The following is a 52,752-nucleotide window of genomic DNA, read 5'->3' as shown; positions in this document are numbered from 1 at the left end:
AGGAACCAGGGGTGCTCGGCGGAGCAGTGGTTGGGGACGATGTCGAGCAGGACCCGGAGGCCGAGGCGGCGGGCGTCCGCCATCAGACGGTCGAATTCGGCGAGGTCGCCGTAGACGGGGTCGACGCCGCAGTAGTCGGCGACGTCGTAGCCGTGGTCGTGCTGCGGCGAGGGGTAGAAGGGGCTGAGCCAGATGCCGTCGACACCGAGCTTCCTGAGGTAGGGCAGGCCGGCCCGGACGCCGGCCAGGTCGCCGATGCCGTCCCCGGTGCTGTCGAGGAAGCTGCGGACGTAGACCTGGTAGATCACCGCGTCGCGCCACCATGCACCGTGGGCGGTGGTACTGCGGGAGGGGAGGCCTGAGTCGGCCGGAAGGGTGCTGAGCATCTCGCGTCGACCTGTTTCTGCTGAATGCGAGAGCGCCCTGATCGAGCGCTGTTATGCATGCATGTTAAGTAGCAGCGACCGGAAGGTGTCAACGGTGTGTCCTGAACTGACGGTCAAGATGGGCGCTTTGCGCAGATAAGTGATGCGATGTGCCACGCAATGCGCGAAGAGCACCTACTTAACATGTAAGTAGGCGCTCTGAGGGGGGTACGGACGATGGGGAGCGTTCGCCGGACGGGCCGGCCGCGGTCAGCCCTTGCGGGCCGGAGCCTCGAGCTCGCGCGCCAGCCGCGCGACGGCCTGCTCGGGCGTCTGGCGCAGCGCCAGCAGGTCCTGTGCCACGGCCTGCACCGCGATGCTCACCTGGTCGTAGCGCGGACTCTTGGGCCGCGGCACCGCCGACAACACGCTCTCGCGGAGCGTCGGCAGGTACGGGTACGCACGCACCAGCTCGGGGTCCTCGTACAGTGCGGCACGCACCGGCGGCAGCGAGCCCTCCGTGAGGACCTTGCGCTGCACCGGTTCGCTGGTGAGATAGGAGATCAGGTCGGCTGCCGACGCGGGATGCCGCGAACGGCTGCTGACCGCGAGGTTGGAGCCGCCCAGCACGCTGGTGCCCGGCCCGTCGGGCCCGGGCAGCGGTACGACGCCGAACCGGCCCGCGACCTTCGAGTCCGGCGTGCTCGCGTCCGCGTACACGTACGGCCAGTTCCGCAGGAAGAGCAGCCGGCCGTCCTGGAACGCCCGCCGCGACTCCTCCTCCTTGTAGCCGAGCGCGTCGCGGGGGATCCAGCCCTGCTGCACGCCGTCGGCAAGGAACCGCAGCCCGGCCCGCGCGGCGGGCGAGTCGACGGCCACCTGCGCGCCGTCGTCGCGCAGGACGGCCCCGCCGGCCGAGTGCACGGCCTCGGTGACGTTGACGGTGAGCCCCTCATAGGGGAGGAACTGCCCCGCGTAGCCGTCGAGCCCGTGCCGCGGGGCTATCTCGGCCGCCTGCCGGGCCAGCTCCGCCCAGGTGCCCGGCGGCTTCTCGCCTTCCTGCTCCAGGATGTCCTTCCGGTAGTAGAGCAGTCCGGCGTTCGTGACGTACGGGACGGCGTACAGCCGGCCCTCGAAGGTGGCCGTGTCGACGACCGGGCGCAGGAAGGACTCCAGCGGGAAGCGGTCGCGCGCCAGCGGGGAGATCCAGCCGGCCGCGGCGAACTCGGAGGTCCAGGCGACGTCGATGTTGAGGACGTCGAAGCGGCTGCTGCCCGAGCGCAGTTCGCTGGTCATCTGGGCGCGGGTCTCGTCCGCGGAGTCGGGCAGCTCGACGAGCGTGACGCGCTCGCCGGGGTGCTGCTCGTTCCACGCGCCGAGCAGCGGGGACAGGTAGTCGGTCAGGTCGCCGGCCGTCGCGAGCGTCAGGGGCCCGCGGGCCGCCGGGTCCGCGCCGGCACCGCCGCGGGCGCCGAAGCCGGCGTATCCCGCGACCACCACAGCCGCGACCAGGAGAGCCCTGCCCGCGGCACGCATCCACCGCACAGGTTCCTCCCAGTACACGATCCGGCTGCGCCGCCGACCAGTACGGCCTATATATACCTGTTAGGCATGGGCGATACTAGACGTCCATGCAGGGCGGGGCGGGCGGCGGTGCCACCGAACCGCTGCAGGAGTCAACGGTTGGCTACGGTGCGGGAAGGAGGGGGGAGCGCGTGCGTCTGCCGCTCCTGGCACTCCTGACCCGCGGCCCCGCCCACGGCTACGAGCTGAAGCAGGACCTTGAGAAGCTCCTGGGCGGAGCGTACCCTCAGCCGAACGTGGGCCAGATCTACGTCACCCTCGGCCGGCTGGAGAAGAGCGGTCTGATCGAGGGCGAGGACGTCGAGCAGTCGGGCCGGCCCAACAAGCGCACCTACCGGCTGACGGACGCCGGGCGCGAGGCAGTGCTCGCCTGGTTCGAGGACACCGCCGAGGAGCCCCGGGTTCGGGACGAGTTCTTCATGAAGCTCGCCCTCGCGCCGCAGTCGGGGATGGCCGATCCGATCGCGCTGATCAACCGGCAGCGGCGGCAGTACCTCAACACCATGCGGGACCTGTCGAAGCTGGCCGCGGCCGAGGACCGCGACAACAAGATCTCCCAACTGCTGATCGAGGGCGCCATGCTCCACCTCCAGGCCGACCTCGACTGGCTGGAACGCTGCCAGGAGGAGCTGGAATGAGCGACGCCGCCGCCGGCGCTCCTGCCGCGCCCATCGTGCGCGCCGAGGGCCTGACCAAGACGCACCACGGCGAAGGCGCCCCCGTACACGCCGTGCGCGGGGTGGACCTGACCGTCCGGCCGGGTGAGTTCGTCGCAGTGACCGGGCCCTCCGGGGCCGGGAAGTCCACGCTGCTGCACCTCATCGGCGGCCTCCAGCACCCGGACGGCGGGAAGCTGTGGATCGGCGGGCAGCGCGTCGACACCTTCCGCGAGGCCCGCTGGGCGGTCCTGCGACGCCGCAGCATCGGCGTCGTCTTCCAGTTCTTCAACCTGGTGTCCAACCTGACCGTCGCCGACAACGTCGAACTGCCCGCCCTCTTGGCGGGTGCCTCGCCGAAGGCCGCACGCGACTCCCGGGCCGAACTGCTCGCCGAACTCGGCCTGGAGGGCCGCGAGCGGGCGATGCCCGGCGAGCTGTCCGGCGGCGAACAGCAGCGGGTCGCCCTCGCCCGAGCGCTCGTGAACCACCCCGCGCTGCTCCTGGCCGACGAGCCGGCCGGCAGCCTCGACAGCAAGGGCACCCGCGAGGTGCTGCGCCTGCTCTCCCGCTTCCACCAGCGCGGCCAGACGATCCTGCTGGTGACGCACGACGCGCGCATGGCCAGCGCCGCCGACCGTGTCATCAGCTTCTTCGACGGGCGCATAGCCGACGACGCCCGGCTCGCCGACGAGCGCCGCGCGGAGCCCGGCGGCGTATCCCGCGTCCTCGACCTGAGGAAGTGACCGTGCGGGCCACGCTGCGCTGGGCGCACGCCGACTTCCGCGCACACCGCGGCCAAGCCCTCTTCGTCGTCCTCGCCAGTGCCGGGATCATCGCCTCGCTGCTGCTGGCCGGTGCCCTCTTCGGGTACGCCGCGAACCCCTGGCAACGGATCTTCAACCAGTCCCAGGGCGCGCACGTCTGGCTGCACACCCGCCCCGCGGCCGATGCACCGGCCGGCGCGGACGCCGCCGACGCGGAGGCGTTGTCAGGACTGGACGGGGTCACCGCGCTGTCGGGGCCGTTCCGCACCGCGGCCGCGACCGCCGAGTCGCGCGGCACGCGAGCCCCGCTGACGCTGCGCGCGGCCGGGACGGAACCGCCGCAGACCGGCCGGCCGCTCGTCACCGCGGGCACCTGGCTGACCGGGCCCGAGGACGGAGGCCCGGCCGGCGCCCTCGTCCTGGAGCGCTCCCTCGCGCGGGCGTTGTGGGCCGAGCCGGGTGACGCCGTACGCATCACCGGGCCGGACGGCACCCCGCACACCCTGCGGGTGGCCGGGATCGCCGAGACAGCCGAGCCCCGCTACCGGACCGGCGGCGCGCCCGGCCTCGGCTGGGTGTCCTCCGCCACGCTCGACGCGGTCGCGGCCGGGCAGGTCGGGCAGAGCGTCGGCCTGCGCCTGGCGGACCCCGCCGACACCGACTTCACCGTGCAGCGCGCCGTGACGGTCCTCGGCGCCGACCGGGTGGCCCAGGTCGCCAAGTGGCAGCAGGCGCGGGCCGAGGCCGGCGGGGACGACCGGCTCCTCGGGCAGGTGCTCGCCGTCTTCGGGCTGGGTGCGCTCCTCGCGGCGGCACTCGCCGCGTCCGGGGCCATCGCCGCCCGGGTCCGGGGCCAGCTGCGGGACATCGCCGTCCTCAAGGCCATCGGGTTCACCCCCGGCCAGGTGACCCGCGGACTCCTCGCGCAACACCTCGCCTTCGCCGTCCTCGGAGTGGCCCTCGGCACGGCGGCGACCGCCCTGCTGGGAGCCCGGATACCGGGCCGCATCGGGGAGGCCGCGAAGATGTGGCCGGACCTGCCGGGCCACACCGTGCTGATGATCGGCATCCCGTGCGGTGCGGTGCTGCTGATCGCGGCCGCCACCGGGCTGTCGGCGTGGCGGGCCGGGCGCGTACCGCCGGTGCCGGTGGCACGGGCGGCGCTGCCGTCCGCGGCACCGATGACGGCGCTGGGCCGGCGGGCGCTCGGCATGCGGATGCCGCCCGCGCTGGTGCTGGGCTGGCGCGCGGCGTTCCCGCGGCGCGGCAGGACGCTCGCCGCGGTGGCCCGGCTCGCCCTGCCGCTGGCCCTGGTCACCGTAGCCCTGGTCGCGTGGTCGACTCTGGAACAGTTCCGCAGCCGGCCCGCGCAGGTCGGCCCGGCGGCGGCGCCGACCGTGCGGTCCCAGCAGTCCACCGGGCCTTCCGACGCCGAGGCCGAGCGGCTGCTGGCGGGCGTCCCCGGCGTCGCCTCGGTCCATCCGGGCGCCGAGATGGCGGCGCTCGTGCCGGGGCAGACGGGCACGATCACGCTCCGCGGACTGGGTACGGCCCGGGAGCCGTACCCGTCCGTGGTGGTGGAGGGCCGCGCGGCCGACGGACCCGACGAGGCCGTGGCCGGGCAGGGGCTGCTGGACCTCCTCGGAGTGCGGGTCGGGGACTGGGTGCGGATGACCGTCGAGGGACGGCCGCAGATCCTCCACGTCGTCGGCCGGACCATCGAGCCGGAGTCCGGCGGCCGGGTGATCACGACGACGATGGACGCGCTGCGCGAGCGGGACCCGCAGCTGCGACCCGACCACCACACCCTCGTGCTGCGCGACGGCGCCGACCCGCGGGAAGTCCGGGACGCCGTCGGCCGGGTCGCGGCAGGAGCACTGGAGGTCCGGGCGGGCTCCAGCCCCGTCGAGGGGCTGGAGCCGGCTCGTGCGGTGATCGCCGCCCTGGTCGCCGTGCTGGTCCTGATCGGGCTGACGGAAGTGCTGACGCTGGTCAGCACGGGCGTCCGGGACCGCGGCCGGGACCTGCTGGCGCTGAAGGCGATCGGGCTGACCCCCCGGCAGATCAGTGCGACGATCATGACGGCTGCCGGGCTGACCGCGCTGGCGGCCGCCCTGCTGGGGACGGCGGCGGGTGCCGTCGGCGGCACCCTGCTCGTGGACCTGCAGGCCGCATCGAGCGGCATCGGAGCCGGCATCGCCCGCCTGCCGCAGATGCCGGTGCTGGCCGCGCTCGTCGCCACGGCGGTGCTCGGCGCGGCGGCCGCTGCCGCCCTGCCGGCGACCCGTACGGCGCGCCGGCGCCTGGCGGACTCGCTCAGCGAAACCCTCTGAACCACGCACGCTTCCGTGACAGCCGTGGCAGCTCTGCACATCCGCGGCTGCCTCCTGAAGCGAAGCGGCGGCGAAGTCGCATCGTCTGCTCCGCGCCCTGTCACCCGCCGGGCAGGTCTCGCGCCGGTTGCGGCGGCTGCTGGAGAGCTCGTGCCGTGCGTGCCCGTCTCCGCCCGGGCTCGGCCGGCGGGGGCTGCATCCGGGCTCCGGATGTCCGTGCCCAGGGCAACCACTCCGCCGCGCTGGAGCGGTGGTGGGCGGCCTCGGGTACTCCGCGGGTGCGGCGGAGGGGTGGGGGCCGGCGCGCAGGGGGGGAGTGGCGCGCCGGCCCCCGGGCAGGGCCGCCGGGCACGGGGGGAACACGGCGGCCGTCTTTGGGGTTGCCGAGCCGCGCCGGTACGGGGTCCGGCCGCACAACGTCGGCGGTTGAATTGTAAAGCATGTTGCTGCCGGTACCCGTGGCGCCGATGCCGCGCCCTTGACCCGGCCCTGGGTGCGCCGGGCTCGGCCAGAGCCGGAGGACATGGCGCGCCCACCCGGCAAACGGCGGCCGGGGCACGCCTCACGCCCCCCACCCCGCGAGCGGGTTGCCCGGCCGCCACGGGGGCAGGCGCAGGGCCGGAAACGACGTGAACCAGGAGGCGCCCCATGGCCACCAGCCCGAAGTCACACCCCCGGCACGGCGAGGGTCCCAGCCGCCACGAAGGCACGGAGCAGCACGGCTGGGCGCAGGACGTCGACTCGACGCACACCCAGGACAACCCCAGCGCCCGGCGCTCGTTCGACACCCCGGAGAAGACCCCCGGCCGCGAGAGCCAGTCCCCGCCCGAGCCGGACGAGGGAGTCCCGGTCGAGAGCATGTCGACCAGAGGTGAAGAACACGCCCGGCGCGGCCAACAGGGCCACCACGACACGGGCCCTCGGGGCCGCTCCCAACGCCCCAGCGGCACGAAGGACGAATCGGCCTACACCGGCATCGGTACCGGGAAGAACCGGAAGAAGAGCCCCGGCGCGTCCTGAACTCCGCCCCCGACCGACCACCGCCGCCTTCGTGGCCGGGTGACGCGGCGGCGCGGGCCGGCCTCAGGCGCCGATGAACTCGCCCAGTTCCCGCACCAGTGCGGCCTTGGGCTTGGCGCCGACGATGGTCTTGCTGACCCGGCCGCCGACGAAGACGTTCATCGTCGGGATGGACAGGACGCCGTACGCGGCGGCGGTCTCCGGGTTCTCGTCGATGTTGAGCTTCACGATCTCGATCTTCTCGCCGTGCTCGGCGGCGATGGCTTCGAGGGAAGGGGCCACCTGGCGGCAGGGGCCGCACCAGGGAGCCCAGAAGTCGACGAGCACGGGCTTGCCGCTCTGCAGGACGTCCTCGATGAAGGACGCGTCGGTGACGTTCTTGAGGGCCATGATGTGGCCTCCTCTCGTGGAGTTGGTCGTTTACCGCGCGTCGGCGGGAGCGGCGAGGTACCGCTCGGCGCCGAAGCGCTCGGCCTGGGCCCGCATGTCCTCCGCGAGGACGTTGCGTATGCCCCCCGCCGCGCTCACGCCGCCGGTTCCGGGGCGATCTCCCCGATCAGGCCCTCGACGAGCTTCTTGATTTCGTCGCGGATCGGGCGGACGGACTCCACCCCCTGACCGGCCGGGTCCTCGAGCTTCCAGTCCAGGTAGCGCTTGCCCGGGAAGACGGGGCAGGTGTCGCCGCAGCCCATGGTGATGCACACGTCGGAGGCCTTCACCGCGTCGACGGTGAGGATCTTCGGGGTCTCCGCGGACATGTCGATGCCGACCTCACGCATCGCCTCGACGGCGGCGGGGTTGACCGAGTCGGCGGGGGCCGAGCCGGCCGAACGAACCTCGACGCGGTCGCCGGCGAGGTGGGACAGCCAGGCAGCTGCCATCTGGGAGCGCCCGGCGTTGTGCACGCACACGAACAGGACAGAAGGCTTGCCGGACTGCTCGGACATCAGACGTCTCTCTCGTCTCAAGGAAAAAGGAGCTCCGGAAGATCAGCTCCCAGTGGTGTCAGCCACCGCTGATGTGACAGTATCAGTCCATGATGACGTCAGTCGACACTGAACTGATCCGAGTCCTGGCGGACCCCCTCAGGCTCCGGATCGTGACCCTGCTGGCCCGCGAGACGCTGTGCACCACACACCTCGTGGAAGAGACCGGCGCCAAGCAGACCAACCTCTCCAACCACCTGAAGGTGCTGCGCGAGGCCGGGGTCGTGGAGACGGAGCCCTGCGGACGGTACATCTACTACCGCCTGCGCCCCGAAGTCATCGAAGGCATCGCCGGTCAGTTCGCCGACCTCGCCCGGACCGCGCGCGCCACCACCGAAGCGAACCTCAAGCGGGCCTGCCCGTAACCCGCTCTCAGCCTCACCTGCCCGAGGAGAACCTGCCTTGACCGTCACCGAGCCCGCCGGCGCCGCCCCCGCAGCGGCGTCCCCGACAGCCGCCGCCGACGCGCCCCAGCCCGCGCCCGGTGCGACCCCGCCCCGCACCCCGCTGACCGCCCGGGCCGCCGCCGAACTCGTGGGCACCGCCGCGCTGGTGGCGGTCGTGGTCGGCTCCGGCATCCAGGCCACCGAGCTGACCGACGACGTCGCGCTGCAGCTGCTGGCCAACTCCACTGCCACCGTGTTCGGCCTCGGCGTGCTGATCGCCCTGCTCGGCCCGGTCTCCGGCGCGCACTTCAACCCGGCGGTCACGCTGGCCGAGTGGTGGACCGCCCGCCGCGGCGGGGCGGGCGTCAACGCCCGCGAGCTGGCCGTGTACGTGCCTTCGCAGATCGTCGGCGCGATCGCGGGCGCGATCCTGGCGGACGCGATGTTCGGCGAGCCCCTGGTGAAGTGGTCCCAGCACGAACGCTCCGCCGGCAACCTCCTCCTCGGCGAGGTCGTCGCCACCGCGGGCCTGATCCTGCTGATCTTCGGCCTCGCGCGTACGGACCGCCTCCGCTTCGCCCCGGTCGCCGTGGCCTCGTACATCGGCGCGGCCTACTGGTTCACCTCCTCCACCTCCTTCGCGAACCCGGCCGTCACCATCGGCCGCGCGTTCACGGACACCTTCGCGGGCATCGCCCCCGGCTCGGTACCCGGCTTCATCGGCATGCAGCTGATCGGCATCGTGGTCGGCCTGGCCCTCGTGGCCGTCATCTTCATGCGCGGCAAGACCGAGCAGGACAACCCCGCGGCATGACGCAGCGCCACCACGTGGTGGTGATCGGCGTCGGCCGCACGGCACGCGCAGCGGCCCGCGAGATCGCGTAACTCCTCACCCCGGACGGCGAGCTCAGCTGATCCGAGGGCTCCGGCGCTCCAGCAGGACGACATCCCGCCACACGCCGTGGTGTCGGCCGATCCGCTCACGAGTCCCGATGATCCGGAATCCGGCCCGCTCGTGGAGGGCGAGGCTTGCGGCGTTCTGGGGGAAGATCCCGGACTGAATCGTCCAGATGCCCGCCGCTTCGGTCGACTCCACCAGGGCGGCGAGGAGCCGGCCCGCGACGCCGCGGCCGCGTGCGTCGGGGTGGACGTAGACGGAGTGCTCTACCACGCCCGCGTACGCGCACCGGTCCGAGACCGCGCTCGCCGCCACCCAGCCCAGCACCCGCCCGTCGTCGCCGAGGGCGACGAAGCGGTGGCCGGGCAGTTTGGCCCTGTCGAACACGCCCCAGTCGGGGGCCTGGCTCTCGAAGGTCGCGTTCCCCTCCTCGATTCCGGCCTGGTAGATGGCGAGCACCTGCTCGGCGTGCGCGGCCGTCATTGCGGCGATACGGATCTCAGCAGCCACCGGCGGTCGCCTCCTCGCCGAGGATCGCGCGGACGGCGCGGGGGAAGACGCTCTGGCAGGTGCGGTTGACCGAGTAGAGGGTGGAGGTGCCCTGGCGCTCGGCCAGGACGAACCGCACCTCGGCCAGGGTCTTGAGGTGGTGGGAGACCGTCGACTGGCCGACCTCGGCCCGCTCCACGATCTCGCCCACGCTCATGGCCCGGCCTTCGCCGGCCAGAAGGTGCAGCAGGCGCACGCGGGTGGGGTCGGCCAGGGCCTTGAACCAGCCCGCGTACAGGCGGGCGTCATCATCGCTGAGCACGAGCAGTACCCCCTTCATCGTTCATCGACGATAATCGATGAACGATGAAGACCGCCACCTTCGGCCTGGCCGAAAGAAGCTCTACGCCTCGCGGGCGGCACCGTTCAGGAGTGCACCCATGGCGGCGAGGACGGTGGGCTCGACCCGGTAGTACACCCACGTCCCGCGCCGCTCGGAGGACAGCAGCCCGGCCTCTTTGAGCTTCTTGAGGTGGTGGGAGACGGTGGGCTGGGAGACGCCGACGTCGGAGATGTCGCAGACGCACGCCTCTCCGCCCTCGTGGGAGGCGACGGCGGAGAACAGGCGCAGGCGTACGGGGTCCCCGAGGGCCTTGAACATCTTCGCGGCCGTCTCGGCCTCGTCGGCGGACATGGGGCGCTCGGTCAGCGGCGGGCAGCACGCGACCACGTCGGGCTCCAGGAGCGGCAGAACCTTCGCATTCGACACACGTCTATGTTGACACATGTCGAACCAAGCTGCGCCAGGTCGGTTCGGGCTTGGATGGGCGGCGTGGCGGTCCAGGCCCTCGGCACGCTCGGCCCGCCGGCCCTGAATTCGATGAATGTCTATGTTGACGTCTGTCGATGCAGCTGTCACGCTGATCGTGCAAGCCATCGACAAACGTCGAAACAGCCGGGAGTCGTCACCGTCACCGTCGGCGCCGGTTGCTGCTGACGACCCGGCCCCCGCCCCCCCGCCCACCCGCACCAAGCCCCGGAGACCTGCCATGAGCGAGAACACCACCGACCTGCCCATCGTCGTCATCGGGGCCGGCCCCGCCGGACTCGCAGCCGCCGCCCACCTCCTCGACCGCGGACTCACCCCGCTCGTCCTCGAAGCAGGTCCCCACGCCGGAGCAGCGGTGCGCGAGTGGTCGCACGTGCGGTTGTTCTCCCGCTGGGGCGAGGTGGTCGACCCCGCCGCCGAGAAGCTCCTCGCCCCGACCGGCTGGGTCAAGCCCGCCGAGGACACCTACCCCTCCGGCGGCGACTGGGCCGAGCAGTACCTCCAGCCGCTGGCCGACGTCCTGGGCGGCCAGGTCCGCTATGACGCCCGCGTCACCGGCGTCTCCCGTACCGGGCGCGACCGCATCGTCGACGCCGACCGCGAGGCCCAGCCCTTCGTCGTCCACTACGCCGGCGCAGACGGCCACGAGCAGCGGGTCCTGGCCCGCGCGGTCATCGATGCCTCCGGCACCTGGTCCACCCCGAGCCCGGCAGGCGGCAGCGGACTGGCGGCCCTGGGGGAGCGACAGGCCGCCGACGGCGTCACGTACCGCGTGCCCGACCTGAAGGACCCGGCCGTCCGGGCCCGTTACGCGGGCAAGCGCACCGCGGTCATCGGCTCCGGCGCCTCCGCCTTCACCGCCCTCGCCTACCTGGCCGACCTCGCCCAGGCCGACGACGGCACCGGCACCCACGCCACCTGGATCCTGCGCCGCGGCATCTCCGGCTCCACGTACGGCGGCGGCGAAGCCGACCAGTTGCCCGCCCGCGGCGCCCTGGGCCTCGCCGCGAAGGCAGCGGTCGACGGCGGCTACGCGGACGCGGTGACCGGCTTCCGCACCGACGCGGTCGAGCGTGACGGTGACGGCCGCCTGGTCCTCGTCGGCGAGGACGGCCGACGCCTGGACCCGGTCGACGAGGTGATCGTGCTGACCGGCTTCCGCCCCGACCTGTCCTTCCTGGACGAACTCCGCCTCGGCCTCGACGAGCGCCTCCAGGCCCCCGTCGCGCTCGCGCCCCTGATCGACCCCAACCAGCACTCGTGCGGCACGGTCTACCCGCACGGCGTGAACGAGCTCTCCCACCCGGAGAAGGACGTCTACCTGGTCGGCATGAAGTCCTACGGCCGCGCCCCGACCTTCCTCGCCATGACCGGCTACGAGCAGGTCCGCTCGGTCGCCGCCCACCTCGCCGGCGACCACGAGGCCGCCGAGCGCGTCGAACTCACCCTCCCCGAAACCGGGGTGTGCGGCGGCGCCGGCCTCTTCGACGAGCCCGAGGCCGCCGGGCAGAACGACGGTGGCGGCTGCTGCGCGACCCCGGCCGCCCTCACCATCGGCACCGCGCCGGCCGCCTCCGGCGGCTGCTGAGGTGACCGGTCTTCACAGCGGCGTGGCCGCGACCGGGACGGGGGTCCGGTCGCGGCCACGCGCCGTCCTGCCCGCCCTCTGCCTCACCCAGATCACCAGCTGGGGCATCGTCTACTACGCCTTCCTCGTCCTCAACCCGGCCATCACCGCCGACACCGGCTGGAGCACGGGGGCAACAACGGCCGCGTTCTCCGCCGCGCTCGTCATGTCGGCCGTCGCCGGCATCCACGTCGGGCGGGTTCTGGACCAGCGCGGGCCCCGCATGGTGATGACCGCCGGCTCCGTCCTCGGAGTGCTGAGCCTGCTGCTGATCGCGGCGGCTCCGAACCTGCCGGTCTTCTTCGCCGGGTGGCTGCTCGCGGGGGCGGCGATGGCCGCCGTCCTCTACCAGCCCGCGTTCGCCGCCCTCACCCGCTGGTGGGCCCCGGACCACGTCCGCGCCCTGACGGTCGTCACCCTGGCCGGCGGACTCGCCTCCACGGTCTTCGCGCCCCTGACCGCGGTTCTCGCCGGCCACCTGTCCTGGCGCGCGACCTACGTCGTGCTCGCTGGCGTCCTCGCGGCCCTGACCGTTCCGGCCCACGCCGTCGTCCTGAAGGCCCCCTGGCCGCCGGCCCCGCCGAGCCCGCCGCACGTGACCGGCGGCCACGAACAGGTCGTGCGCAGCCGGGCGTTCCGGGCGCTGGCCGTCACCTTCACCCTGTCCGCGTTCGCCATGTACGCCGTCGTCATCGGACTCGTCCCCCTCCTGATCGAACGCGGCCACACCACCACCCAGGCGGCGTGGGCCCTCGGTCTCGGCGGAGCCGGCCAGACCCTCGGCCGCACCCTGTACGCGACCCTCGCCCGCCACCTCGGCGTCACGGCCCGCACCGTCACCCTGATCGCCCTCGGCGCCCTCACCACCGCAGCCCTCGCGACGGTGGCCGGACCGTACGCCGTGCTCGTCGGCGTGTCCGTCCTGGCCGGGGTGGTGAGGGGCAACCTCACCCTCCTCCAGGCCACCGCCGTCACCGACCGCTGGGGCGCCACCCACTACGGCCGGCTCTCCGGACTCCTCGGCGCACCCGCCCACGCCGCCGCGGCACTCGCACCCTTCGCCGGCGCCCTCCTGGCCGGCCCCCTCGGCGGATATGCGCCGCTCTTCGTGCTGCTCGCCGCCCTGTCGGCCGTGGCTGCGGTCGTGGCTCTCGGCACTCGTCCCCCGGCCCAGGCGGCCGCGTGACGTCTGGTGCGTTCGTCCAGCCCGGAGGGGACACGGGTTCCCCATCCGGGCCATCCGCTGTGCCCGGCCACACCGGTCACAGGAGGGTGCCGATGGCGTAGAGGCCGCCGAGCACGGTCGCGAGCGTGCCGAGGAGCCACCCCGGGCAGGGTGCCCAGGACCAGCAGCCGTACCAGCGGCCCGCGCAGCGCGCCGTCGCGCCGGTAGCGCAGCAGGGCGCCGGGTCCGGCGACCACGTTGTAGAGAGGTTCGTGGGGGTGACGGCCGGATTGGGTACCGCGAACACGCTCAGCTGGACCGGCAGCAGGAACACCGCCCCGGACACGCCCACCGGCGAGGTCACCACCGCGATCAGCACCCCGACCGCAAAGCCGGCCGCCCCCAACCCCCACTCCACCCCTGGCCCCCGCATCGTCGCGGCCGTCCGTCCGGCCCTGCCCCGGAGCCTATGCAGGCCCGGAGGAGGGGGACCCGGCGGTTCATGAAATCTCTGCGTCGAATGCGGAGTCGAGCCCCGCTGAAGGTTGCCCCTCGGGCTCGCCCAGGCCCGGCAGCGCACCCCGCGTGCCATCGGCCACCGCGTCCACGAGGCCGTCGACCCCACCCGCAGCTACCCGGAGTGACGACGCAACCCGCTCCGGGCCGGCCCGCACCGGAGAAGGCTGACCGGGTCCCTGGCCCTCGATCCCGTCCCGTGCCCGCCGGCGCCCACGACGACGTCCTGCGGGACGGCAGGCCGGCGAGCTGCCGGCCGCGGCCGGCCCGCGGCGTCGGTGGACGGGCGCGCGGTTCGCCTCGGCGTGGGCTGAGGGCGTGCGCGGCCGGGCGGCGGGTAGGGGCGTGGTGGAGGGCCGATGCCGTGAGGTACGCCGACTGGTTCCTGGTATCCCGGGAACGCGGCAACACCGCCACGCGCCTGGACGAGCGCCGCCCTGACCGGGCGGCCTGGTGCGAGGGCAATGACGCACGGCCGCTGGTCCACGGCGCGGTGTACTTCGCGGAGCTCCTCGCCGGCATCAGCGCGATGCGCGCCGGTGACCTCCTCCTCTTCACCGACTGGCGCGGTGATCCCGACGAGCGGCTCGCCGGCCCCGGCACCGAGATCGGTGCCGTCCTGGCGCGGGCGGCCGCGCGGGGTGTCATCGTGAAGGGGCTGCTCTGGCGCTCCCACCTGGACAGCCTCCAGTTCAGCGAAGAGGAGAACCGCCACCTCGGCGAGGAGATCGAGCAGGCGGGCGGTGAGTGCCTGCTCGACATGCGGGTGCGACCCGGCGGTTCGCACCACCAGAAGATGGTGGTGCTGCGCCACCCCGGCCGTCCCGAGCTGGACGTCGCCTACGTCGGCGGGATCGACCTCTGCCACAACCGCAACGACGACGCCACCCACCGCGGCGACCGCCAGTCGCTGCCCATGGCCGACGCCTACGGTCCGCACCCGCCCTGGCACGACGTCCAACTGGCCCTCCGCGGACCGGTCGTCGGCGACGTCGAGGCCGTCTTCCGGGAACGCTGGGAGGACCCCTCACCCCTCAGCCGCAGCCCGCTCACCCGCCTGCGGGAACGGCTGCACCGGGAGGACGTCCGCGCGGACCGGCTCCCGCCGCAGACCCCCGACCCGGCACGTCGTGGCACGCACACCGTGCAGCTGCTGCGGACCTATCCGAACCGGCTGCTGCGCGGCTACCCCTTCGCCCCTGACGGCGAGCGCAGCATCGCCCGGGGCTACCTCAAGGCGCTGCGGCGGGCCCGCGCGCTGATCTACCTCGAAGACCAGTACCTGTGGTCCCCGCGGGTGGTGGCCTGCTTCGCCCGGGCACTGGCCACCCAGCCGCAGCTGCGGCTGATCGGCGTGATCCCGGCCGTCCCCGAGCAGGACGGCCGCCTCACCCTGCCCATGAACCTGATCGGGCGCATCACCGCCCTCGACACGCTGCGCCGCGTCGGCGGCGACCGGGTCGCGGTGTACGGCCTGGAGAACGATGCAGGGACCCCCGTCTACGTCCACGCCAAGGTCTGCGTGATCGACGACACGTGGGCCTCCATCGGCTCGGACAACGTCAACCTCCGCTCGTGGACGCACGATTCGGAACTCAGCTGTGCCGTCCTCGACCGGCGTACGGACCCCCGTCCGCCCCAGGACCCGGCCGGACTCGGTGACGGGGCGCGCGTCTTCGCCAGGGAGCTGCGCCTGGAGCTCATGCAGGAGCACCTGGACCTCGCGGCCGCCGCCCCGGGCACGGCCGGACAGCGGGCGCAGGACGCGCTGTGCGACCCCCTGGCCGCCTTCCGCGCCTTCGAGGAGTCCGCCGCCGCGCTGGACGCCTGGCACACGGGCGGCCGCCGTGGCCCGCGGCCGCCGGGCCGGCTGCGCAGGTACGTCCCCCCGGACCTGCCCTGGACGCAGCGGTTGCCGGCCACTCCGCTGCACCACGCCCTGGTCGACCCGGACGGCCGCCCGCTCAGGCTGCGCCGCCGCAACACCTTCTGAAAAAGCAGGGTCCTGCGGGTGCTGCTCCACCCCAAGGACCAAAGCGTCCAGGCCCCTTGAGTCGCGTGATCGGCCTTCGCAGCATCGGCCGGCGCAGGGCTGGGCCCCGGCGGAGGGGGAGTCGGCCGGGGCCCAGCGGTACGGCGGAACGTGCGCCGCGTGATCTAGTTGCGGAAGGTGTCCTTGACGTCCTCCTTGGCGTGGCGGGCGTTGCCCTTGACCTGCTCCGCGCGGCCTTCGGCCGTCATCCGCTCGTTGCCCAACGCGCGCCCCAGAGCCTCCTTCGCCTTGCCCTTCACCTGCTCGGCGATCGCCTTGCCCTTCTCCGTACCCGACATCGGGAACCTCCTGGTGACGTACCGGATTGGTCGTGACCGCTCATCTGCTCCCGATGACCGCCGACAAACCACCCTTCTGGCTCGCGACTTGCCGCCGGTTCCACTCGGGAGCCGGCCGGACCGCCCCGGATCCGGCCACGACGGACGGCCGAGGGGCCTGCGGATCCACGAGCGGCTACTGTCCCACTCGTTCGACCTGGGGATCTTCGTACAGGTCGTGAGGTCCTACGCCGAAGGGCGCCTGCCGGTCTCGGAGATCAAGGGACCGGCCTCGCCGCGGGCGTGCTGCCCCTGGCCTTCAGGCGGTCACGGTGTCGGCGTGCCGGTGGGCGACGCGCCAGGTGCCGTCTTCCCTGCGGTAGATCTGGGTGGCCCGCAGCGTATAGCTACGGGGCTCGCCGTCGACGGAGGCGGAGGTGTGTTCCAGGCCGATCGTGTACGCCATGTCGCCGCGGACGTCGTACGCCTGCAGCTCGTACCTGTACGACGTGCAGTCGGAGAACGAGTCCGCGAGGCCGGTGAAGAGGGCGTCGAGTTCGTCGCGGCCGATGGCGTTGCGCCAGGCGCCGAGCACGCTCACCGGCTCGGTGTGGGACCACAGCGCGCGCCGGGGGCCGGCGTCGCCGTTGTGCAGCGCGACCTCCGCCTCGTACAACGCGGTCCTGACCCACGCCAGAAAATCGTCATGATCGGACATACCTTCATCATGGCCCGGCGCGGCCGTGGGGGCAGCGCCGCCTGGCGTGGGCGGGGCTGCGTGAGGCGGATGGGCCTGTGGCCCCGGTGAAGGATCCCTCCGGCAGGGACCGGTACCACCGGACCGCCCGCCGCTCTGGCCCGCCGTGCGGCGCCCTTGAATCTGGCCTAGCTTGTCCACCGATAGACCGTTTCTTCGGAAAAGGGAGTGTTCTTCATGGCTGAGAAGGCCAAGGGCAAGATGGAGCAGGCGAAGGGCAAGGCGAAGGAGGTCGCCGGCAAGGCGACCGGCAACGAGCGCATGAAGGCCGAGGGCAAGACCGACCAGGTCAAGGGCAAGGCCCGCGAGGTGGCGGGCAAGGCCGAGGAGCAGGCCCGCGGGATCAAGGACTCCCTGCGTGACCGCCGCCGGCCCTGACCCCGCTCCACCCGCTCTGCGTACGGCAGGCCTCGGCGCGCGACGCGCCGAGGCCTGTCACCGCCCCGGTCCCTCACGGGCCCTGCGGCAGCGGCTGGGTCAGTGACCCAGGGCGTTCTTGAGTTGCTGCTTGGTCATGGTGGAGCGGCCGTCGATGCCGCGCTTCTTGGCCTCTTGGTAGAGCTCGTCCTTGGTTCGTTCCGATGAGCTGCTGCTGCCGCTGCTGCCACCGGACGACTTCTGGCCGCCGCGCTGGGAGGCGGACTTGCCCTGGGTGGAGCTGCGGCTGGCGGTCTTGCTCTCGCCGGAGCGGGCGCGCTCCTTGTTCACGGTCCGGGAGGCCATCTCCTTGGCGCGGGACTCGGACATGCCGCGCTTCTCACCGGATTCCTTGATGTGTTCGTACTGCCGTTCACGCTTGGCGCTGGATCCTCGGGGCATGACGCGAACCTTTCTCGGTTGACGGGGGACGTGGGCCCGGCGGACTCGGTGCGCACGTCTCCGGGGGCCGGTACCCGGACCGGACCGGGGGTGAATGCGCGACCGGGGGTTCAGCCGTCGGCGGAGCCGGGTTCGGCCATGCGGCGGTGTCCTTCGGCCTTGAGGCTGTCGGGCAGGACCTTGTTGGCCAATCCCTGTGCCCGGGTCTTCAGCGACCCGGCGACGACCTTGTCCTTGCCGGAGAAGAGGGCGTCGAGCCCTTGCCGTGCGACCTGGGCGGGGTCGTCCTTGTTGCCGGAGCCGACTTTGGTGTCCTCCATCCCGGCACGTCGGAAGAAGTCGGTGTCCGTCGGGCCGGGCATGAGGGAGGTGACGGTGAGGGGGCTGTCCTTGAGCTCGTTCTGCAACGCCTGGGCGAAGGACTGCAGGAAGGACTTCGAGGCGTTGTACACGGCCTGGAAGGACCCGGGCATCGTCGAGGCGATGGACGACGTGATCAGAACACGCCCCTCGTCCTGCGCCGCCATGCTGCCCAGGAGCCGTTTGGCCAGGTGCACCGTGGACCGCACGTTCAGGTCGACGATTTCGAACTCGTCTTCCAGATCCGTGTCCAGGAATGCGCCACCCTGCCCCACTCCGGCGTTGAGCACGCCGACGGAGACAGGCCGGGCAGTCGCGGCGATCACCTCGCAGAATCGTTCCGCCTCTTCGTAGCGGCGCAGGTCCGCTCGTACCGTGTGCACGAGCCGGCCTGTGCGGCGGCGGATCTCGGCGGCCGCAGGTTCCAGCCGTTCCCCGTCCGCAGAGTTCATGATCAGGTCGTATCCGCGGTCCGCGAGCTGGAGGGCCAGTTCGAAACCGATTCCGCTGGAGGCACCAGTCACCACTGCAAGTCCGCCGTTCTCACTCATGTCCCGCTCCTACCCATAGGGAGGGATTCATTCCGCCGCGGCGACGGCAGCGACGCACCGGGCCTGGCGTCAGGAGGACGGCGGGTACGGGGCCGCCTTCAGACGGCGCGCGAGGTGCGCGGTGTTGGCGGCAAGCGCCTTGGTGGCGGCAGCGGTCTTCTCGGGGGTCTTGTCGAGGTCCTGGTAGTCGGTGCCCTGCATGGCTTCGCCGACCCAGTAGGTGACGGCGTTCGGCGCGAGGGAGAAGCCGACGTCGTTGAGGCCCTGGAACAGGTCGGCGCTGACGTTGTGGGCGCCGTCCTCGTTGCCGACCACGCAGACCGCGGCCACCTTGCCGTAGGTGAGCATGCGGCCCTCGGCGTCACTCTCCCCGAGCTCGGCGTCCAACCGCTCCAGCACCCGCTGGGCGATGCTGGAAGGGTGCCCGAGCCAGATCGGCGTGGACAGGATCAGAATGTCGCACCCCAGGATCGTCGCGCGGATCTCCGGCCATGCATCTCCCTCACCCATGTCCGTCTTCACCCCGGCCTTCACGTCGTGGTCGGCGATCCGGATCGTCTTGCCGGTGACCCCATGCTCGGCGAGCGCGGCCATGGTCTGCTCGGCGAGCAGCTGAGAGCTTGAGGAGGCGGGCGACGGCGAGAGGGTGCACACGAGCGCGACAGCGCGCAGCGGGGTGGTGTCGGTGATGGTCATGAGGTCCGGCTACCCCCAACGCCCACCGCCACACAGCCCTGTTCCCGAGCGGCCGGCGGAGCGGGAGTGCGGGGCTCGACCGCGGCGCCAGGCCGCGGATTTCCGGACCGCGTGCACCTACGCCGGGCCTCTGAGGGTCCCGCCTGCGCTTCGTTGCGACGCCGGGGCGTGTCTTCCCCGATCTCCCGGGCATGCGCGCGACATGGACCAGTCGAAGACGCCCGTGCTCGATGCCCTCGCCGCCTACCACGCGGCCGGCCAGACCCCCTTCACACCGCCAGGCCACAAGCAGGGCCGCGGCGCCGACCCCCGGGTACGGGCGGTCCTCGGGGAGGACGTGTTCCGTTCCGACGTCCTCGCGACCAGCGGCCTGGACGACCGGACGTCCTCGCACCGCGTCGTCGAGGAGGCCCAGGAGCTCATGGCCCACGCCGTCGGTGCCGACCACGCATTCTTCTCGACCTGTGGCAGCTCCTTGTCGGTGAAGTCCGCGATGCTGTCGGTCGCCGGCCCGCACGAGAAGCTGCTGGTGGGCCGCGACGCCCACAAGTCCGTGGTCTCCGGTCTCATTCTGTGCGGCATCCGGCCCGTCTGGGTCGAGCCCCAGTGGGACGCCGACCGCCACCTCGCCCATCCGCCGTCCGCCGACGCCTTCGCGGCCGCCTTCGAAGACCATCCCGACGCCCGCGGTGCGCTCGTGACGACGCCCACTCCGTACGGCACCTGCTCGGATCTGGCGGCCATCGCCCAGGTCTGCCACCGCCGGGGCAAACCCCTCATCGTCGACGAGGCCTGGGGAGCCCACCTGCCCTTCCACCCCGACCTGCCCACCTGGGCCATGGACGCCGGCGCCGACGTGTGCGTCACCTCCGTCCACAAAATGGGCTCCGGCCTGGAACAGAGCTCCGTCTTCCACCTGCAGGGCGACCTCGTCGCACCCGAGGTCCTCAAGAGCCGCGAGGACCTCCTCGGCACCACCAGCCCCTCCGTCCTCGTCTACGCCGCCCTCGACGGCTGGCGCCGCCAGATGACCCAACACGGCAGGAACCTCTACGACCACGCCCTCGCCCTCGCCGCCGACGTCCGCCACCAGATCGCCGGCATCGACGGCATGCGCGTACACGGCCGCGCCGACTTCTGCGGTCCCGGCAAGGCCAACGACCTCGACCCTCTCCAGATCACCATCGACATCAGCCACTGGCAGGTGACCGGCTACACGGCCGCCGACTGGCTGCGCACCCACCACCGCGTCAACCTCCACCTCGCGGACCACCGCCGCATCAGCGCACAGCTCACCCACGCCGACGACCAGCAGACGGCGAAGATCCTGCTGACGGCCCTCCGCGACCTGGCCGCACACGCCCCCGAGCTCCGCACCGGCCCGCGTGTGGACGTCCCCTCACCGGCTGCCCTGCGCCTGGAACAGGCAGCCCTCCCGCGTGACGCGTTCTTCGGCCCGACGGAGCAGGTGCCTTGTGAGCGTGCCGAGGGCCGCATCGCCGCCGAAATGCTCACCCCCTACCCGCCGGGAATTCCCGCCGTCCTCCCCGGTGAGCGCCTTACCGGGGACGTCCTGGCCTACCTGCGCACGGGCGTGCAGGCGGGGATGGTCCTGCCCGACGCCGTCGACACGCAGGCCAAGAGCATCAGGGTGCTCCGGCAGCACTGACCGCCCCGGTTGCGCCTGCTCGCTTACGGGCAGGGGCCGGGCGGAGGCGATCGCCATGGCCCGTACGGCCCTCATCGTGATCGACATGCTCAACAGCTACGAGCACGAGGACGCCGAAGCGCTCGTGCCCTCGGTACGGGACGCCCTGCCGGGCGTGGGCGCGCTGCTCAAACGGGCCCGGGCGGGCGATTCCCCGGTGATCTACGTCAACGACAACTTCGGACGGTGGCGCTCCCACCACGGAGAGATCCTCCGATCCGCCCTCGCGGGCCGCTACCGGGACCTCGTCGAGCCGGTCGCGCCCGACGAGAACGCCCTCTTCGTGGTCAAGGCACGGCACTCGATCTTCTACGAGACGCCCCTGGCCTACCTGCTGGGGCAGCTCGAGGTCCGGCGGGTGGTGCTCTGCGGGCAGGTCACCGAACAGTGCGTGCTGTACTCCGCCCTGGACGCCCACATCCGGCACTACGAGGTCGTCGTCGCCCTCGACGCGGTCGCCCACATCGATCCCGGTCTGGCACACGCGGCGCTGCGCATGATGGAGCGGAACATGTCGGCGCAACTGTGCACGAGCGACGCGATCACCTTCGGCGACGCCTCGCCGGCCTGACGGCCGCCGGCAAGCCAAGGGGCTGGGGAGCCCCCCTGCACGCTGTGTACGGCGCGTACGGCGCGTACGGCCGACGGCCGCAGCACCTGGTGCACGATCGGGTGCTCCAGGACGACGGCACTCTGCCCGGGCCGAAGGCTCGGTGTCCTGCCGGGCCCCGCGCACGGCGTCTCAGGGCGTGGGGCAGGGGAGCAGGGTGAAGAGGCGGCGGGTGCCGGTGAGGTCGAGCAGGCGCAGCGCCTGGCAGGGGACGCAGAGCAGCTCGAGGGTTCCGCCCTGGGCGTGAGTGCGGTTGCGCAGGGTGAGGAGGAGGTGGAGGCCGGAGGAGTCGATGAAGGCGACGCCGGTCAGGTCCAGGCCCAGGGTGAGGTCGTCGAGGTCCAGGGCGGCGATGGTTGTGCCGAGCTGGGGGCTGGTGTCCATGTCGAGGGCGCCTGCCACGGTCACGACGGTCCGCTCGGGAACATCGACCACGAGACGGGCCGTCTGACAATCGCCGTGACCGACCCGGGCCCCACCCTGCCGCGCCCGTCCCACCGCCGTCCGGACCGGGGAGGCGGCCACGGGATCTTCCTCGTCGATCAGCTCGTCGAGCACTGGGGCACCCGGCCCGAAGGGGCGGGGAAGACGGTGTGGGCCGACCTGTCGGTCAGCTGAGGTGGAACAGGTCGCGTGAGCCGGTGAGGTCCAGCAGCCGCAGCGCCTGCCGGCCCAGGCCGCGCAGTTCGAGGCCTGCGTGTTCCTGTTCGGCTCGGCGGCGCAGGGTGAGGAGCATGTTCAGGCCGCTGGAGTCGATGAACGGCACCGCCGCGAGGTCCACGCTCAGCGTTCTGCCGGTCAGGACCAGGGCGTCGGTGGCCTGGGTGACGTGGGCGCTGGTGGAGAGGTCGAGTTCACCCGCCACGACGACCACCGTGCGCTCGGGGGTCTCGGTGACGTGCACGTCGAAGGTGTCCTGCATGGTCAAACGTCCTGCCGATCGGGTCGGTGCCCATCACGGCCGACATCCCCCGTCCAGGGGGCCGGCCGTCACGCGCGCAGCTGCGAAGAGGGCTGCGCGCAGCCGAGCGAGACCACCCGTACCGTCCACCGGCCACCGCCCCTGCGGTGACCACTCGGCAGCGCGGGGTCTCCCACCAGACCAGGCTGGTTCACCCACGAGCCTGGCACAACACGCCGGCTGGCAACACCCCGCCTCAAGGGGCCGTGCATGCCTCACCCCCCGGGGCGCAGAGGTGTGCAGGGCGCGCCGTGACGGGAGGTCAGTTGGCGGTGATGCGGGTGAGCACGGTGTGGAGTCGGCGGATGGCGTCCTCGGCGTCCCGGTACTGCTCGGGGGTGGGTGCGACGGCGCCGAAGGTGGGCCCGTTTTCGACGGGCAGGGCGCGCCAGTGGAGGATCGGGGTGAGAGCGGTGGCGGCGGCGCCGAGGAACCAGGCGAGGCGGCCGTGGACGTGCGCGAGGGCCAGCGCCACGGCGGCGAGGGCTTCCCGCAGGTGCGCGAGCCGGTCGATCACCGCGAGCGTCTCCTGTACGTCCGCCGGTCCGACGGCGGCACTCAGCTCGGCGGCGGCCTTCGCCGCGACGGAGCGATCGGTGTCCGTCACCCGCCACACCCCGCCGCGGAGCTGCTGCTCGGCCTGGCCGGCGAGATCTTCGATGATCGTCCGCATGTCCACGCCCGCGACCATAGCCCCGGCAGCCGCCTCGCGTAGAGCGCGCTGTCGGCCAGAAGGACGCCTCATCGACCCTGAAGCCTGGCACGTGCGGGCGGGACACCCCGCACCACCGCAACCTCGGCAGCCCCCGAGGCGCTGAGTTCGCGAGGTCCGAAGCCCCAGCCCACCGTGGCGTCGTCGGCCGTACGAGCGGCCCGTGCCCTTGCCGGGCTTCCCCCTCGGCTTCGCAGCGGGGTGCGGGGCCTGCGGCGAGGTGACGGCCCTTTTAGTGTTACGAGTGGGGGTGGTGGCCGGGGCCGAGAGGCGGTCCGGCCAGGGGAGTGGGGGTGAGGGAGGTGGGTTCCTCGCCGGTTTCGAGCAGGGTGTCGGCGGCGCCGACGATGAGGGGGTCGGGGCGGCCGACCGCCGTCTGGTCCTTGCGGTCGTAGTCGATGCGCCACAGCAGGCTTCGCATCGCTTCGAGCCGGCCGCGGCGCTTGTCGTTGCTCTTGACCACCGTCCAGGGCGCGTGGCTGGTGTCGGTGGCCCGGAACATCGCGACCTTGGCCTGGGTGTAGTCGTCCCACAGGTCCAGCGATGCCAGGTCGGTGGGGGAGAGCTTCCACTGCCGGACGGGATCGACCTGCCGGATGGCGAAACGGGTGCGCTGCTCCGCGCGGGAGACCGAGAACCAGAACTTCACCAGCAGGATGCCGTCTTCGACCAGCATCGATTCGAACTGGGGGCATTGCCGCAGGAACAGCTCGTACTGCTGCTGGGTGCAGAAGCCCATGACCTTCTCGACGCCGGCCCGGTTGTACCAGGACCGGTCGAAGAAGACGATCTCTCCGGGCGCCGGCAAGTGGGCGACATAGCGCTGGAAGTACCATTGCCCCGACTCCCTTTCGGTCGGCCTGTCGAGAGCCACGATCCGGGCGCCGCGGGGGTTGAGCCGCTCGGTGAACCGCTGGATGGTGCCGCCCTTGCCCGCCGCGTCCCTGCCTTCGCAGATCACCACCAGCCGGGCGCCGGTCTCCTTGACCCAGTGCTGCAGCTTGAGCAGCTCGATCTGCAGGATCCGCTTGCTCCGCTCGTACTCGCCCCGCTTGATCCGGCGGTCGTAGGGATAGCTCTCCCGCCAGGTACGGATCGGGGCTCCGTCGGCCTCCAGCAGCACAGGCTGCTCGGGCCGGCGGGCATCCACGCTCAGCCCGGCCAGCAGTTCCTCGGCCTCCGGCCGAGGCAGTTCCTCCTCACCCATGCCACGCCTTTACCCGCGCCGGCCGTCACAAACGGCGCGTCCCTTGCGCCACGGCAGGCGGACATGGCAGGCGACCTGAGGCGTCCGCTCAGGCGGTGTCGAAACGGTGGCGGGCGGTTTCGATGTCAGCCAGGTAGCGGTGGGTCCAGTCGCACATGCCGTCGACCGTCGCGCGCAGGGCCCGGCCCGGCTCGGTCAGGGTGTACTCGACGCGCGGCGGCACCACCCTCCCGAGAAGATGCCCCTGCTCATGGACGGCGTGGCCCGCGCGGCCGGAAGGCTCGGGCTCGCGCCGGTGCCGCCGGCCACCCTGATCGGCGTCGCGACGCTGGACGTCCCTGAGCACCTGGTCGAAATCGAGGCGACCGCAGTCCTCGACTGACCGGCAGCGTCGGGCAGGGGAGGCGGCCGGATCCCGCCGAACGGTCCGCAATCCGCCGGCGCTCCCGGGCTGCGTCCCACTGCCGCGGTCTCTGCCGTTCCCGGCTTTGCGGCTCCGCAGGTTCCGCGCATCCACCCGGTCGTCGTCCTCCGGGAGTCCACGTGAGCCACCGGAGCCGGAGCGCGACCAGGAGCTGGGCAAGCTACGTGCCGCTGGCGGAGCCGCCTTCGTCGCCGAGGGCGGCCAGGACCCGGTCAGGGGTGAGGGGCAGCTCGCGCAGGCGCCGGCCGGTCGCCCGGCTCACGGCGTTGCCGATGGCCGCCGCGGCGCCGACGATGCCGATCTCACCGATGCCCTTGCTTCCCATCGGGTTGAGGTGCTTGTCGTGCTCGTCGATCCAGTGGGCCTCGATGGCGCCGGGGACGTCGGCGTTGACCGGTACGTGGTAGGCGGCCAGGTCGCGTTCCGCGAAGTCGCCGAAGGCCGGGTCCAGGCCGCTGTGTTCGGTCAGCGCCATGCCCAGCCCCATCACCATGCCCCCGATGAACTGCGAGCGGGCCGTGCGCGGGTTGAGGACGCGGCCGGCGGCGAAGACTCCCAGCATCCGGCGCACCCGTACCTCGCCCGTGACCGTGTCGGCCTGCACCTCGGCGAAGTGGGCCCCGAACGCGTGGCGCGCGTACGGGGACCTCTGCTTCGCCGACTGGGTGGTGTCCGCAGACGCGGAGAGCCCCGCGTCGGGCAGTGGCCCGTGGTGGCGGGCCAGCCGGTCGGTCAGGGCGGTGCACGCGTCGTGCACCGCCCAGCCCCAGGACGCCGTCCCGGTGGAGCCGCCGGCCACGGGGCCGGCCGGCAGCGCGCTGTTGCCGAGCGACAGCGAGACGGCGTCGAGCGGGACCCCCAGCGCGTCGGCGGCGATCTGGGAGAGGACCGTACGGGCGCCGGTGCCGATGTCGGTGGCGTTCACCTCGACGAGGTAGCTCCCGTCGGGTCGGGCGTGGGCCCGCGCGCCGGCCGGAGCGATGTACACGGGGTAGGTGGCCGCCGCCATGCCGCTGCCGATGAGGAGCGGCCCCTCCCGCCGGGGCGGCCGGCTGCGGGCCCAGCCGAAGCGGTCGGCGCCCTCGCGCAGACACTCCACGAGGTGCCGGCTGCTGAAGGGGCGGCCGCTGTCGGGCTCGGTGGCCGCATCGTTGCGTACGCGCAGCTCGACGGGGTCCATGCCGAGGGCATCGGCCAGCTCGTCCATGGCCGACTCCAGCGCGTACATGCCGGGCGTTTCGCCGGGGGCGCGCATCCAGGAGGGGGTGGGCACGTCGAGCGCGGCGACGCGGTGCGTGGTGCGGCTGTCCCGGACCGCGTACATCACCCGCGCGGGTACGGCGGCCTGCTCGACGAACTCGCGCACCCGCGAGGTGTGCGTCGTGACCTCGTGGCCGAGGGAGGTGAGCGTGCCGTCGGCGCGGGCGCCGAGCCGGACGCGGTGCAGGGTGGGAGCGCGGTGGCCGACGGTGGCGGCCATGTGCTGGCGGGGCAGGGCCACGGTGACGGGGCGTCCGCAGTGCCGGCTGGCCATGACGGCGAGGACGACGTGGGGACGCGGCGTGCCCTTCGAGCCGAAGCCGCCGCCCACGTGCTCGGCCAGCACCGTGATCCGGTCCTCGGGCAGCCGGAACAGCCCGGCCAGGACGGTGCGCACCACCGTGGTGCCCTGGCAGGAGTCGTGGACGGTGAGGTGGCCGCGCCCGGCGTCCCAGTGCGCAGTGGCGGCGTGCGGCTCCATCGGGTGGTTGTGCAGCGGCGGCACCGCGTAGCGGACGTCGACCCGTACGGGCGCGGCGGCGAACGCCGCGTCCGGGTCCCCCTGTTCGCGGTGCGCGGGGTAGCCGCCGTTGGCCTCCTCCGGGGTGTACAGGCCGGGGTGACCCTCGCGCAGTACGACGTCGTGCGGCTCCGCCTCGTAGGTGACGCGCACCGCGTCGGCGGCGGCGCGGGCACCCTCCAGGGTGTCGGCGACGGCCAGCGCCACGTACCAGCCGCGGCACGGTACCCGCAGGTCCTGGAGCAGCTGGAGGCCGGGGTCGTCGGAGGGGCCCAGCCGCGGTGCGTCGTACGGGGTGAGGACGCCCAGGACGCCGGGCAGGGCCAAGGCGGGGGCGGTGTCGAGGGCGGTGATCCGGCCGCGGGCGATCGTCGCGGGCACCGGCCACCCGTAGGCCCGCCTCGGCAGGTGCCGTTCGGCGGCGTACAGCGCGGTGCCGGTCACCTTCTCCCGGCCTTCGAGCCGTGGGACGGGGGCGCCGAGCAGGGCCTCGGAGGCGGTGTCGAGGGTGGCGGAGGCGGAACTCATCGTGGGTCCTGGGGTCCTGTCCTGTGGTCTGTGGAACCGGGATGCGTACCGGCCAGCGCGGCGATGGTGTCGCAGGCGAGGTTGCGGGCGAGGGGGATCTTGTACGCGTTGTCGCGCAGCGGCTTCGCCCGGGCGAGCTCGGCGTCGACCGCCGCGCGCACGGCGTCCGGACGCGGCTCGGCGCCGGTCAGCCGCGCCTCGGCCGTGGTGGCCCGCCAGGGCCGGTGGGCGAGGCCGCCGAAGGCCAGGGAGATCTGGCGCACGAGGCCCCCGTCGCGGTCGAGGTCCAGTACGACGGCGACCGAGGCGAGGGCGAAGGAGAACGACGCGCGGTCACGGGCCTTGCGGTAGGCGGAGACGGCGCCGGGCGCCGGGGCCGGCAGCAGCATCGCCGTGACGATCTCTCCCGCGCGGATGACGGTGTCCTGCTCGGGGCGGTCGCCGGGCAGCCGGTGGAACTCGGCGGCCGCGACCGTACGGGTGGTGTCCGGTCCCCCGTACAGCTCGACGCCGGCGTCCAGCGCGGCGAGGGCCACGGCCATGTCGGAGGGGTGGGTGGCGATGCAGTGCTCGGAGTGGCCGAGGACCGCGTGGTCGCGGTGGACGCCGTCCCGGGCCCCGCACCCGCTGCCCGGTTCGCGCTTGTTGCACGGCTTGGAGAGGTCCTGGAAGTAGGCGCAGCGGGTGCGCTGGAGCAGGTTGCCGCCGGTGGTGGCGACGTTGCGGAGCTGGCCGGAGGCGCCGGCGAGCAGCGCCTGCCCGAGCAGCGGGAAGCGGGAGCGCACCCGGGGGTCGGCGGCCAGGTCGCTGTTGCGGACCGTGGCACCGACGCGCAGGCCCCCGTCGGGGAGGTCGGTGATCTCGTCCAGGGGAAGGCGGGAGATGTCGATCAGGGCGGTGGGGGTCTCGACGCCCAGTTTCATCAGGTCCACGAGATTGGTGCCGCCGCCCAGGTAGCGGGAACCGGGGTGCGCGGCGTGGGCGTCGGCGGCCTCGCGGAGACTGGTGGCGCGTACGTAGGCGAAGGGCTTCACACGATCACGTCCGCATCCGCACCGGTCCTGGTGGCTGCGGCGTCGACGGCGGCCTCGGCGACGGCCCGGACGATCGCCGGGTAGGCGCCGCAGCGGCACAGGTTGCCGCTGAGCCGCTCCCGGATCTCCTCAGCGGTCAGCGCGGCGGCCCCTGCCCGGGCACCGGCGGTGGTGACGTGCGACGGGTCGCCGGCGGCGACTTCGCGCAGGGCGCCGACGGCGGAGCAGAGCTGGCCGGGGGTGCAGTAGCCGCACTGGAAGGCGTCCTGCTCGATGAAGGCGCGCTGGAGCGGGTGCAGGGCGCCGTCGGGCCCCGCGAGACCCTCCACGGTCGTGACCGCGCACCCGTCGAGGGTGACGGCGAACAGCAGACAGCTGTTGGCGCGCCGGCCGTCCACGAGGACGGTGCACGCACCGCACTGCCCGTGGTCGCACCCCTTCTTGGCGCCGGTCAGGTCCAGGTGCTCGCGCAGGGCGTCGAGGAGCGTGACGCGGTGGTCGAGGTCGAGGTCGTGACGGGTCCCGTTGACGCGCACGCTCACGGGGGAGCGGGTCTCGCCGGCGGACCGTCCCTCCGGCGTGCCGTGCGCCGGCCGGGGCGGTGGTTGGGATGGGTGTGCCACGACGAGCTCCCTGTCGTCCGCTGGGGGAGGGACGTCGCCCCTGCCCAGCCTGTGCCCTTTCACACCCCACGGCGCCGCGCACCTCCGGCACCCTGCCCGCGCCTCCCCCGTACGGCCGACGCGGGACTGCTGCTGCGCGAGACCGCCCCCGCGGCCGGCGCACCGCCCTCCCGTACGTGCCCGGCGCGTACCGCGAGAACGCTCTGGGACTGGCTGCCGCCGGATTCTCCGTCACCGTGGTCGGGCGCAGTGCCGACCGAGGCGCCCGGGCGGTCGACCGGATCGACGCGGTGAACCCGGCGCGCCCCGCCCGGTTCCTGCCCGCCGACCTCGGCTCGCTCGACGGCGTGCGCGCGCTCGCCGGCCGGATAGCCGGCGACCACGCCGCCTCCGGCGAACCGCTGACCGTGCTGGTGAACAACATCGGGGCGATGTTCGCGGAGCGACAGGATCTGGGCGGCGTGGAGGCGTCGTTCGTCGTCAACCACCTTTCGCCGTACCTGCTGACGGAACTCCTGCTGCCCACGCTCACAGCCGGTGCGCCGAGCAGGATCGTGAACGTGACCTCGGGTGCGGTCGGTGTCGCCAAGCGGGTGTTCGACGCCGTCGAGCCGCCCGGCGGCTACTACGGCTTCCACTGGTACGGCCGCGCAAAGCTCGCGAACCTCGTCTACACGCTCGACCTGGCGTCACGGCTCGACGGCACGGGCGTCTCGGTCTTCGCCGCCGACCCCGGAGGCGCCGCGACCGACATGACCCATGGCACCCTGACCGACCCGAAGATCGTCTCCCCGGCCCTGCGGCTGCTGTGGCCGCTGGTGCGCCGCAGGTTTGAACGCTCCACCGCGGGCCCGGCATCCGAGGCGGCGAAGTCCTCCATCATCGCGGCCACCGACGAGTCCCTGGCGGGCCGGACCGGCATCGTCATCGACGCCACGGCACGCCCGGCGGCGCCACTCCGGACGGCCGCAGACCCCCGCGTCGCCGATGCCGTGCGCCGACTCAGCCGGCAGCACGCACCCCTGCTGGCGCCCTGACCCGCCAGGCCCGGCCCGGCACGGGCGGCAGGGCCATCCGGATGAGCAATCCGATTAGCATGTCCCCATGACGACGACACCACTGCGCAAGGACGCGGCCCGCAACCGGGACCGGATCGTGGCCGTCGCCCGCGAGCTCGTCGACCAGGGCACGCCGTTGCAGCTCAACGACGTCGCCCGCCGCACCGGACTCGGCGTCGGCACCGTCTACCGCCACTTCGCCACGCCCGAGGCGCTCCTGGAGGCCGTCGCCACGCCCAGCCTGGAGGCCCTGACCGCCCACGGCAGGCAGGCGCTGGCCGACACCGACGCCTGGCGGGCCCTGGAGAGCTTCCTGACCCGCACCGTCGAGGCGCAGGTCACCGACGCCTCCCTGGCGCCGGTCGCCGCCGCTTCCGTCGTCGCCCTGCCGCGCACCACGGAACTCAAGGAGTCCCTGTGGTCGACAGGCACCACACTCCTCGACCGAGCCCGCGCGGCCGGGGCGGTCCGTCCCGACCTGGCCGCGGCCGATCTGGTCCCGCTCATGTGCGGCATCGCCTACGCCGTAGACGTACACGGCAGCGCTCCCGCAGACCGGATCGACACCGCGCACCGCTACCTGGCCGCGCTGCTCGGCGGCCTGCGAGCCACCCCAACGACGGTGTGAGACCGCGAGCAACACAACATTCAGCGAGCAGACCCCCACCAGCCAGACATGCCCTGCCGGATCGTTCCCGCACGCGAGCCCTGACCCGGGAACTCACGGAATTCCCAGCCCTGCGGTCACGATTTCCCCGATGGTTTCACTGACGCGGGCAGGGCCGTCGGGCACGGGGGAAGCTCGGCGGCCTGGTTTGGGGGCCGGGCCGGATACGGGGTCCGGCCGCACGGGTTCGGCTGCTGAACTGTAAAGCATGTTGTCCTCGGCGCCCGTGGGGGACGGATGTCGAGCTCTCGACCCTGGCCGTGGGTGAGCCGGCGGGGGAGGAGCGACGGTTGGGAGCCGTGGAGCGGGGCCGGCGTCGCGTGCGGAAGCCGGGCGGGTTGGTGTCGTGGGGGCGGGGCAGGTGCGGTGTAGGTGCCGCTGGGCCTGGTGTTGATCTTCCCCCCGATTCACGAAGCCCCGCGGCACCGCCAGCCGCTCGGCGTGCTGCACGGGCGGCTGCAGAGGGCGGGGGCGCCGCGGCTACCGGCTGCCCGGCCTGTTGCCCGTGTACCTCTCAAAGCGCGTTCCGGCCGCTCTCATCCGGCGGTGGCTGCCGGCGTGGGGCGGGCTGGGCGCAGTGGACGCAGGTGGCCGCTGCGGGGCGGATCTCCAGGCGTTCGGGCGGGATCGCTTGGCCGCAGCTCTCGCACTGGCCGTAGGTTCCTTGTTCGAGGCGTTCCAGCGCCCGGTCGAGTTCTTGCAGGTGTTCTTGGGTCTGCGTGAGCAGGGCGGCCACGTGGGCCCGCTCGAACGCGGTCGTGCCGCCCTCGGGGTCGTGTTCGTCGTCGACCGCGATCAGGGCGTTCGCCGCGACGATCCCTTCGAAGTCGCGGTGCAGCGCGGCCGCCCGGGCCAGGGTGTCGGCCCGGTCGGCCTCCAGACGCGCGCGGGCGGCCGAGGACGCGGCCGTGTCGGGCTTGGCTTGAGGGTGGGATGCGTCGCCCATGCTGTGGCAACGGTGATGCCTGGTCCGCGATTCCCGCGGCGCCGTGCCGACCCTGGCTCGACCGTTCACGACTTCAGGGCATCTCCAAGACGGGCTGCGGCCGGCAAGCTCGCGGCGGTCGGTGGCAAGGTGGAGGGAAGGGGGCCGCGCGCTCGTTGGAGGTATCGCATGCGGCCGATCTGGAGCGGGGCCATCAGCTTCGGCCTCGTGACGATTCCTATCAAGGTCTATCCGGCGACCGAGTCGCATGCGGTGGCGTTGCGGCAGATCCATCAGCATGAAGACGGTGCGATCGGGCGGGTCCGTACCCGCAAGATCTGCGAGCTCGACGGACGGGAGCTGTCCGCGGAGGAGATCGGCCGCGGCGCGGAGACGGCCGTCGGCATCATCGAGATCACCGACGCCGACCTGGACAACCTTCCCCTGCCGACCGCCAAGGCCATCGAGATCGTCGCCTTCGTCCCCGCCGCCTCGATCGACCCGATCCAGATCGGCGCCTCCTACTACCTCGCCGCCACCGAACCGGTCTCGGCCCGCCCTTACGAGCTCCTGCGACAAGCCCTGAACCGCAGCTCGAGGGTGGCGGTGGCCAAGTTCGCGATGCGGGACCGCGAGCACCTGGGCCTGCTACGCGTGCGAGGCGACGTGATCGTCCTGCACACGATGCGCTGGCCGGACGAGATCCGCTCCCCCGGCCTGGTCCCGGCACCCGAGGCCGAGGTCAGCCAGGAGGAAGTCGACGCCGCCATCGCGCTCGCCGAGACCCTGTCCGGGCTGGACGTGAGCACGCTGCGGGACCAGTACCGCGACGCCCTGCAGGCCGTCATCGAGGCCAAGGCCGCCGGCCGGCAGCCCGCTGCCCCGGCCGAGTCGGCCGGGCCGGCGCCGGGCAAGGTGGTCGACCTGATGGCCATGCTCCAGCAGTCCGTCGCCGACGCCCGAGCCGCCCGCGAAGAGGAAGAGCCCGCCACCGTCCACGACCTCTCTGCCGGCAAGACGAAGAAGACCACCGCGCGGAAGACCGCCGCGACGAAGACGGCGACGAAGAAGACCGAGAGCACCCCGCCTCGCAGCGCATGACCGGCCGCCGCCTGCCCGGGGACCCGCTTCGGGCTCTGCCGTCCGCACCGGTTTATGCGCCAGATCAGGATGGGGGCGTGGGGGCCTGGGCTGCTCGGCGTAGGCGGGGGTGGCGGCGGGGTGGTGTTGATCCTCGGTACTCCTCCCGGGCGGCCGCAGACGGCCCCCACCGGGGCGGGGGCGGATCGGTTTCCCTGCCTGACGGGCGTGGGGCGGCTGCCTTGTGAGCCCGAGGCCGCCGGCTTCGTTCAGAGGGTGGGGCAGGGCTGGAGGGTGAAGAGGCGACGGGTGCCGGTGAGGTCGAGGAGGCGCTGGGCCTGGTGGGGCAGGCCGATGAGTTCGAGGGTTCCGCCGGTGGCGCGGGCGCGGTTGCGCAAGGCGAGCAGCAGGTGGAGGGCGGAGGAGTCCATGAAGGTGACGGCTCTCAGGTCCAGGGCCAGGGCTTGGCCGTCGAGAGTCAGGGCCTCGAGGGTTTCGCTGAGGTGGGGGCAGGTGTCCATGTCGAGGTCGCCGGCCACGGTCACGACGGTTCGCTGAGGGTGGGCGCGGACGTCCACGTCCAGGGTGGAATACACGGCGGTGCCGCCGTTCATTTGGGGAGCCCATCACGGTCGGCTCCCCAAGCGGGGCGGAGGAGGCCGTCAAGCGCGCGGCGCCGGGCCGCACACAGCCGAGCGAGACCACCCGCACCTGCCGCCGGCCACGAAGTGTGACCGTATGGGGGCGTGGGGTCTCCCACCAGACCAGGCTGGTCTACCTGCCTCCTTCCCCTATCCCCAGCACCCCACACCCTCGCGGCCCTTCCGTGTACGGCCCAGGAGGTTTCGGTGCGCGGGGTACAGGCTCTCTGCACCGCGTTCCGCCGCGGAGCGGGCGGGTAGGGGCACATCACGCGCACCCGGCCCGTCCGGCTGGGAGCGTCGTGCACTCACGCCCGCAGGCCGGCCAGGAAACGTCTATGGGGAACCCCTCTTCCAACGCGCCACACCACCGGGACCTCGTGTTCGGGCCCGAGGCGGACGGCGCGTTCCGCAAGGGCCTGGCCTGCGTGCGGCAGGCGCTGGCCGACTGGCAGCTGACCGCTCCCCACGACGATGCGCTACTAATCGCTGCGGAACTGCTCTCCAACGCCGTCAAGCACGCCGGAGGCCCCACGCGCCTGAGCATCGACCACGTAGCCGGCCACCTGCGGATCGCCGTCACCGACCCCAGCCCCACCCCACTGCACCGTGCCCACCGCCGCCCGGACGAAGACGGTGGCCGCGGGATCTTCCTCATCGACCAGCTCGCCGCCCATTGGGGCACCCGACCCGAGGAGGTCGGCAAGACGATCTGGGCCGACCTGCCCGTCAGCGCAGGGGAAACAGGCAGCGGAAGGAGGTCCCGTTGTGCGTGCTGGAGACGGACGGCGAGCGCCACCTGATGCCCCGCATCGCTCTGACCCGGCAGGAGCGGTGGCCGGCCGAACGTACACCGCCGGCCCGGACACCCGGTCGACTCCTCGCCCGGTGGCGAGCACGGCACTGCCGCAGCCACCGCCCTACGTGACCGGGCGGTAGTCCCGCCCGCGCGCCCTGCCCGCACTGCCCTGACGGGTGAGAGGGGGTCAGGTGTCGCGCTCGCCCTGTCCGTCGGGCAGCAGGTCCCGGGCTCGGCGCCCCGTCAGGACGGGCAGGGGTGTCAGGCGGGTTCGCGGCCCAGGGTGGCGGCGCGCTGGTAGTACTCGTACAAGCCGTTGAAGATGGGGCCCGCGATGGTCATGGTGTGGGTGTCGTCGCAGGTCATGGACAGGCCGCGCAGGACGGTGTCGAGGCCGGGGGCTTCGGGGGCGTGGAAGCGTTCGTCGTCGATGTCGGCTTCGTGGACGATCTGCGCGATCCGTACCAGGGCGGGGTCGTCGGTGAGGTGGTGAACGCGCAGGATGGTCTCGAAGCTGCAGTCGCCGTGGTGGTGGCCGAGTTCGGCGCCGCGCATGTCGAAGGGGGTGGCGTCGTCGGGGACGTGGGCGGGGTCGGTGACGAAGACGAACTCGGCGTCGGGGTCGATGAAGCGGCCGATCAGCCAGGCGCAGGCGGCGCGGTCGATGTGGATGCCGGCGCGGGTGGCCCACTTCATGGGGTGCTCTCTTCCGTGGTGTTGGCGGGGTGCAGGGCGTTGACCGCGGTTTCGGCGGCGAGCCGGTCGGGCGGGGGGAAGTAGTCGCGGCGCTGGATACGCCGCAATTCGGCGCGGAGCTTGCCCAGTGCACGCCTCCGTTCGGCCTCGCCCGTGCTGCCGGCGGCTTCGGCCTCGGCGAGGACCTGCTGGTACTCCCCGGCCCGGGCCTGCGTCATGGCCTGGACGAGCTGGTCCTCGTGGCCGGCGGCGGCCGGGTGGGCGATCCACACGGTGGCGGTGCCACCGAAGTCGGTGACTTCCTCGGCGATCCACTCCAGTTGCTCGCGGGTACGCGCGTCGGCAGGCAGCGCGATGAGGCCGTCGCTGATCTGCGCGACGCCCAGGCGCCTGAGCTTGCGCCACACGGTGATCCGCGGCGTGGAGGGCTCCCTCGGCAGGCGGTACGAGAGCAACACCCACTGCCGCCCGGTGGCCTGGCCGCTCACGTGCGGGGTCCCGATCGGATCGTTGCGGCTGGGCCCGAAGGCTGCAACACGTTGTTCACGTTCATCCCCCGAGACCTCTCTACCGGCGCCCCAGCATGCGATGTAACCATGGTTGCACAGTGATGGGCGGGGAGGGGGAGCACGGTCACGCACACCCCGACCGTCCCGAGCCACGGCCGCCTCGTTCGGCCTTGACCATGACGAAGGGGAGTGCCGATGACCGCCATCGACCAGCCGCCCGGCCTCCGGGCCAGAGCCGACCGAGGCGCCGACGGCCGGGATGTGATCCCGCTGCGGGAGGCGACCCGCACCTGGTTCGCGATCTCCTGGCAGACGTTCGGAGGTCCGGCGGGCCAGATCGCGGTGATGCAGCGGGCGCTGGTGGAGGACAAACGCTGGATAGGCCAGCAGCGGTTCAACCATGCCCTGAGCTACTGCATGCTCCTGCCCGGCCCCGAAGCCCAGCAGTTGGCGATCTACACCGGCTGGCTCCTCAACGGCACCCGCGGCGGCCTGATCGCCGGCACCCTCTTCGTCCTGCCCGGCGTCCTCACCCTGCTCGCCCTCTCCGCCCTGTACGTCGCCTTCGGCTCGACCTCGGCCGTCACCGGCGTCTTCGCGGGCCTGGCCCCCGCGGTCGTGGCGATCGTCGTCCAGGCCGTCTCCCGGGTCGCGAAACGCTCCCTGACCCACCCCCTGCTGATCACCCTCGCCGCCGTTTCCTTCGCGGCCCTGGCGCTGTTCTCCGTACCGTTCCCCGCGGTCATCGCCGGCGCCGCGCTCGCCGGCTGGCTCATCGCCCGCTACAAGCCCGTCGCGCTCAAGCCCTCAGCCGGTCACGGTGCCGATGACGGGCCGGCTCCGCTGATACCCGACGACGCCCTTCACCACGAGGCCCCCAGCCGCCGCCGCACCTGGCGCATCCTCGCGATCGGCCTGCTCCTGTGGGCCGTCCCGGTGGCGGCCGTCGCCGTGCTGACCGGCACGGGCAGCGTGTTCACCACCCAGGGCGTGTTCTTCTCGGGCACCGCGCTGGTCACCTTCGGCGGCGCCTACGCAGTCCTGGCCTTCGTCGCCCAACAAGCCGTGCAGACCTACGGCTGGCTCAGCGCGAAGGACATGGTCAGCGGTCTGGCCCTGGCCGAGACCACCCCCGGCCCCCTGATCATGGTGGTCCAGTTCGTCGCGTTCCTCGGCGCCTACCACCACCCCGGCAACCTCGACCCCTGGGCCGCCGCCCTGCTGGGCGCCCTGCTCACCACCTGGGTCACCTTCGTGCCCTGCTTCCTGTTCATCTTCCTCGGCGCCCCCTACATCGAGCGCCTGCGCGGAAACCGCCGCATCTCCGCCGCCCTGACCGGCATCACCGCCGCAGTCGTCGGCGTCATCGCCAACCTCGCCCTCTACTTCGCCGAACACGCCCTCTTCACCACCGTCGACGACAAAACCCTCGGCCCCCTCACCCTCGCCCTGCCCGACCCGACCACCCTGCGCCCCACCGCCCTCGCGATCAGCGTGATCGCCGCACTGCTTATCTTCAAGCTCCGCTGGAGCGTCCTGCGCACCCTCGGCATCTGCGCCGCCCTCGGCCTGGGCGCCGCCCTGGTCGGGCTTCCCGGCATCTGACCTGAAGGGCTGGGCAGTACCGACCCTGAGCGGCACTCTCGCTTGTATGCGCATGAAGGCAGGGCCTCTGGTTCAGCTCATGGTTGTCGAAGCCGGAGCGCACCAGGAGGCCCTGCTGTTGCAGTCCTACGCTCTCGTGCGGGTGGAGTCCAACTGGGCTGCCCCATCGTGTGGTTGCCTCGCTCACCGGTTCGGGAACGCGGGTGATCGCCCTGGACGTGCGCCGCGCTGTCCGTCGGACGTGACGGACACGGAATGGTCCCTCGTGCGCGACCGTCTGCCAGTGCCACTGTGGCTGGAGGGGCAGGGCGGGCGGCCGGAGGGGTACTGCCACCGACAGATGTCGGACGCTGTTCGCTATCTGGTGGCGGGCGGCATCACCTGGCGAGCGATGCCGGGCGACTTTCCAGCTTGGGACCGCCCCTACGCTGTCGCGCGGCGGTGATTGACGCGCAGTCCCTGCGGACGGCGGCCACGGTCGGCCACCCGCGGCTACGACGGGGCCAAGAAGGTGCCGGGGCGCAAGCGGCACATCGTGGTCGACTGCCTGGGGCTGCCGCTGGCCGTGATGGTCACCGCGGCGAACGTGACGGACCGGGACGCCGCGATGCCGCTGGTGGAACGTGTCCGGGCCCGCTATCGCAGGATCGTCCCGGTGTGGGCTGACGGCGACTGCGCGGGTCGCCTGGTCAACTGGGCGAAGCAGCAACTGAGGCTCGCTGTGGTGCTGCCGAGACGCTGGGTGGTGGAACGCACGCTGAGCTGGCTGAAGGCCTCGCGGCGCCTGGCGCGCGACTACGAGACGCTGCCCGCCGTGCATGAGCAGATGGTGCTGTGGTCGATGACGATGCTCATGAGCCGCCGGCTGGCCCGGCGGCGAGCGTGAACCGTCCCGGGGTGGGTTCGGGCCTTCACCTGTGAAGGCCCGAACCCACGATCGAGGGCGTCATACAGCACGATCTGGTTCGCGGGACGGTTGAGGTTCCACAGCACGCGATGCCCACGTAGGGCCAGCGCGAAGGTGGCGAGGGCTTCTCGCAGGTGCGCGAGCCGGTCGATCACCGCCAGCGTGTCCTGCATGTCCGGCGGCCCGACGGCGGCGCTCAGCTCGGCGGCGGCTTTCGCCGCGACGGCGCATTCGGCCTGGCCACGTTCGAGGAGAACGACACCTCCTGCTGCTACGCCCTCCAGGACAGGGTGTGGGTCACCGGCCCCGGGAAGGTGCCGCGGGAGGTCTACGTCGTCAAGGCCGGCGCCCGCACCCTCCAGAAGGCGGACGCCGCGCCGGACGTCGGCTGCGCTACCACCGCCTGCTGCACGTCCGACGAGCAGGACGCCGACCCCGCTCAGACCCCGGCCGAAGCCAAGGCCGCGGCCGCATGCGCCTGCCGCCGCAGCTGAACCGGGGCGAGGGTGAGGCATGCAGGGACATGCACTGCGCGGGCCGTAGGACAGGAGCGACTTTGTCGTCAACGGCATGGATCCAGCGCTCAGCCGGTCGGGCCGAGAACGGTGCGTGGTCCTCACCCTGCCGTGGTGGCTTTCCGGCGCCGGCGCAGGTATGCGGTTCCCGCTCCGGCCAGGACTGCGACGGCGGCCAGCGCTCCGCCGAGCTGCGCCCACGTCTCGAAGCTTCCGCTCTGCGGTTCGAGCAGGACGAGCTTGGAGTTGTTGTTCTTCGGTGTGGGGTCTCCGTCGACCGCGCCGCCCATGATCAGGCCCGCCCGGAGGCGCATCCCAGGTTTCACCCAGGGGGCGATTCTGACGCGGAGTATCCCGGTGCCGTCGCCGGCGCAGAAGATGTCGATGGTGTTCTGGTAGTCGTAGGAGCAGTAGGGGCCCGATCCGTCTTCCGGTCCGGGCACGAGTCTGGCCCACGAGGGCAGTTCCACCCGGATGTCTCCGTTGCCTCTGCTGCCGGATCCGGTTCTGACCGCCTTGGGGATCTTCACCTCGACCACGGCGCCGGCCCGTCCGTGCAGGGCGACGACGGGCGGCCTCTTGATGTCGGGCTGGCGGAACGGGGTGATTCGAACCGCGCCGTGGCGCCGGTGTGGGAACCGGTCAGCCTGGCGAGTGGGACCGGCTCCAGTTGCAGGGCCGGCCCGCCTCCGCGTACGAGGCGGGCGAGGCCGTCGGCGACCGCCCGGGGCGTCCGGGTACCCAGGGGCTCGACGGTGTAGGTGAGGCTGCCGATGCCCGAGCAGCATGAATCGGTGATCACCTCCTACGACACCGGGGTGGTCGACGGCCTGGGTAAGGCCCTGCGCTACGTCGCGGGCGCCTGGCTCCACCACTCCGACCACTGACCCGCCTTCGCCGTCCGCACACCCGCGCGGCTCGAAGACTCGGCGGACGTCGTCGACTGCGCCTGATTGCCTGGTGTACGGCAGCAGCGAGCCGGAAGTCCCGGCCTAGGGCATTGGCTCGGCGTTGTCGGGGAGGGTGACGGTCGGTCCGCCGAAGGATTCGAAGTCGATCAGGACGCGGTGCCCGAGGTCGGTCACGATGATCCGGACCAGCTCGCCGTGGTCGTCGACCCAGGCGTCGACGGCGACGTGGTCGGGGTTCGAGGTGCCGGGCGTCGGCTTGCGGCCCGCCGCGCGGAGCTTGCGTACCTCGTCGACCGAGGGGCCCGCCATGAAGTGGTGGCCGTGCCGGCCGAGTACGGACTCCGGGCCGACCGACCTGGCCCCCGTCACCGCACGCACCAGCTCCAGCTCGCGCGAGACGCGGACCGACAGGGACATGCGGGTCTCCCAGGCGACTTCGGGGTGCCCCCATTCGCTCCCCGAGCCCGGTATGCCGTAGTAATCGTCCCCGATCCGCCACGCGGTGCCGCCCCCGGTGGCGTCCGTGCCGTCCCGCCACGAGGACGGGGACCCCGGGGAGTCGTACGGCTCGGTCGGGAACTGGCCGGAGCTGTTGACCGGGCTCTCGAACTGCGTGATGTGGGTCGACGCGGCACCCGAGTCCAGCGCCCGCTGTGCCGCCTCCCGCACCACCTCCAACGGCGGCCGTCGCTCGGCAAGCCGGTGTGCGTCCTGTCGGGGTCCGGACGCCGTCCCGGCGAACGCCAGCGCCAACACCCCCGCCACGAACGCACCCCCGGCCACCCCTCGCCGGGCCCGCCTGCTCATCTCGATCATCCCGCCCGCCCCTCGTTCGGAGGTTCGACCCTAACCCGGAGTGGTCGCCCAGGCCCTGGCCTTTGCCGCCCCCACGCGCCCTCTGACCAGCACATGTGCCCCTTCGTGCCGCGGGTGGACCCAAGTCCGCCGCAGGGATACCACCGAGGCGATCAGCAGCGCCGTCACCGGGGCCCTGACCCGCCCCGGGCTCCACGTCCTCGGCCGCTACGACCAAGACGGCCAGTTGCGCGCCGCCGTCCGGACCGCACCGCTGCGCCCAGAGGTCTCCCGACAGGTCGGCGCGCACCTCACCGCGGCCGACCCGGGGCACCCCCGGGAGGGGAGATGCGTTCGTAGCGGCCGGGGGGAGCCCGGACGCCTTGGACGTGTTCCCCGTCCCCCCAGAGGTGGTGGCGGCAGCCAGCGCCGACGGGCCGCGTTCCGCCCCGCCGCTCCGCTTCCAGCAGCTGCGCACCGACGTGACCGGGGGAACCACCGCGCTTCGGACCGGGCTGGCCGCGGTCGTCGGCTGAAGACCCGCGGCTACCGGATAAGGCGGGCGCCTTGGGGGAGGGTGACCGGTGGCCCGCCGTAGGAGCGGAAGCTGATGGTGATGTCGTCCGAGGGGAACCAGTGGTGCAGGCGGATGAGTTGTCCGTGCTCGTCGAGCCAGGCGTCGAGGCGGATCTGGGCGTGGGCCCGCGGGGAGTGGGGAGGGAAGTCGTAGATCCCTGGGTTCAGGGCCAGGTGCGGGAGGGTCTTCTTCAGGAACCCGTCGGCGTCCCGCGGCCACACAAACGCCACGTAGCGCATGGTGAGCCGGCCGTCGACGCGCTCCTGCCCGAGCCGTCTGGTGTTCCCCGCCGCGAGCAAGAGGTTGAGGTGCAGGGGCACGGAGACGTTCACCGTCTTGCTGTGCTCCCACTCCAGCTCGGGGTGGTAGGTGTCGTCGTACGCCGCCGGGCCCCAGCCGGTTCCTGCCGGGCCGGCGTACACCCGGTCACCGACGCGCCAGCGGGACGTCTTGGGCATGGCCATGGTGTCCTGGGTTCGGCTCCACACAGCTCGGCCGTCCCGCGCGGTCGCGTCGTACTCCGGGTTGATGTTGGTGTGCAGGTCGATGTTGTCGTACGCGACCCGCACGTCCGCAGAGCCCGCCGCCAGCGCACGCTCAGCGGCCGCCTGCAGGACCTGCGCCGCCGGCCCCTGATGAGCCCGCGCCAGCACTACTTCCCGCTGCTCCCGCAGCACCGTCGCCGCCCGCTCCTTCCGCACGTGCTCGAGCCCCCGCGGGACGGACGCCACCCCGCCGACCAGCACAGCCAGGACGGTCACCGGCACCCATATTCTCCGGTACGCCTTAACCATCGGTCCGCCCCTCACGCTGCCGCCCGTCACCGCCTGGAGCGTAGAAGACACAGGTCACAGGCATGTATCGGCATGTGGCCCGCGGAGATGGGTGGTCACCAACGGCCGGCCCGTCGCTTACCGCAGCGGCCGGACCACCGCCCGCGCCGGGTCTGGGCGGGTGAGCCCGCGCTCGACCAGCCACGCCGCAGGTTGGAGCGGCGGCTGCTGCCGGGCGGCCCGGCACGCCGAGCATAGAGGGCTGCCGCCTGCGCCGTAGCGGGTGGTGGGCTGGCGGCAGCGGACGCACGGTCCGCTCGTGACGGGCGCGGGGCGTGCGGGTGTGGCGTCGATGGGCCGGCTCATGCTGCGGTCCCCTGCGTCAAAGCGGCGGGAGCGGCGCGGCGCACGCCGACGAGGTCGGCCCCCCATCGGGCAGAGCCTGCCGTGAATGGCGCGGCTCGCCGCTGTTGTGACTGAGCCCCGGAGAAACCGCCGGCTGCCCTGCCCTGCCCAGCCCGCACGCATCAATCATCGTGGTCAGCAGGGTCAGCCCGCCACGGCAGGCCCCCTCGACGGCGGCGGAGTCGAGGGATCACGTCCGCCGGGACCTGAGCGAACTGGGGTGAGACGGGTACGGTCAGCATCTGCGATGCCACCACGCCAATTCCGGGTCTTCCGTCGGCTCGTGATGCGTTCTCCCTGCGCCACCCGCAGGTCGAGGCATGGGGCGGTGCCGGTCGCGGCGCCCCACGCGAGAGCTTAACCGCAGACCAACACTGTTTGTAACGAAAAGATAAACAGATGGGCGGCCGTACATCTTTTGCTCTCCCGGGTTGATCTAAGGGGTGACGTACGGCCCCGCAGAGTGCGTGCGTATCTGTGTATTGAGCATGTTCAAGTGAACATCGTTCTTACGCCGCGTACGGGGCTCTTGGGGAGGGACTGCACCATGCGCAGTGGAGTGAAGACCGCCTTCGTCGGCGGCGTGTTCGTCCTGGTGGCGGGCGGGGTGGGGCTCGCGGGCTACGAGATGCTGGCCGGTGACTCGGACGGTGCGGGCCTCGGTGGCACGGACGCCGCGCTGCTGAACGCGTCCGCGGAGGTTACGGCCGAGGAGGTCGAGCGGACATCACGGGACTTCCTGGCGGCGTGGGCCCGCGGGGACGCGGACGCGGCGGGGACGCTGACCGACGCCCCGGCGGCGGCCTCAGAGGCGCTGCGCGGCTTCCGGGCGACCGGGCATGTGGAGAACGCCGTGGTCACGCCGGGCGCGGTGAGCGGCGCCACGGTGCGGTACACGGTGAAGGCGACCATCAGTTTTGAGGGGCACGAGAAGGAGCTGGCGTACGCCTCGGAGCTGACCGTGGTGCGGGGCAAGAGCAGTGGGCGGGCTCTGGTGGACTGGCGGCCGGCGGTGCTGCACCCGAAGCTGATCGAGGGCGCGACCCTGCGGACCGGTTGGGCGAAGACGGGCTCGATCCGGGCGGTGGACCGCGAGGGCCGGGAGCTGACCGCCGAGAAGTACCCGTCGCTGGCCCCCGTGCTGGAGACCCTGCGTACCCGGTACGCGGGCGGGGCCGCAGGCGAGCCCGCCCTCGAGACCTGGATCGAGCCGGCCGACGCCGACGCGCCGAACCGGACGCTGCTCACCCTCGTCAAGGGAAAGACGCAGAAGCTCCAGACGACGCTGGACGCCGACGTACAGGCCGCCGCCGAGCGGGCGGTGAAGAAGTACGACCGGGCCTCGGTGGTCGCGCTCCGGCCCAGCACCGGCGAGATCAGTGCGGTCGCCAACAGCCCGGCCGGCGGGTTCAACGTGGCGATGGAGGGGGCGCAGGCCCCCGGCTCCACGATGAAGGTCGTGACCGCGGCGATGATGCTGGAGCACGGCCTGGTCGGCGGGCCGACCTCCCCGGTCGAGTGTCCGAAGGAGGTGACCTGGTCGGGCCGGACCTTCCACAACAACAAGAACTTCTCCATCGCGAACGGCACCTTCCGGGACAGCTTCCGCCGCTCCTGCAACACCTTCTTCATGAAGGCGCTGGGCCCGCTGAACGCCAAGGGCGTGGAGGACACCGCCCTGAGCCAGACGGCCCGCAAGTACTTCGGCCTGGGCGGGGTGTGGTCCATCGGGATCGTCTCCACCGACGCCAGCATCCCGGTCTCGAAGGGCCCCGACACGGCCGCCTCCTACATCGGCCAGGGCAAGGTCACCATGAACGCCCTCAGCGTCGCCTCCCTCTCGGCGACCGTGAAAAACGGCGCGTTCCGCCAGCCGGTGATCGTGCCCAGAGAGATGATCAAGGGCGAGCTGACCACCGCCCAGCCGCTGCCCGAGAACATGGCCGCCACCCTGCGCAGCGTGATGGCCGCCGCCGCGACCGACGGCACCGCCGCCAAGGCGATGTCCGCGGTCAGCGGCGACAAGGGAGCCAAAACCGGGTCGGCCGAGGTCGACGGACAGAGCGACTCCAACAGCTGGTTCACGGGCTACGCGGACGACCTGGCCGCCGGCTCGGTCGTCCAGTCCGGCGGCTACGGCAGCGGCCCGGCGGGCAGCGTCGTCGCGTCCGTGCTGAACGCACGGTAGGAGGAGACGGTCCGGTCGGCAGCTCGGAGACGGCCGGACGGGCCGAGGCGCATGACAGATCCGTTGGTGATCACGGGTGCGTGAGAGCGGACCTGGGGATCTAAAGGGTGTTGCAGAAGGCTCGGTCTTGGGCGCTATGCCTGTATGGGTGGGGTGTTGTGGGCCGGTGTGGGTGGAGACGTTCACGGGCCTGGGCCGTGGGCGCGGCGGAGGATCTCGCCGTAGACGCGGCCGCGGCGTCCGCCTTCGGCGTCCGGCGGGTAGACGATGACGCGCAGGTCAGGGCTCATCCCTTCACCGTGCCGGTACCCGTTCATTCGAGCACTCCGAGGGCCGTGTCCGGGCGGCAAGTGGATGCAAGCGGGCACGCCTTCGGCCAGGAGTCGGCGTACCTGCTCGCCGGTGGCGGGTGCCGAGTGCTTGCCGGCGTCCCGGCAGCCCCCCAAGTGGAGCCGGGCCGGGAGTCGGCCGGTGAGCCCGCGCTCGACCAGCCACGCCGGGGGCTCGGGCGCCGGCTGCTGCCGGGCGGTGGCGGCCTGGCGCTGCTCGGCGGCGGCAAGGGCCTGCTCCGCGCGGCGGAGTTCGCCGCGCAGGTAGGTGATCAGGGTTTTCAGCCGGGGTAGGTCCTGCGGCAGCACGGACGCGCTGGTCAGCCTTCGTTCTGCGGCTGCCGGGCGGCCCGGCACGCCGGGGTGTCGGCGGGTAGGACGAACGTGACCTGGATACGGCCCCTGAGGCGCTTGCGTTCAATCACCATGGTCTCCAGCCATCGAGTCGGGCTGGGACATCGTTGCGCCCACGGGGCGGGCCGCGGCGGAACCTGGCCGGGGCCGGCTACGCCGGTCACCCGCCCGGATCCGCGGCTTGCGCCGACGGCGCGGGGACGCGGCTTCGGGCGGACGGAGGGGGTAGGCGTAGCGGGGCCCGGCCGGGATGGTGCCCCGCCGGCCGGGCCCCGCGTGCGTGGACCTGCCCTGCCACGCTGACACGCCCGGGCCCGTGCCGCCGGTCAGGTGGGCCGGTCGGGTTGGTCAGGTGTCGTCGGTGATCGGGAACAGGCGCTCGCAGCCGCTGAGCGTCAGCAGGCGGCGCAGCTGCGGCCGGGGCGCACGCAGGGTCAGGCGTTTGCCGTGGCCCTGGGCGCTGCTGTGGGCGCGGAGGAGGACGTTGAGGCCGGAGGAGTCGCAGAACTCCAGGCCGGCGACATCGAGGACGATCTCGACGGGCCCGCCGGGCTGGTCGATCGCGGTGTTCAGGGCGTCGGCGAGCATGGGCGCCCGGTCGATGTCCAGCTCACCGCCCAGCACCACGACCAGGCGCTCGGCGTTGTCGCGCTGGTGTTCTCCCATGTCCCTCACTATGCGCCAGTCCGGCCGGGTGGTCAGCAGGGGCTGCGCCGGGCGGCCGACCATGCACGGGCGGCTCGAAGGAGCCTGGGTGGGACGCAGGACGCGGCATGACCGGCCCCCGGCTGGTGGGATGCGAGCCGGTTACGTCGGGTAGGAGCCGGGTCCGGTCCGGGAGCGTGCGGGAGGTGGGGTGATGGGGGATCCGGTGCGGCGGCATTGCGAGTGCGGTATCGAAGGTGCCGCGGCCCGGGCTCGGGAGGAGACCCGCCGCTTCTTCGAGGACGCCCGGGCGGCCGCCCACGCCGCGCCCTGTTCGTTGCAGGACAGCGTCCTGCTGGTGGTGAGTGAGCTGGTGACCAACGCCGTGCACCACACGCGCGGCCCCTGTTCGTTCGACATCGTGTGGTCCCGGGGCGGGATCGATGTCGATGTCACCGATTCCAGCCCCGAGCCACCCACGCCTCGGCCGCCGGTCCCGGAGGGCACGGCGGGCGGCTATGGCTGGCCGCTGGTGCATCGTCTGGCTGACGAGGTCGATGTCCGCCCGGCGCCGGGTGGGGGGAAGAGCATCCACGTCCACTTCGCCACCGCCTCGTGACAGCACAAGGGCCCCCGCGGTGTCGGGGGCCGCCTGCCGGCTAGGACTGTCGGTGGTCGTCGGCGTAGGTGAACAGGTCCCGGGTGCCGGTCAGGTCCAGCAGTCGCAGGGCCTGGCGCGGGACGCCGGCGAGCTCGAGGATGCCGCCTTCGGCGAGGGCTCGCCGGCGCAGGACCAAGAGCATGTGCAGGCCGGAGGAGTCCATGAACCCCACGGCCGACAGGTCCAGGGTCAGGACGCGGCCGTGCAGCTCGACAGCGCGGGTGAGGTCGGTGACGTGGGAGGTGGTGTCGACGTCGAGGTCGCCTGCCACGAGCACGACGATGCGGTCCGGGCGCGTGGAGACAGCGATGTTCAAGGCGGGCATCGGTGCGGCCGCCGTTCTTGGAGAGCCCATCACGGTCGGCTCCCCAAGCGGGGCAGAGGAGGCCGTCAAGCGCCGCGGCATCGAGCCGGGCAAAGCCAAATGAGACCACCCGCACCCACCGTCAGCCACAAGCGGTGACCGGATGGTGGCGCGGGGTCTCCCACCAGACCAGGCTGGTTACCCCACCCATTCCCCCCACCCGACACCCCAACCCCCGGGCGGAAGGCCGCCCGGGAAAAGTCCGGCAAAGGCTCCTCAGCTTGGCGGGGAGTCGAGCCCTGCCATGGAGGCGAGGGGCGGGCCGTGCGCGAGGGGGGATGACGCGCACGAGCCCGCCCAGGGGGAGCCGCTCACACCCCAGCCCGTGAGCCGCTTCTGTTCCAAGGCCGGCGCCCGTAAACACACCACTTTGCCTGTGTCCGCGCCGCGCTGAACCGCTGGGCATAGCGCGGACACAGGGGACGGTGCGCACCGCCTGCACGCCCCACCCCAGGGGGATGAAGAGGGGCGTGCCTGATGGCCAACGAATGCGCTCGGCCCGGGTTGACCCGGTGGCTGACCGGCCCCACCACCTGGGAGCTGTTCGCCCGGTCCGCGACCACACCATCGGCCACGCCCAGGCCCGTACGACCGCGGTCGGGCTGTGCGAGGCGGTCGCCGAGCTGCACGCGTCCGGCTGGGTGCACGCCGACCTCCAGCCCTCCCACAGCATCCACACCACCACTGGCGCCAAGCTCATCGACCTCGCCTGGGCCTGGCGGCCCGGCTGGGACCAGGGCGAGGACTTCGAAGGCGGCACGGTGCACCTTCTGGCCTCCGAAACTCGCCGCCGCCATCTGCACCGGCCAGCGCCCGGCCCCGGTCACGGCGGCCACGGACGTGTACGCGCTGGCCGCCGTGTTGTGGGTCTGCACGACGGGTGCCTGGCCGCTGGACTACCGGGCCGCCGGTGTCGATCCGAAGGCGAGCGCCGTGCACGAGCTGCGCGAGTGCATCGCGGTCGGGAGTATCCCCCTGGCCACGGTCCGGCCTGGCCCGAGCTGCAGGAGGTTCTGCTGCCCGTCCTCATGGACGGTCCGGCCAGACGGCCGACCGCGAGCGAACTCGCCAAGGTGCTCGGTGCCTGACGGACGGGCCCGATCACGGCCCCCCACGACACGGAGGCCGTTCACCGTCGCACCGCCGCAGCCGCACGCCCTGCGCGACGCTCCCACGAGCCAACCACGGTTACACCGTTTACTGGACAGACTGGGCGCGATCCAGGGCTCCGGGCTCACGCCCTGCCGGTGATGAGCCCGGACGGGCGGGGTTGGCCAGCCGAGGAACCGGGGCCGCGCTGCTGGCCTATGGGCCGGAGTTGGACTAGGTGACGATGACGATGATCGGCGTTGTCTTCTGCCTGCCGGCCATGTCGGTTCTGAGGCTGCCTGGTTTGAGGTGTCCGGTGGTATCTGCTGTGGCGGTGATCCTGACGCGCAGTACGCCGGTGCCGTCGGATGGGCAGGAGATGTCGATGGTGGACTGGTAGCCGTATTCGCACGTCCTGGAGCCGGGGAGGACCTCGGGCTCCAGGGTCACTCCTTGGGGCAGGTCGATCCTGTAGCCGGGGTTCCATGCGCCGGGCTTGTCCGCGCCCGGTTTCCATGGGGGCAGCACTGCCTGTGTGAGCGCGCCCGATATCCCGCGGAGGATCACGGGGGCGGGGTTTCGGGCGTCGGACGCCGCCCGGGCGGCGCGCGCGTGGTCCTCGTGTCGCTCGTACGCTGCCCAGCCGGCGGCCGCCAGCGTGAGCACCAGACAGGCGACTGCCACCCTGCCTGCCCTGCCCGACCGGATCTTCATCCTCGTCCTCGTCCTTCTCGCTCGTGCGGAGGGCCGTGCCTCCGGGAACTGTGACTGCCGGGGCGAGCGGGAGGTTGTACGTGCGGCTCCGCCTTGCTGCGATCTCTCGGTTCCGGGACAGCGGGGTGAGGTGCTGCGGGTTGGCGCAGGTCAGAGTCGGTTGCCGGGGTAGGGGCTCACTGTCATGGATGTGAGAGATCGGAGACGGGAACGCGGCGCATTGGCCTAGACCTATTGTGCGGCCTGGGTCGGTGACGGTACGTTCATGCTCGGCTGCGCAGCCGGTACGTACCGCACCACATCGCATCTTCACGCATTCCGCCGGAGCATCCCGGCGTTCAGGAGGACATGCCATGTACCGCCGCACAGCAGCCGCTCTCGCCACCGCCGTCACCGCTGGAGCCCTCGCGCTCGGCGCCGCGGGCGCCGCCGAGGCCGTTCCCGGCACCGGCTTCTACGCCCGCAGCAACCACGCCTCGTACACCGAATGCATGGCCGCCGGCCGGGCCGGCTACAACATCTGGGGCCCCGTCTTCTTCTGCGAGCCCTTCGGCCCCTCCCACCCGGGCGTCATCACCCTCTGGGTCCGCTACTGACCCACCCGGCCGCCCCGGGCCGACACGGGGCCGGCCGTACGGCAGTTACGCAGTCAGGTCACGGACGAACAAGCGCGGGATGATCCACCCCGTACCGATCGCCGTGGATCGCCGGCATCGTCGAGACGAGCGTCGAGCTCAGGTTGATGCGGTACGCGTGCGAATGCGGTGCGCGGTCCGCAGTGCCTGCTTGGCGGCGGTTGCGACGAGGCCGCCGAGGGTGGTTTCGGCGAGGTCGTGGGCGGCGAGGCGTTCCAGTGCTGGCAGGGCCCGGTCGTCGGCGGTGGAGCCGAGAGCGCGGCAGGCAAGTGCTCGGAGGTCCGGGTCGGGATTGGTGGTGAGGGCGATCAGGTCGTCCACCACCGGCGGGCCGAAGGCAGCGATCGCTGAGGCGAGATGACTGGCCTTCGGGTTCCGGCGTTCCATCATGGCCTGCCAGAGCCCGGCGAGTGCCCGGTCGCCGCCGATTTGGCCGAGCGTCATGGCGGCCATGCTGCGTACCCAGCTGGTCTCGTCGTTCAGCCGGGCTGTCAGGGCGGGCACGGCGGCGTGTTCCTCAAAGAGACCGAGTGCCTCGCAGGCACCCTCGCGGACCGTCGGATCGGGATGCTCCAGCAGGGCGATGATCAGCGGAACGGCTCGGTGGAAGCCGAGTTCGGCACAGGCGAGCGCCGACCACCGCACCCCGCGGTGACCGGTGTCGGCGAGCGCGCGCAGCAGGCCCTGTTCGACGCTCGCGTCGCCGAACAGGGCGATCCGGTTGAGTGCCTTGGTCCAGACGGTGACATCCTGCGCCCGGTGGTCGGAGGCGACCTCGGACAGGGCCGCCCGGGCCTGCGGATGGCCGAGTTCGGCCCACTCCAGCAGGGCGTCGATCGCCCGCAGCCGGATCGTGCGGTTCCCGCTCAACTCGGCGGCGTGGACGGTGACGAGGGATGTCGGCCCGTCCGGTGGGTGGCCGAGTGCGTCCCCGAGAGGGCCGGCGAGCGGTGGTTCGAGCTCGGCCAACCGCAGGGCCAGTGGGCCGATCCGGGTGCCGACGTCCGCGTCGTAGCGGCCGTCGTTCCGCAGGTTCGCGGCCAGCTTGGCGACCGTACGGAACAGAAGCCGTGCGCGGTCCGATGGGGGATCAGAGAGAGCGTCGAGCCGGCCGGACATCGCTGCGGTGACGGCGGTCGGCGGGCGGCCGGTGGCCTCCAGGACCGCCTCCGCCCAGGCGAGTGGCTCGCCCTGACGCTCGTAGAGCTGGCGGCCCCACAGGCGGAGGACGGCGTCCCGGTGGTCGCTCATCCCAGGATCGTTCCAGCAGGCAACACCGACAGCCAACGGTTTTCCGGCAGTCACTCAGAGCCCGCTCCGTGACAGGTTCGTCCGATTGCAGGGAAGGGTGGTGGCCTCGGGAACGAGTGTGGGACCTGTTCGACGTCGCGGCGGCCGACCCGCGGGGCTTCGGCCAGTGGGACACCGCCGTCACCGAAGGCGAAGACGTTCGAATCGCACCCGCGGGCCAGCTGTCCGTCAACTACTTCGTCAACCGGCCGCTCCGGCACCTGTCCGTCCTGGACATCGTCTGGCTCGGCTAACCGAGCCGATTCCCCGCTCCGGCCCGCGGACTTCCACCACCCCTGCCGGCGCAGCCCCCAGGCCGCCGGCGCCCGCGGAGCCTGCGGTGCCCGCGCACTGCCAGCAGGCGGCCCCCGCCAGGACCTCGGGACGGGGCCGGTGACGGTCACAGCTCCGGGGCGTTCGTCGCTGATGATCCACCTTCCGCGGCCTACGTCGAGGAACGGGATGCGCTAGAGGCGGCTGACACGGGCGGGCGGAGCGCCGGTGATCTTACGCGCTGGCTTCATTGCCCGCCTGGGCCTGGGGCTCGGCCAGTGCTGCTCCCACCAGTGCAGCCTGTCGGTCGTAGATGCCTGCGTCTCTGGTCTTGCCCCAGGCTTCGGGGTGGACGTACTTTCCGCGAGGCTGATCAGCCTTCACTTGCTCCGCGACCTGAGGATTCGCCTGTGCGTATCGGTCCTGTCGGACCCCACTGACCTGCCAGGACACCTACACCTTGGGGCGGTCGCTCGAAACGGCGAAGCGGTTGTTGTTCACTTCCTCGACACCGCTACCTGGGCGAAGCCTCCGATGACCGTCAACTGGTAGCGGAAGTACCGCACCCCCGACGATCAGCCACCGCGCCGGCGGCGGTGCGCTGGGCGATTCGGTGCTGTTCCTGGACTGGCAGGGCGACGGGCGCGGCTACCAACGCCACGACTACACCGGGTCCCCCACCGTCTGAGCTGGGCCTTTTCGTATGGACGCGTCCGTCCGGTGGGACGCATGTGACCGGCCGTGCCGCTGGTGGGTGTGGGTCGTTGGCAGGCCATGAAGAAGATCATCACTACCGTCGCGCTGGTCGTGGCCGGCGTCGCGGTGGCCACCCCGGCCCATGCCGATACCGACTCCAACTTCGGTGGCGGCCTCGCCGCCGGCGCCTGGAACTTCACCGCGGCCGCTGTGTGCCTGGTGGACGCCGTCGTGGACCCGGTCCTGGGGACCGTGGTCGGCAACCTCTCCAACAACTGCTCCAACGGCAACGTCATCGACCACTCGAAGTAGCGCAGCGCCCCGGTACCTCGCTTACGCCGTCATGCTGCGGCGGCGCTCCGGAGGGCGGCTCTGTCCGCCTGCTCTGGGGCGTCGCTGTTTTGCCCGTGGGCGAGGATCGGCAGCAGGACCTCGGCGGCGTCGCACCGGTCGCAGGCGGTCGTTCCGGGTCGGGTGAGGGCGTCGAGCGCGGCCATGGTGGTCAGCGGCCGCGCCCGGTCGGTGGCGAGCGGGCAGCCTTCGGCGTGGACGGTGGTGGCGCGTGTGCGGGTGCGGCCGTCCAGCAGCCAAGCCCACCGTCGGGCGGGCGCCGTCTCGACGGCGGGCCGGACGTGGGTGGGCACGCCGTCGATCTTGATGCCGGGGATCGGACGGAGCTTGTGGTCTTGGCTTGCAGGTCGCCGATGTAGCCGCCGAGGGTGCCGTCCGAGCGCAGTACCCGGTGGCAGGGGCCTGCCTCTCCCACCGCCGCGCCCTGCACACGGATAACCCCCACGCATTCGTCACCCGGCTCACCACCAACCCCGCCGGCGCAGCCCACATCCGAGACAGCCTCACATCGGCCGGCCTGCTCCCACGGATCCTGCGCTCCACACGGCTGCTCACCCTTGCCGACGAATTCGACATCAAGCAGCTCACCGTGGCCCTGGGCATGTCCTACGGCGGAACCGCCCACTCGGTCGCATTCTGAGTCCCTGTCACGCTCTTCCGGTAGCCGGTAGCCGGTAGCCGGTAGCCGGTAGCCGGTCACCAGCTGGCCAGCTCGTAGCCGGTGAACGTCCCGCAGTGGAGTCCGCTGGGTGCGGTCCGCGTCTCGGGCGCGGTGCGATGGGACACCCACTCTGCGAGCTGGCCTCAGCGTGGCATGCCTCCTAGGCCAGTTTTAATCTGGAAGACAGGATGAATCATCCCCGGCCGTGGTGGGCTGGCATGATTGGGTCATGCCTGTCACTATCGAGTTCTTCGTGGCACCGGATGATGAGGTGGCTGCGCAGGTCGGGCCGCGGCAGCGCCGGCATGGGTTTCCCGCGTTCGCGTGCTCGGATTTCTACCCCGACGATGCGGTGCCGGACTGGGAGGTCCTACTGGCAGGGGGTGTGGCTACAGGCTCGCGTGATGTGGTGCCGATGAAGAATGACGGCTTCACGGTGTTCGAGCTTCCTTCTCAGCTGTGCTCCGCTCTGACACAGGCGAGCAGTGACCGGCTCGCCGAGGTTGCGGGTGAATGGGCCGAGCTCGTCGCAGTCAAGGACGAGGGCGTGCCAGCCGAGACAGCAGCCGAGATCCTGATGGTGCTGGCGGATCTGGCCCGCACGGCAGAAAGCCTCCGTCAGCCTCTGTACTGCTGGCACTTCGCACCCTGACCGGGAGCCGCGTACGGCAGGCACCCAATCTCACCTTGCTGCCAGCCAGGCCCGCGAAGCGGGCCTCAAGTCCTGGAGGCGGAGCCGGAAGGACCAGGGCGGGGGAGCGCAGCGGACCCGCCCGCCGGCCATAGGCCCGGACCCCGTGAAGCGGAGTCACCTGCCGTGCGCAGCACGGGAGTCCCTGGCCCGCGAAGCGGGCCTTGTTCGGGTGGAGCGAAGCGGAACCCGAACAGTCCGAAGCGAAGCGAAGGACTCCGGCCCGAAGGGCCGGCCCTGGCTCGGC

The 52,752-nt window shown here is 72.2% G+C and carries 61 protein-coding genes and 4 pseudogenes (1 of these 65 only partly in view); 31 read left to right on the top strand and 34 right to left on the bottom strand.

The window, feature by feature from the left end; all coding sequences use genetic code 11:
• A protein-coding gene (locus tag ACIQUQ_RS28215) for a glycoside hydrolase family 13 protein (protein ID WP_403981262.1) crosses the window boundary here: on the bottom strand, window positions 1–386 show its 5' end (the start). 1,297 nt of this gene lie to the left of the window's left edge; 386 of the gene's 1,683 nt are visible here — the first part of the coding sequence; the start codon lies at window positions 384–386; the stop codon falls past the left edge of the window.
• Between the two features lie 249 nt (window positions 387–635).
• Window positions 636–1,910: an ABC transporter substrate-binding protein gene (locus ACIQUQ_RS28210; RefSeq protein ID WP_403981259.1), complete on the bottom strand. Its 1,275-nt coding sequence runs from the start codon at window positions 1,908–1,910 to the stop codon at window positions 636–638.
• A 170-nt stretch (window positions 1,911–2,080) separates the two neighbouring features.
• Here ACIQUQ_RS28210 and ACIQUQ_RS28205 point away from each other — a divergent pair, with 170 nt between their 5' ends.
• From ACIQUQ_RS28205 to ACIQUQ_RS28190, 4 genes are all read left to right on the top strand, one after another.
• Window positions 2,081–2,587 carry a PadR family transcriptional regulator gene (locus tag ACIQUQ_RS28205; protein ID WP_403981256.1) on the top strand — a complete coding sequence of 169 codons (507 nt, stop codon included), beginning with the start codon at window positions 2,081–2,083 and terminating at the stop codon, window positions 2,585–2,587.
• Window positions 2,584–3,351 (top strand): ABC transporter ATP-binding protein, encoded by a 768-nt coding sequence (locus ACIQUQ_RS28200; RefSeq protein WP_403981253.1) that lies wholly within the window; start codon window positions 2,584–2,586, stop codon window positions 3,349–3,351. Before ACIQUQ_RS28205 ends, ACIQUQ_RS28200 begins: the two co-directional genes overlap by 4 nt.
• A 2-nt stretch (window positions 3,352–3,353) precedes the next feature.
• The gene (locus tag ACIQUQ_RS28195; protein ID WP_403981250.1) at window positions 3,354–5,705 is read left to right on the top strand and encodes an FtsX-like permease family protein; all 2,352 of its coding nucleotides are present in this window, start codon (window positions 3,354–3,356) and stop codon (window positions 5,703–5,705) included.
• A 648-nt stretch (window positions 5,706–6,353) separates the two neighbouring features.
• Window positions 6,354–6,725: a hypothetical protein gene (locus tag ACIQUQ_RS28190; protein ID WP_403981248.1), complete on the top strand. Its 372-nt coding sequence runs from the start codon at window positions 6,354–6,356 to the stop codon at window positions 6,723–6,725.
• Window positions 6,726–6,788: 63 nt separating this feature from the next.
• On the opposite strand, the gene trxA is transcribed toward ACIQUQ_RS28190, so the two are convergent.
• Together trxA and ACIQUQ_RS28180 are read right to left on the bottom strand one after the other, a co-directional pair.
• Window positions 6,789–7,115: a thioredoxin gene (gene trxA / locus ACIQUQ_RS28185; RefSeq protein WP_403981245.1), complete on the bottom strand. Its 327-nt coding sequence runs from the start codon at window positions 7,113–7,115 to the stop codon at window positions 6,789–6,791.
• A 134-nt stretch (window positions 7,116–7,249) separates the two neighbouring features.
• A complete protein-coding gene (locus tag ACIQUQ_RS28180) occupies window positions 7,250–7,672 on the bottom strand; it encodes an arsenate reductase ArsC (protein ID WP_403981243.1) in 423 nt (140 codons plus the stop codon).
• 89 nt (window positions 7,673–7,761) lie between these two features.
• Between ACIQUQ_RS28180 and ACIQUQ_RS28175 the strand changes: the two genes are divergently transcribed.
• Together ACIQUQ_RS28175 and ACIQUQ_RS28170 are read left to right on the top strand one after the other, a co-directional pair.
• Entirely contained in the window at window positions 7,762–8,076 is a 315-nt protein-coding gene (locus ACIQUQ_RS28175) for an ArsR/SmtB family transcription factor (protein WP_403981240.1), read from the top strand.
• Between the two features lie 37 nt (window positions 8,077–8,113).
• Entirely contained in the window at window positions 8,114–8,911 is a 798-nt protein-coding gene (locus ACIQUQ_RS28170; protein ID WP_403981237.1) for an aquaporin, read from the top strand.
• Between the two features lie 93 nt (window positions 8,912–9,004).
• Here ACIQUQ_RS28170 and ACIQUQ_RS28165 read toward each other — a convergent pair whose 3' ends face one another.
• The 3 genes from ACIQUQ_RS28165 to ACIQUQ_RS28155 form a co-directional block, all read right to left on the bottom strand.
• On the bottom strand, window positions 9,005–9,478 hold the full coding sequence (locus ACIQUQ_RS28165; RefSeq protein ID WP_403981459.1) for a GNAT family N-acetyltransferase: 474 nt from the start codon (window positions 9,476–9,478) through the stop codon (window positions 9,005–9,007).
• 16 nt (window positions 9,479–9,494) lie between these two features.
• Window positions 9,495–9,824, bottom strand: coding sequence for an ArsR/SmtB family transcription factor (locus ACIQUQ_RS28160; protein WP_403981234.1), 330 nt, complete (start codon window positions 9,822–9,824; stop codon window positions 9,495–9,497).
• 63 nt (window positions 9,825–9,887) lie between these two features.
• Window positions 9,888–10,253: an ArsR/SmtB family transcription factor gene (locus ACIQUQ_RS28155; RefSeq protein ID WP_403981231.1), complete on the bottom strand. Its 366-nt coding sequence runs from the start codon at window positions 10,251–10,253 to the stop codon at window positions 9,888–9,890.
• 280 nt (window positions 10,254–10,533) lie between these two features.
• Between ACIQUQ_RS28155 and ACIQUQ_RS28150 the strand changes: the two genes are divergently transcribed.
• Window positions 10,534–11,901, top strand: coding sequence for an NAD(P)-binding domain-containing protein (locus tag ACIQUQ_RS28150; RefSeq protein ID WP_403981229.1), 1,368 nt, complete (start codon window positions 10,534–10,536; stop codon window positions 11,899–11,901).
• A gap of 1 nt (window position 11,902) precedes the next feature.
• The gene (locus ACIQUQ_RS28145; RefSeq protein ID WP_403981226.1) at window positions 11,903–13,126 is read left to right on the top strand and encodes an MFS transporter; all 1,224 of its coding nucleotides are present in this window, start codon (window positions 11,903–11,905) and stop codon (window positions 13,124–13,126) included.
• Between the two features lie 137 nt (window positions 13,127–13,263).
• On the opposite strand, the pseudogene ACIQUQ_RS28140 reads toward ACIQUQ_RS28145, so the two are convergent.
• A pseudogene (locus tag ACIQUQ_RS28140) lies at window positions 13,264–13,538 on the bottom strand (TSUP family transporter); the annotation flags it as partial.
• 447 nt (window positions 13,539–13,985) lie between these two features.
• Between ACIQUQ_RS28140 and ACIQUQ_RS28135 the strand changes: the two are divergent.
• The gene (locus ACIQUQ_RS28135; RefSeq protein ID WP_403981223.1) at window positions 13,986–15,614 is read left to right on the top strand and encodes a phospholipase D family protein; all 1,629 of its coding nucleotides are present in this window, start codon (window positions 13,986–13,988) and stop codon (window positions 15,612–15,614) included.
• Window positions 15,615–15,778: 164 nt separating this feature from the next.
• Here the strand turns inward: ACIQUQ_RS28135 and ACIQUQ_RS28130 are convergent, their stop codons facing one another.
• Both ACIQUQ_RS28130 and ACIQUQ_RS28125 read right to left on the bottom strand, forming a co-directional pair.
• Complete coding sequence (locus tag ACIQUQ_RS28130; protein ID WP_403981221.1) at window positions 15,779–15,952, bottom strand: CsbD family protein; 174 nt, start codon at window positions 15,950–15,952, stop codon at window positions 15,779–15,781.
• Window positions 15,953–16,250: 298 nt separating this feature from the next.
• Window positions 16,251–16,649, bottom strand: coding sequence for a nuclear transport factor 2 family protein (locus tag ACIQUQ_RS28125; protein WP_403981219.1), 399 nt, complete (start codon window positions 16,647–16,649; stop codon window positions 16,251–16,253).
• Between the two features lie 216 nt (window positions 16,650–16,865).
• Between ACIQUQ_RS28125 and ACIQUQ_RS28120 the strand changes: the two genes are divergently transcribed.
• A complete protein-coding gene (locus tag ACIQUQ_RS28120) occupies window positions 16,866–17,066 on the top strand; it encodes a CsbD family protein (protein WP_403981217.1) in 201 nt (66 codons plus the stop codon).
• 99 nt (window positions 17,067–17,165) lie between these two features.
• Here the strand turns inward: ACIQUQ_RS28120 and ACIQUQ_RS28115 are convergent, their stop codons facing one another.
• The 3 genes from ACIQUQ_RS28115 to ACIQUQ_RS28105 all read right to left on the bottom strand — a co-directional run bounded on the left by ACIQUQ_RS28115 (window position 17,166) and on the right by ACIQUQ_RS28105 (window position 19,114).
• Window positions 17,166–17,507, bottom strand: coding sequence for a plasmid stabilization protein (locus tag ACIQUQ_RS28115; RefSeq protein WP_403981215.1), 342 nt, complete (start codon window positions 17,505–17,507; stop codon window positions 17,166–17,168).
• A 110-nt stretch (window positions 17,508–17,617) separates the two neighbouring features.
• Complete coding sequence (locus ACIQUQ_RS28110) at window positions 17,618–18,418, bottom strand: SDR family NAD(P)-dependent oxidoreductase (protein WP_403981213.1); 801 nt, start codon at window positions 18,416–18,418, stop codon at window positions 17,618–17,620.
• Between the two features lie 69 nt (window positions 18,419–18,487).
• The gene (locus ACIQUQ_RS28105; RefSeq protein WP_403981211.1) at window positions 18,488–19,114 is read right to left on the bottom strand and encodes a flavodoxin family protein; all 627 of its coding nucleotides are present in this window, start codon (window positions 19,112–19,114) and stop codon (window positions 18,488–18,490) included.
• A gap of 202 nt (window positions 19,115–19,316) precedes the next feature.
• On the opposite strand from ACIQUQ_RS28105, the gene ACIQUQ_RS28100 reads away from it, so the two are divergent.
• Together ACIQUQ_RS28100 and ACIQUQ_RS28095 are read left to right on the top strand one after the other, a co-directional pair.
• Complete coding sequence (locus tag ACIQUQ_RS28100; RefSeq protein WP_403981209.1) at window positions 19,317–20,783, top strand: aminotransferase class I/II-fold pyridoxal phosphate-dependent enzyme; 1,467 nt, start codon at window positions 19,317–19,319, stop codon at window positions 20,781–20,783.
• 55 nt (window positions 20,784–20,838) lie between these two features.
• Complete coding sequence (locus ACIQUQ_RS28095; RefSeq protein ID WP_403981207.1) at window positions 20,839–21,393, top strand: cysteine hydrolase family protein; 555 nt, start codon at window positions 20,839–20,841, stop codon at window positions 21,391–21,393.
• Between the two features lie 171 nt (window positions 21,394–21,564).
• Here ACIQUQ_RS28095 and ACIQUQ_RS28090 read toward each other — a convergent pair whose 3' ends face one another.
• Window positions 21,565–21,867 carry an STAS domain-containing protein gene (locus ACIQUQ_RS28090; protein WP_403981205.1) on the bottom strand — a complete coding sequence of 101 codons (303 nt, stop codon included), beginning with the start codon at window positions 21,865–21,867 and terminating at the stop codon, window positions 21,565–21,567.
• Window positions 21,868–21,891: 24 nt separating this feature from the next.
• Between ACIQUQ_RS28090 and ACIQUQ_RS28085 the strand changes: the two genes are divergently transcribed.
• A complete protein-coding gene (locus tag ACIQUQ_RS28085; RefSeq protein ID WP_403981203.1) occupies window positions 21,892–22,050 on the top strand; it encodes an ATP-binding protein in 159 nt (52 codons plus the stop codon).
• On the opposite strand, the gene ACIQUQ_RS28080 is transcribed toward ACIQUQ_RS28085, so the two are convergent.
• The 4 genes and pseudogenes from ACIQUQ_RS28080 to ACIQUQ_RS28065 all read right to left on the bottom strand — a co-directional run.
• On the bottom strand, window positions 22,043–22,354 hold the full coding sequence (locus ACIQUQ_RS28080; RefSeq protein WP_403981201.1) for an STAS domain-containing protein: 312 nt from the start codon (window positions 22,352–22,354) through the stop codon (window positions 22,043–22,045). The two genes, ACIQUQ_RS28085 and ACIQUQ_RS28080, sit on opposite strands and share 8 nt — an antisense overlap.
• Before the next feature lie 301 nt (window positions 22,355–22,655).
• A complete protein-coding gene (locus ACIQUQ_RS28075; RefSeq protein WP_403981457.1) occupies window positions 22,656–23,066 on the bottom strand; it encodes a hypothetical protein in 411 nt (136 codons plus the stop codon).
• 277 nt (window positions 23,067–23,343) lie between these two features.
• Window positions 23,344–24,312, bottom strand: a complete 969-nt coding sequence (gene ppk2 / locus ACIQUQ_RS28070) for a polyphosphate kinase 2 (RefSeq protein ID WP_403981199.1) — start codon at window positions 24,310–24,312, stop codon at window positions 23,344–23,346.
• Between the two features lie 88 nt (window positions 24,313–24,400).
• Window positions 24,401–24,535, bottom strand: a pseudogene (locus ACIQUQ_RS28065) (winged helix-turn-helix transcriptional regulator); the annotation flags it as partial.
• A 6-nt stretch (window positions 24,536–24,541) separates the two neighbouring features.
• Here ACIQUQ_RS28065 and ACIQUQ_RS28060 point away from each other — a divergent pair.
• Window positions 24,542–24,694 (top strand): annotated as a pseudogene (locus ACIQUQ_RS28060) (RidA family protein); the annotation flags it as partial.
• Between the two features lie 202 nt (window positions 24,695–24,896).
• Here the strand turns inward: ACIQUQ_RS28060 and ACIQUQ_RS28055 are convergent.
• Genes ACIQUQ_RS28055 through ACIQUQ_RS28045 form a run of 3 tightly spaced genes read right to left on the bottom strand, consistent with a single transcriptional unit; the run spans window position 24,897 to window position 28,701 of the window.
• Window positions 24,897–27,044: a xanthine dehydrogenase family protein molybdopterin-binding subunit gene (locus tag ACIQUQ_RS28055; protein ID WP_403981197.1), complete on the bottom strand. Its 2,148-nt coding sequence runs from the start codon at window positions 27,042–27,044 to the stop codon at window positions 24,897–24,899.
• Window positions 27,041–28,078 carry an FAD binding domain-containing protein gene (locus tag ACIQUQ_RS28050; protein ID WP_403981194.1) on the bottom strand — a complete coding sequence of 346 codons (1,038 nt, stop codon included), beginning with the start codon at window positions 28,076–28,078 and terminating at the stop codon, window positions 27,041–27,043. Before ACIQUQ_RS28050 ends, ACIQUQ_RS28055 begins: the two co-directional genes overlap by 4 nt.
• Entirely contained in the window at window positions 28,075–28,701 is a 627-nt protein-coding gene (locus tag ACIQUQ_RS28045) for a 2Fe-2S iron-sulfur cluster-binding protein (protein WP_403981191.1), read from the bottom strand. Before ACIQUQ_RS28045 ends, ACIQUQ_RS28050 begins: the two co-directional genes overlap by 4 nt.
• Before the next feature lie 176 nt (window positions 28,702–28,877).
• Between ACIQUQ_RS28045 and ACIQUQ_RS28040 the strand changes: the two genes are divergently transcribed.
• A complete protein-coding gene (locus ACIQUQ_RS28040; protein ID WP_403981188.1) occupies window positions 28,878–29,738 on the top strand; it encodes an SDR family NAD(P)-dependent oxidoreductase in 861 nt (286 codons plus the stop codon).
• Window positions 29,739–29,805: 67 nt separating this feature from the next.
• Window positions 29,806–30,387, top strand: a complete 582-nt coding sequence (locus ACIQUQ_RS28035; protein ID WP_403981185.1) for a TetR/AcrR family transcriptional regulator — start codon at window positions 29,806–29,808, stop codon at window positions 30,385–30,387.
• 553 nt (window positions 30,388–30,940) lie between these two features.
• On the opposite strand, the gene ACIQUQ_RS28030 is transcribed toward ACIQUQ_RS28035, so the two are convergent.
• A complete protein-coding gene (locus tag ACIQUQ_RS28030) occupies window positions 30,941–31,372 on the bottom strand; it encodes a TraR/DksA family transcriptional regulator (protein WP_403981182.1) in 432 nt (143 codons plus the stop codon).
• Between the two features lie 168 nt (window positions 31,373–31,540).
• Here ACIQUQ_RS28030 and ACIQUQ_RS28025 point away from each other — a divergent pair, with 168 nt between their 5' ends.
• On the top strand, window positions 31,541–32,452 hold the full coding sequence (locus tag ACIQUQ_RS28025) for a Ku protein (protein ID WP_403981180.1): 912 nt from the start codon (window positions 31,541–31,543) through the stop codon (window positions 32,450–32,452).
• A gap of 248 nt (window positions 32,453–32,700) precedes the next feature.
• Here ACIQUQ_RS28025 and ACIQUQ_RS28020 read toward each other — a convergent pair whose 3' ends face one another.
• Entirely contained in the window at window positions 32,701–33,045 is a 345-nt protein-coding gene (locus ACIQUQ_RS28020; RefSeq protein WP_403981177.1) for an STAS domain-containing protein, read from the bottom strand.
• 365 nt (window positions 33,046–33,410) lie between these two features.
• Here ACIQUQ_RS28020 and ACIQUQ_RS28015 point away from each other — a divergent pair, with 365 nt between their 5' ends.
• On the top strand, window positions 33,411–33,875 hold the full coding sequence (locus tag ACIQUQ_RS28015; protein ID WP_403981174.1) for an ATP-binding protein: 465 nt from the start codon (window positions 33,411–33,413) through the stop codon (window positions 33,873–33,875).
• Window positions 33,876–34,132: 257 nt separating this feature from the next.
• Here ACIQUQ_RS28015 and ACIQUQ_RS28010 read toward each other — a convergent pair whose 3' ends face one another.
• Together ACIQUQ_RS28010 and ACIQUQ_RS28005 are read right to left on the bottom strand one after the other, a co-directional pair.
• Entirely contained in the window at window positions 34,133–34,567 is a 435-nt protein-coding gene (locus ACIQUQ_RS28010; protein ID WP_403981172.1) for a chromate resistance protein ChrB domain-containing protein, read from the bottom strand.
• Complete coding sequence (locus ACIQUQ_RS28005; RefSeq protein WP_403981170.1) at window positions 34,564–35,055, bottom strand: Chromate resistance protein ChrB; 492 nt, start codon at window positions 35,053–35,055, stop codon at window positions 34,564–34,566. The genes ACIQUQ_RS28010 and ACIQUQ_RS28005 overlap by 4 nt, the downstream gene beginning before the upstream one ends.
• Before the next feature lie 216 nt (window positions 35,056–35,271).
• Between ACIQUQ_RS28005 and chrA the strand changes: the two genes are divergently transcribed.
• From chrA to ACIQUQ_RS27985, 4 genes and pseudogenes are all read left to right on the top strand, one after another.
• Window positions 35,272–36,681: a chromate efflux transporter gene (gene chrA, locus ACIQUQ_RS28000; RefSeq protein ID WP_403981168.1), complete on the top strand. Its 1,410-nt coding sequence runs from the start codon at window positions 35,272–35,274 to the stop codon at window positions 36,679–36,681.
• A gap of 46 nt (window positions 36,682–36,727) precedes the next feature.
• A complete protein-coding gene (locus ACIQUQ_RS27995) occupies window positions 36,728–37,126 on the top strand; it encodes a transposase (protein ID WP_403981166.1) in 399 nt (132 codons plus the stop codon).
• Window positions 37,127–37,567, top strand: coding sequence for a transposase (locus tag ACIQUQ_RS27990; RefSeq protein ID WP_403981163.1), 441 nt, complete (start codon window positions 37,127–37,129; stop codon window positions 37,565–37,567).
• Between the two features lie 254 nt (window positions 37,568–37,821).
• Window positions 37,822–38,082: pseudogene (locus ACIQUQ_RS27985) on the top strand (glyoxalase/bleomycin resistance/dioxygenase family protein); the annotation flags it as partial.
• 122 nt (window positions 38,083–38,204) lie between these two features.
• Here the strand turns inward: ACIQUQ_RS27985 and ACIQUQ_RS27980 are convergent.
• Entirely contained in the window at window positions 38,205–38,573 is a 369-nt protein-coding gene (locus tag ACIQUQ_RS27980) for a hypothetical protein (RefSeq protein ID WP_403981160.1), read from the bottom strand.
• Between the two features lie 522 nt (window positions 38,574–39,095).
• Window positions 39,096–39,830 (bottom strand): hypothetical protein, encoded by a 735-nt coding sequence (locus ACIQUQ_RS27975; RefSeq protein ID WP_403981158.1) that lies wholly within the window; start codon window positions 39,828–39,830, stop codon window positions 39,096–39,098.
• A 362-nt stretch (window positions 39,831–40,192) separates the two neighbouring features.
• Between ACIQUQ_RS27975 and ACIQUQ_RS27970 the strand changes: the two genes are divergently transcribed.
• Window positions 40,193–40,345 (top strand): hypothetical protein, encoded by a 153-nt coding sequence (locus ACIQUQ_RS27970; protein ID WP_403981155.1) that lies wholly within the window; start codon window positions 40,193–40,195, stop codon window positions 40,343–40,345.
• 10 nt (window positions 40,346–40,355) lie between these two features.
• Here the strand turns inward: ACIQUQ_RS27970 and ACIQUQ_RS27965 are convergent, their stop codons facing one another.
• Window positions 40,356–41,147 (bottom strand): hypothetical protein, encoded by a 792-nt coding sequence (locus ACIQUQ_RS27965; RefSeq protein WP_403981153.1) that lies wholly within the window; start codon window positions 41,145–41,147, stop codon window positions 40,356–40,358.
• 964 nt (window positions 41,148–42,111) lie between these two features.
• Here ACIQUQ_RS27965 and ACIQUQ_RS27960 point away from each other — a divergent pair.
• Window positions 42,112–43,752: a penicillin-binding transpeptidase domain-containing protein gene (locus ACIQUQ_RS27960; RefSeq protein ID WP_403981151.1), complete on the top strand. Its 1,641-nt coding sequence runs from the start codon at window positions 42,112–42,114 to the stop codon at window positions 43,750–43,752.
• A 182-nt stretch (window positions 43,753–43,934) separates the two neighbouring features.
• On the opposite strand, the gene ACIQUQ_RS27955 is transcribed toward ACIQUQ_RS27960, so the two are convergent.
• On the bottom strand, window positions 43,935–44,198 hold the full coding sequence (locus ACIQUQ_RS27955; RefSeq protein ID WP_403981455.1) for a hypothetical protein: 264 nt from the start codon (window positions 44,196–44,198) through the stop codon (window positions 43,935–43,937).
• Between ACIQUQ_RS27955 and ACIQUQ_RS27950 the strand changes: the two genes are divergently transcribed.
• A complete protein-coding gene (locus ACIQUQ_RS27950) occupies window positions 44,103–44,375 on the top strand; it encodes a hypothetical protein (RefSeq protein WP_403981474.1) in 273 nt (90 codons plus the stop codon). The two genes, ACIQUQ_RS27955 and ACIQUQ_RS27950, sit on opposite strands and share 96 nt — an antisense overlap.
• A gap of 408 nt (window positions 44,376–44,783) precedes the next feature.
• On the opposite strand, the gene ACIQUQ_RS27945 is transcribed toward ACIQUQ_RS27950, so the two are convergent.
• Window positions 44,784–45,101 (bottom strand): STAS domain-containing protein, encoded by a 318-nt coding sequence (locus tag ACIQUQ_RS27945; protein ID WP_403981148.1) that lies wholly within the window; start codon window positions 45,099–45,101, stop codon window positions 44,784–44,786.
• Between the two features lie 193 nt (window positions 45,102–45,294).
• Here ACIQUQ_RS27945 and ACIQUQ_RS27940 point away from each other — a divergent pair, with 193 nt between their 5' ends.
• A complete protein-coding gene (locus ACIQUQ_RS27940) occupies window positions 45,295–45,699 on the top strand; it encodes an ATP-binding protein (protein ID WP_403981146.1) in 405 nt (134 codons plus the stop codon).
• A gap of 40 nt (window positions 45,700–45,739) precedes the next feature.
• On the opposite strand, the gene ACIQUQ_RS27935 is transcribed toward ACIQUQ_RS27940, so the two are convergent.
• Window positions 45,740–46,057: an STAS domain-containing protein gene (locus tag ACIQUQ_RS27935; protein WP_403981142.1), complete on the bottom strand. Its 318-nt coding sequence runs from the start codon at window positions 46,055–46,057 to the stop codon at window positions 45,740–45,742.
• Window positions 46,058–47,428: 1,371 nt separating this feature from the next.
• The gene (locus tag ACIQUQ_RS27930; protein ID WP_403981140.1) at window positions 47,429–47,908 is read right to left on the bottom strand and encodes a hypothetical protein; all 480 of its coding nucleotides are present in this window, start codon (window positions 47,906–47,908) and stop codon (window positions 47,429–47,431) included.
• Between the two features lie 353 nt (window positions 47,909–48,261).
• Between ACIQUQ_RS27930 and ACIQUQ_RS27925 the strand changes: the two genes are divergently transcribed.
• A complete protein-coding gene (locus ACIQUQ_RS27925) occupies window positions 48,262–48,504 on the top strand; it encodes a hypothetical protein (RefSeq protein WP_403981137.1) in 243 nt (80 codons plus the stop codon).
• 138 nt (window positions 48,505–48,642) lie between these two features.
• Here the strand turns inward: ACIQUQ_RS27925 and ACIQUQ_RS27920 are convergent, their stop codons facing one another.
• Entirely contained in the window at window positions 48,643–49,794 is a 1,152-nt protein-coding gene (locus ACIQUQ_RS27920) for a HEAT repeat domain-containing protein (protein WP_403981134.1), read from the bottom strand.
• A gap of 116 nt (window positions 49,795–49,910) precedes the next feature.
• On the opposite strand from ACIQUQ_RS27920, the gene ACIQUQ_RS27915 reads away from it, so the two are divergent.
• Both ACIQUQ_RS27915 and ACIQUQ_RS27910 read left to right on the top strand, forming a co-directional pair.
• The gene (locus ACIQUQ_RS27915; protein ID WP_403981131.1) at window positions 49,911–50,087 is read left to right on the top strand and encodes a hypothetical protein; all 177 of its coding nucleotides are present in this window, start codon (window positions 49,911–49,913) and stop codon (window positions 50,085–50,087) included.
• 793 nt (window positions 50,088–50,880) lie between these two features.
• A complete protein-coding gene (locus tag ACIQUQ_RS27910) occupies window positions 50,881–51,114 on the top strand; it encodes a hypothetical protein (protein WP_403981128.1) in 234 nt (77 codons plus the stop codon).
• Between the two features lie 29 nt (window positions 51,115–51,143).
• Here the strand turns inward: ACIQUQ_RS27910 and ACIQUQ_RS27905 are convergent, their stop codons facing one another.
• Window positions 51,144–51,446 carry a DUF6233 domain-containing protein gene (locus ACIQUQ_RS27905; protein WP_403981126.1) on the bottom strand — a complete coding sequence of 101 codons (303 nt, stop codon included), beginning with the start codon at window positions 51,444–51,446 and terminating at the stop codon, window positions 51,144–51,146.
• A gap of 47 nt (window positions 51,447–51,493) precedes the next feature.
• On the opposite strand from ACIQUQ_RS27905, the gene ACIQUQ_RS27900 reads away from it, so the two are divergent.
• Both ACIQUQ_RS27900 and ACIQUQ_RS27895 read left to right on the top strand, forming a co-directional pair.
• Entirely contained in the window at window positions 51,494–51,793 is a 300-nt protein-coding gene (locus ACIQUQ_RS27900) for a hypothetical protein (RefSeq protein WP_403981123.1), read from the top strand.
• A gap of 250 nt (window positions 51,794–52,043) precedes the next feature.
• Window positions 52,044–52,466 carry a hypothetical protein gene (locus ACIQUQ_RS27895; RefSeq protein WP_403981121.1) on the top strand — a complete coding sequence of 141 codons (423 nt, stop codon included), beginning with the start codon at window positions 52,044–52,046 and terminating at the stop codon, window positions 52,464–52,466.
• The last annotated feature ends 286 nt before the right edge of the window (window positions 52,467–52,752 follow it).

The organism is Streptomyces sp. NPDC101118, from assembly GCF_044759445.1.
Classification (GTDB): domain Bacteria; phylum Actinomycetota; class Actinomycetes; order Streptomycetales; family Streptomycetaceae; genus Streptomyces.
The sequence above is the reverse complement of the archived record's forward strand: the minus strand, read 5'-3'. Positions and strand labels throughout refer to the sequence as shown.

What these genes read in the sequence shown, in the direction of transcription:
- ACIQUQ_RS28200 (WP_403981253.1), top strand. Translation starts at nt 2,584, where the DNA reads ATGAGCGACGCCGCCGCCGGCGCTCCTGCCGCGCCCATCGTGCGCGCC.
- ACIQUQ_RS28190 (WP_403981248.1), top strand. Translation starts at nt 6,354, where the DNA reads ATGGCCACCAGCCCGAAGTCACACCCCCGGCACGGCGAGGGTCCCAGC.
- trxA (WP_403981245.1), bottom strand. Translation starts at nt 7,115, where the DNA reads ATGGCCCTCAAGAACGTCACCGACGCGTCCTTCATCGAGGACGTCCTG.
- ACIQUQ_RS28180 (WP_403981243.1), bottom strand. Translation starts at nt 7,672, where the DNA reads ATGTCCGAGCAGTCCGGCAAGCCTTCTGTCCTGTTCGTGTGCGTGCAC.
- ACIQUQ_RS28175 (WP_403981240.1), top strand. Translation starts at nt 7,762, where the DNA reads ATGATGACGTCAGTCGACACTGAACTGATCCGAGTCCTGGCGGACCCC.
- ACIQUQ_RS28165 (WP_403981459.1), bottom strand. Translation starts at nt 9,478, where the DNA reads ATGACGGCCGCGCACGCCGAGCAGGTGCTCGCCATCTACCAGGCCGGA.
- ACIQUQ_RS28160 (WP_403981234.1), bottom strand. Translation starts at nt 9,824, where the DNA reads ATGAAGGGGGTACTGCTCGTGCTCAGCGATGATGACGCCCGCCTGTAC.
- ACIQUQ_RS28150 (WP_403981229.1), top strand. Translation starts at nt 10,534, where the DNA reads ATGAGCGAGAACACCACCGACCTGCCCATCGTCGTCATCGGGGCCGGC.
- ACIQUQ_RS28130 (WP_403981221.1), bottom strand. Translation starts at nt 15,952, where the DNA reads ATGTCGGGTACGGAGAAGGGCAAGGCGATCGCCGAGCAGGTGAAGGGC.
- ACIQUQ_RS28125 (WP_403981219.1), bottom strand. Translation starts at nt 16,649, where the DNA reads ATGTCCGATCATGACGATTTTCTGGCGTGGGTCAGGACCGCGTTGTAC.
- ACIQUQ_RS28120 (WP_403981217.1), top strand. Translation starts at nt 16,866, where the DNA reads ATGGCTGAGAAGGCCAAGGGCAAGATGGAGCAGGCGAAGGGCAAGGCG.
- ACIQUQ_RS28115 (WP_403981215.1), bottom strand. Translation starts at nt 17,507, where the DNA reads ATGCCCCGAGGATCCAGCGCCAAGCGTGAACGGCAGTACGAACACATC.
- ACIQUQ_RS28110 (WP_403981213.1), bottom strand. Translation starts at nt 18,418, where the DNA reads ATGAGTGAGAACGGCGGACTTGCAGTGGTGACTGGTGCCTCCAGCGGA.
- ACIQUQ_RS28105 (WP_403981211.1), bottom strand. Translation starts at nt 19,114, where the DNA reads ATGACCATCACCGACACCACCCCGCTGCGCGCTGTCGCGCTCGTGTGC.
- ACIQUQ_RS28100 (WP_403981209.1), top strand. Translation starts at nt 19,317, where the DNA reads ATGGACCAGTCGAAGACGCCCGTGCTCGATGCCCTCGCCGCCTACCAC.
- ACIQUQ_RS28095 (WP_403981207.1), top strand. Translation starts at nt 20,839, where the DNA reads ATGGCCCGTACGGCCCTCATCGTGATCGACATGCTCAACAGCTACGAG.
- ACIQUQ_RS28080 (WP_403981201.1), bottom strand. Translation starts at nt 22,354, where the DNA reads ATGCAGGACACCTTCGACGTGCACGTCACCGAGACCCCCGAGCGCACG.
- ACIQUQ_RS28075 (WP_403981457.1), bottom strand. Translation starts at nt 23,066, where the DNA reads ATGCGGACGATCATCGAAGATCTCGCCGGCCAGGCCGAGCAGCAGCTC.
- ppk2 (WP_403981199.1), bottom strand. Translation starts at nt 24,312, where the DNA reads ATGGGTGAGGAGGAACTGCCTCGGCCGGAGGCCGAGGAACTGCTGGCC.
- ACIQUQ_RS28055 (WP_403981197.1), bottom strand. Translation starts at nt 27,044, where the DNA reads ATGAGTTCCGCCTCCGCCACCCTCGACACCGCCTCCGAGGCCCTGCTC.
- ACIQUQ_RS28035 (WP_403981185.1), top strand. Translation starts at nt 29,806, where the DNA reads ATGACGACGACACCACTGCGCAAGGACGCGGCCCGCAACCGGGACCGG.
- ACIQUQ_RS28030 (WP_403981182.1), bottom strand. Translation starts at nt 31,372, where the DNA reads ATGGGCGACGCATCCCACCCTCAAGCCAAGCCCGACACGGCCGCGTCC.
- ACIQUQ_RS28025 (WP_403981180.1), top strand. Translation starts at nt 31,541, where the DNA reads ATGCGGCCGATCTGGAGCGGGGCCATCAGCTTCGGCCTCGTGACGATT.
- ACIQUQ_RS28020 (WP_403981177.1), bottom strand. Translation starts at nt 33,045, where the DNA reads ATGAACGGCGGCACCGCCGTGTATTCCACCCTGGACGTGGACGTCCGC.
- ACIQUQ_RS28015 (WP_403981174.1), top strand. Translation starts at nt 33,411, where the DNA reads ATGGGGAACCCCTCTTCCAACGCGCCACACCACCGGGACCTCGTGTTC.
- ACIQUQ_RS28010 (WP_403981172.1), bottom strand. Translation starts at nt 34,567, where the DNA reads ATGAAGTGGGCCACCCGCGCCGGCATCCACATCGACCGCGCCGCCTGC.
- chrA (WP_403981168.1), top strand. Translation starts at nt 35,272, where the DNA reads ATGACCGCCATCGACCAGCCGCCCGGCCTCCGGGCCAGAGCCGACCGA.
- ACIQUQ_RS27995 (WP_403981166.1), top strand. Translation starts at nt 36,728, where the DNA reads ATGCGCATGAAGGCAGGGCCTCTGGTTCAGCTCATGGTTGTCGAAGCC.
- ACIQUQ_RS27975 (WP_403981158.1), bottom strand. Translation starts at nt 39,830, where the DNA reads ATGATCGAGATGAGCAGGCGGGCCCGGCGAGGGGTGGCCGGGGGTGCG.
- ACIQUQ_RS27960 (WP_403981151.1), top strand. Translation starts at nt 42,112, where the DNA reads ATGCGCAGTGGAGTGAAGACCGCCTTCGTCGGCGGCGTGTTCGTCCTG.
- ACIQUQ_RS27945 (WP_403981148.1), bottom strand. Translation starts at nt 45,101, where the DNA reads ATGGGAGAACACCAGCGCGACAACGCCGAGCGCCTGGTCGTGGTGCTG.
- ACIQUQ_RS27940 (WP_403981146.1), top strand. Translation starts at nt 45,295, where the DNA reads ATGGGGGATCCGGTGCGGCGGCATTGCGAGTGCGGTATCGAAGGTGCC.
- ACIQUQ_RS27930 (WP_403981140.1), bottom strand. Translation starts at nt 47,908, where the DNA reads ATGAAGATCCGGTCGGGCAGGGCAGGCAGGGTGGCAGTCGCCTGTCTG.
- ACIQUQ_RS27925 (WP_403981137.1), top strand. Translation starts at nt 48,262, where the DNA reads ATGTACCGCCGCACAGCAGCCGCTCTCGCCACCGCCGTCACCGCTGGA.
- ACIQUQ_RS27920 (WP_403981134.1), bottom strand. Translation starts at nt 49,794, where the DNA reads ATGAGCGACCACCGGGACGCCGTCCTCCGCCTGTGGGGCCGCCAGCTC.
- ACIQUQ_RS27910 (WP_403981128.1), top strand. Translation starts at nt 50,881, where the DNA reads ATGAAGAAGATCATCACTACCGTCGCGCTGGTCGTGGCCGGCGTCGCG.
- ACIQUQ_RS27895 (WP_403981121.1), top strand. Translation starts at nt 52,044, where the DNA reads ATGCCTGTCACTATCGAGTTCTTCGTGGCACCGGATGATGAGGTGGCT.